Here is a 57,671-nt window from a genome sequence, read left to right on the forward strand (position 1 = left end):
TATGACCAGCTACCACAACAAAATAAGGTAGCTTAACTAGAGCAGAGTATCACTTATAAATAAGCTTTTAGTTGTTCAAACATGTGGGACCACCTCTTACAACAGGTTTTCATTTTAAAAATTTGGCTTTGTCCCTCGGTATTCTCAGTTTTACACTTTTAGTTGGTTGTGGAAATAAATCGCCACAAAACAATGAACCCAAAGCTGAAGCGTCACAAACAGCAGAACAACCACAAGAGGTCCGTTTTGCTTGGGGTGGTGGTCCCCGTGTCTGGGTCCTAGGTAAAGCCGACGGAGATTTTGAAAAAGCTTTAGGCACCAAAATTAAGTGGGTTGAATTTGCATCGGGAGCAGATGTGATTAATTACTTTGCTGCCAATGAAATTGATATCGCCCGTTTTGGTTCAAGTCCTGCTGTTGCAGGGATCACTCGCGGATTACCCATTGAAGTCATTGGCTTAGAGGGTCTAATTTCAAGTGCAGAGCGTTTGATTGTTCGACCTGAAATTAAAACTCTACAAGACTTAGTGGGTAAAAAAGTTGCTTTCCCTGCAAACTCAACTGCACAATATGCATTAGAACAAGCACTTACATTAAATAAAATTGATAAATCAAAAATCAAATTATTACCACTTAAACCTGCTGAAATTGTTTCTGCATGGACTCGTGGCGATATTGATGCTGCCTATGTTTGGGGCCCATTTACACAACAATTAGAAAAACAAGGTGGCAAAGAGATTTATCGTACAACGACACTAAATGAACAAGGCATTTTGGTTTATAACAACTTCGCTGTCCGCAAAGAGTTTGCAGAAAAACACCCCGATCTTGTGATTAAGTTTTTAAAAGCATACCAAGAACAAGTTGATGAATATAAAAAAGATCCGAAATTAGCTTCTGAAAAAATTTCTAAATACTTAAACCTTCCATACGAGCAAGTTGAAACTACATTGGCAGGTATTGATTACATTCCTTTGAAAGATCAAGCATCTGAAAAGTACCTAGGTACAACATCAAACGATGAAAACTCAGGCTTGGCAAAAGCAACTCAAGATATTGCTAAATTTTTAGTCGGTATCGGCGAGCTAAAACAGTCTGATGTTCCAAAAAGTTATGCGCCCAATATCGACAGTAAATACCTTATCGAAGCAACTAAATAAGGTTATAGAATGAGTCAGTTGAACCCGTTTAAAGCAAAAGTAATTAGTGCATTATCACTAATCACTTTTGTTGTTATTTGGCAGCTTGTGTGTACCTTTAAACTTGTGTCACCCATTTTATTGCCATCCCCCTTACAAATAGTAGATACAGTTTTAGATTTATTTCAAAACGGTTATCGAGATGCTCCATTTTATCAACACATTTTAGTGAGTACGGCACGTGCATTTTTTGCATTTTTCATTGCCATTATTATTGGTGTTCCTTTGGGGTTATTAATGGGCCGTAGTCCTGTACTCAATGCCATTTTAGATCCATTCGTACAATTTTTACGCCCTATTCCTAAAATTGCTTTAATCCCATTAGTTGTTGTGTGGTTGGGGATTGGTGAGGCATCAAAATTTTTCCTAATCTTTATTGCTACTTTACTTAGTGTAATTGTTGGCGCAACTGCAGCAAGCCAAAACGTTCCACATGGTTTAATTCAAGCTGCACAAACAATGGGACTAGGAAAAGCATCAATCTTATTTCGTGTCATTTTACCCTCTTCACTTCCTGAAATTTTCACCACGATTCGCTTATCGTTTGGTATTGGTTGGACCTCATTAATTGCGGCTGAGATGGTTGCTGCAACGTCAGGTTTAGGATGGATGATCATTAACGCGGGCTCATACTTACGTACTGATGTTGTGATTGTCGGTATTATTTTACTTGGAACAATTGGCTTTATTTTAGATTGGCTCATTGTAAAAGCACAGCAAAAATGGGCACCTTGGACAGGAAAAGTATAATGACTCAAACATTTATTCAGCTAAATAATCTTCAAAAAACATTCAAGCAAAACAAATCTGAAAATACGGTTCTAAAAGACATTAACTTAGAAATTTCTGAGGGTCAGTTCGTTTGTTTACTTGGTCCATCTGGCTGCGGTAAATCAACTATTTTGAACTTACTTGCAGGTTTTGAAAAACCTAGCTCGGGTAACATTTATGTAGATGGTCAACCTATTTCAGCACCAGGCATTGATCGAGCTGTTGTATTCCAACAAGCACAATTATTCCCTTGGCTTACAGTGAAAGAAAATATTTATTTTCCCCTTAAGCAATTAAAGGGAGAGCCTAAATACATTACCGAACAAACTGAATATTACTTAGAAAAAACAGGTTTAAAAAAATTTGAAAATCATCGCGTTTGGCAAATTTCAGGGGGGATGAAACAACGTGTTGCACTTGCCCGTGCTTGGGTCATGAAACCAAAAATTTTACTCATGGATGAACCCTTTGGTGCTTTGGATGCTCAAACACGTATTTTGATGCAGGAAACATTAACTAAGCTTTGGCAAGATAACAAAACGACCGTTTTATTTGTCACTCATGATATAGACGAATCTTTACTTTTAGCAGATCGCATTATCTTAATGGCAGGACATCCTGGGCGTATTGCAGAAGATATTCAAGTCAATTTACCCCATACACGTACGATTGAAAATATTGCTCCACAGCCAGAATTCATTGAAGCCAAAAAACATATTTTAGAAATTATGCGCAAAGAAGTTAACCGCATGATTGATTACATACACTAAATCTACAGGACACTTTTATGTTATTAAGTCATTTACCCCGCGTTAAACTTGTTCATGCACCTACTCCTCTTGAGTTTTTACCTAACTTAACCAAAGCATTAAACGGTCCTGAAATTTATATCAAACGCGATGATGCAACAGGTCTTGCTACTGGTGGAAATAAAACCCGTAAATTAGAATTTCTAATAGGCGATGCAATTGCAAAAGGCGCAACACATGTGATTACTCAAGGTGCAACTCAATCTAACCATGTTCGTCAAACCATTGCTGCAGCAAATAAATTCGGCTTAAAAGCATCTGTTTTACTTGAACAACGCGTCAGTGATGCTGCAGATGAATATTACAACAATGGGAACTTATTGCTGGACGAAATTTTAGGTGCCATATCAATTGAAGTTGTTCCTGGCGGTACAGACATGGCTGCTGCTTTAGAAGCAAAAGCAAAAGAATTAGAAGCACAAGGTGAACGCCCTTATATTATTCCAGGTGGAGGCTCAAACGCTATTGGTGCTTTAGGTTATGTATCTACTGCAATTGAATTAATTAACCAACTCAACCAGATCCAACTTGCCCCAACTCATCTTGTACATGCAACAGGGAGTACTGGAACTCAAGCAGGTCTTTTAGCGGGTATTGTTGCAACAAATTCTAACTTACCTGTGTTAGGTATCAGCGTTCGTGCTGAAAAATCTAAACAAGAAGAAAACGTCTATAAACTTACTCGCTCAACTTTAGAACATCTTGGTTTGAGTGCTGATCTTATCGCACGTGAAAAAGTTGTGGCAAATAGTGACTATGTTGGCGATGGTTACGGTATCCCAACAGACAGCATGGTTGAAGCTGTTGAACTCCTTGCCAGAACTGAAGGTATTTTGCTTGACCCAGTTTACTCAGGTAAAGGTTTTGCAGGTTTAGTAGGCCTAATTCGCCAAGGTTATTTCACTAAAAACGATAAAGTGATCTTTCTGCATACTGGTGGTGCTGTAGGCTTATTTGGGTACCGTAAAGCATTCTCTCACAAAGACGCATACCGCTTGTAAAATGATTGATTTTTCAGAATTTCCTACGCTCGGAATCCTAGGTGGCATGGGACCAGGTGCTGCAGTTGATTTTCAACAGCGCCTGCTCGATGCAAGCCCTGCAACTAAAGATCAGGAACATATTCCAACTATTGTTTGGAATCATGGTGGAATTCCTGACCGACAACTTGCACTTAAAAACTTAGGTGAAAGTCCTTTCAAAGCCATGTTACATGGTTTAAAAATTTTAGAACGTAGTGGTGTTGCTAAAGTGGCAATTCCATGTAACACCGCACATTTTTGGCATGCTGACTTACAACAACAGACCAATATTGAAATCTTAAATATGATTGAAATTACTGTACAACAGATTTTGGATCATTATAAATATGGTGATAAAGTTGGAATTTTAGCAACCAAAGGCGCCCTTTCTACCGAGTTATATCAACGTGAATTAAGTAAATATAACATCCCTTATGTAATGAATTCTGAAGAAGAAATTGAAAAAAAATTTATGCCTGCAGTTTATGCTGTAAAACGGAATGAATCAGAAAAAGCAGGTATCATTTTTCAAGAACTCAGTCAACGGCTTATAGATGTAGGTGCAGGTTCAATTATTTTAGCCTGTACAGAAATTCCCTTGGGCTTACACGCCATTCAATCTCCAATTTTAAATGTAAGCTTCGATACTACGCAACTTTTAGCAGATGCTTGTGTAAGGTGGTTTTACTAAAAATAAATCAGTCTTCATTTTCTATTTAAGAGAATACTTTGAATTATTTTCGGCTTTTTATTGCCTTATATTATATGGCATAAGCATGGATCAAGCAGTATATAAACCCATCTATAATCAATATAGATAAATACCTAGTGTTCGTAACATCAGTATGCATTGATAAAATTTAATTAACTATTCTTGATTCTAAAAGTTAAGCTTTGTCCCCAATGCCAAGACCCAAGCATTGTTGATATCATGTGTTGCACTAGGATGAACAATATATTGCAGGCTTGGACGTAACATCAGCCATTTTGTTGGATAATAACTATAATTTAATTCAATATTATATTCGGCATCAGCATTAAATTGTTTCTTATCATCTGCAAAACGATTATTGATATGAATACGATTAAGCGCAAAACCCAAATTATCCTCAGCTCGGCTGGTTATCACCCCATAATACTTTAGACCGATCTGTTGAGACTGATCCACCTTGTTGGTGGTACGGCTATGGAATGTAAAATTTGCAAAACTGTGTAAGCCCTGCTTTCCTACACCAACTGAAGTAAGTTGCTGGTCAAAATTAAACCAAGCGCCATAGGTATGATTTTGTTGCTGCCCCGTCCGTATATCCTTTTGATTTTTAGTTTCATCTGCAGTGTTATACATAGCCCCTACACGATAAGTTCCTGCTAATGCATTGATCAATGATTTCGGTCGCCAGATCATCTCTATGGGAATAGTGATACCATCAGCTTGATGGGTACTCAGATTCCAGCCATGCCGTTCTAAAGCATTTTGAGGGTTATATTCATAAACACCGATTTGTAAGGCGAGTTCTGGGTGAAATTGATATTTTAAACGAACACCCCATTGAGAAATTGGAGAGTTATACCAAATTCCGCTTTGCCATTTTCCCATTTGCGCAGCACAAAATGAATTATTTTGAAATTCACAAGACATCACATTGAAATCTGTACCCATTCCCAAACGCCCTAATTTAATACTGAGCCCCTGTTCTTTAAAGTTTTTCTCCAAAGAAAACTCGGTCAATCGACTTTTACTGTTGCCACGACCATAATTTGCTTGAACATTGGCAAGCTGTGGTGCGGATGGATCAGAAATATCTTCTGAAGATAAACTTTGTCCTTGTCTTGCTGTGATTGTTGCTCTTAATGTCATCCCTTCCCAATTTGCCAGCTTTTCTAAATCTAAAGTTGAACCAATTAAAAATTGACTGGCATATTTAGGATCACTCCCCGGATTGTAGCCACCATCAACTAAATAAGCGCTGTCTACAATCAAGTTTGCATCTAATTTAATGCCTTGCTTTAAAAGTTCAGTCCGCATCCCCTGCCAATCACCAAACAAATAAGGGCTATTTTTGTCTAAGCTGTATTGAGCAGCATGTAACTGTATACTGAGCAATGAAACAAGAGAAATTGTAAATTTAATCAAATTTGACATAGGTTTACCTTAATTTTGCAAAGTCCATAATTTAAATAAATGACAGATGCTGGTTTTGCTATTCGACAAAACATGGTTTAATTTTTGGATTTCTCAAAAATGTGAATGATGAATGCGAGTTAAATCAATCAAGGCTTGATTTAACTAAAAGACGATTGTTCCAATAAATATTTTAGGGAATTTTTAAGCACCTACGTGGTCACAATAATTATGACAAAACTCCATCAAGCATGATTACTCATTGACGTTTATTCATCATTGAGTCACTGGCTTGGTTGGACAAATCTTTGCTGGGCTGCGAGATAAGACAGATACAACACGGGTGCCACAAAGAAAGCGACACTCCAGAAATCTAGATACACATATAAAAAAGCACCTAAAAATGCGCCAATCACAAAACCCACCACAATGCTGAAACTGTGCTGTAATTTTTGCATATTGCTATGGTTCCGATCTCTTAAATAATTAGAAATATCTATACCTAACTGTGTTGTATTTCCCGTCATCATGGTGCTCGGACTAATATGTTTAATTAAGGTTTTACTTGAAGTGTTACGAATAGCTAAGGCGATCAGCCCTAAACCACCTGTAATTGCGACAGTGACACTATTGGCATCTTTAAACGGTTCAAAATATAAACCCGCAAGCATAAACCCAATTAAAAAAATTGCTTCCCCCAAAAATAAATAACTTAAGGTGGTATGTTTTTGTACACTACGATCAATCCAATATTTGGTGATGGCAACAGTCAGAATAAATAAGGGAATTGCCCCAAGCTTAATCCAAATCCCAGGCCCACCTTTGACCCAAGCAGCACCAGCTAAGACTAAGTTTCCTGTGACATGCGCAGTAAAAAAACCAAACAGTGCGATAAAGCCAATGGTATCAATTGCGCCACCCACAATTGTCAATAACAAAGGATCTCGACATGTTTTCCAAAACCCACTCGGCGGCGTCGTTTGTATATTTTCCATGTTCTACTCGTCATTCAATAATTAATTAGAATTAGGACCTGTCAAAACCTAAGCTTTTTTATAGTTATCCCGATTGATGTAAATCATCAGCAATAAAACTGGGGGAAGCAAAAATAACCACAGTAGTGCAAATTTATATACGATTGCGGCAACTGCGCATCCCAGTGCAAAACTCAACATGGTTGGAAAAATTGCAACAATACTCTGTCGAATTTGCAGTCTTTTTTCCTGAGAAGGTTTGGAAAAAAGCTCAGCAATATTTAACATCAATTGTGTTGTAGCACCCGTCATCACGGTTGTTGGTGATTCTTTCGTCCAATGGATACGGTGCATCGCGTTTTGAATCGCCATAGCCGCCACCAACAACATGCCTACAGTGAAACTCATGATGGTATCGTATTTCGGAAAAGGCAAATAAAAGTAGGAACATACGGCGACTATACTAAAAAGCAAAAACATCAGTTTTAGAAAAAACGCATATGAACTGTTTTGATGTCGGATAAACTTTTGATCCAACAATTTGACCGATAAAACTGTAATACAGAACATTGGTAGTGCTGCCAATTTAGCCCAAGCACCTGTTTGACTCTCGGAGACTAAAGCCGCGCCTAATGTTACAAAATTACCTGTCACGTGGGCAGAAAATAAGCCATGCAATGCGAGAAAGCTTGCAGTATCGACATAGCCTGCATTGAAGCTCAATAACTTACTTAGTCTGAATTGCATCATTTGCCCCTTTCTCCTGTTATTGCATCACCCTATCGTTAGGATAATAAGTTTTTAATCATTGGCATGAGTTGTTCGCCAATAACCATCCCCAATAAACCGCATAGGGCCACAAAAGGAGGGGCTGGAGATTTCACATTTAATAGGTAATACAACACGCCAACCAACAACCCAACGGCCAAAGAGATCAGATAGATTTTCATAAATTTCTCCCCCAATAAAATTCCACCTAGTTTCAGATGGAATTTTTTAGGTTGGTTTTAAAAAGCAAAACAAGAACAGCCTAATGCGCCCCAAAATGATTTTTTATCCTGATCATTGATAGGAACATCAAGCATCCATGCATGCGAATGTCCATGCATGCCACAGCTGCTAGAACATGCACACACTGCTGAATCTTTTTGTAAGGGTTGTAAGGAAGGCGCATTACGATTTTCAGAGTGGCGCCACTGCCCGCCAAATCGCTTGACTGGTGACCAATCAGGCGATGCGGGTGGAATCGGTGGATCTTGTTGCTTAAATTCGGCACCCGCATAGACCACTTTACCGTCCATCACCGTCATGACTGATTCAATAAATTGAATTTCATCGCCCTCAACAGTGAGATAGTCATCTGAGAGTACAACTAGGTCCGCATGTTCCCCTGCGACTAAAGCGCCTTTATGGTTTTGCTCGCCTGAAAACCAAGCAGATCCTTTGGTCCATAGTCTTAACGCTGTTTGACGATCAAGTAAGTCTTTCTCATCATATAAAGTAAAACCACCCACGGTTTTACCTGTGGTTAACCATGCCAAACAGACCCAAGGATTGTATGATGCAACACGCGTCGCATCTGTTCCAGCGCCCACTGGTACACCCAACTCAAGCATTTTTTTTACCGGAGGCGTGTCTTTGGCTGCATCGGCACCATAACGCTGAACAAAGATTTCGCCTTGATACGCCATACGGTGTTGAATGGCAATTCCTCCACCGAGGGCACCAATCCGTTCTATGTTTTTTTCTGAAACCGTCTCTGCATGGTCAATAATAAAACGGGTTTCAAATGGCTTTTTACCATTGACACGTTCAAAAACATTGAGCAATCGACTAATGCTTTCATCATAGGTGGCGTGAATTCGAAACGGCCATTTCTTCTCAGACAAATGTTCAACAATAGCTTCTAATTCAGTTTCCATTTTTTCTGGAAGATCTGGGCGAGGTTCATAAAAATCCTCAAAATCACCAGCTGACCAAGTCAGGTTTTCACCCGCACCATTCATCATCAATAATGCATCACCATCGCCAGGAAACGTCATTTCTGTCCATCGTTGATAATCTTCTAACTCTTCACCAGCTTTTTGTGCAAAGAGGTTATAAGCAATACGAACGGTCATTTGATCTTTTTCATGCAATTGATTGATCACTGCATAATCATCTGGATAGTTTTGCCCACCCCCTCCGGCATCTATCGCAGAAGTGACACCGAGCCGATTTAACTCACGCATAAAATGTCGGGTAGAATTCACTTGATCTTCGACGGGTAATTTGGGTGCCTTGCCCAGTGTTGAATACAAAATTGCAGCAGAAGGCGTTGCCAATAATAAACCTGTTGGCTCGCCTTTTTCGTTGCGTTCTATTCTGCCCCCGGGTGGATCAGGAGTATCTTTATTAAAACCTAAGACATCTAATGCTGCTCTGTTCAGCATTGCACTTGCATATAAATGCAGAATAAAAACTGGGGTATCAGGTGCAGCTTTATTGATTTCAGCTAAAGTTGGTAAACGCTTTTCTGCGAATTGGAATTCAGTCCACCCACCGACAACACGTACCCACTGTGGTGCTGGCGTATTTTCTGCCTGCTCTTTGAGTAAGCTTAAAGCATCTTTAACAGTCGGAAACCCTTCCCAACGCAACTCCATATTATAGTTAAGCCCGCCACGGATAATATGGAGATGGCTGTCATTTAAACCGGGAATAACGCGACGACCATTTAAATCAATCACTTTTGTCGAGTCGTTGGCCAACTTCATGATGCTATTTTCATCACCTGTGGCAAACACTTTTCCGTCAGCAATCGCAATTGCATCCACTTCAGGCTGTTTCGGGTCAAGCGTGGTAATTTTGCCGTTCTTAAGAATTAACTGTACATCTGTCATGATCATCTCCATGTAGATGAATATTTATATCCATAAGGTTTATTTTGCTGACACAGGTGCAATAACTTCATGTTGCGTTGTGGTTCTTTCTGGCGCTTTATGTACCATAGTATATGCATAATCTACGCCCATACCGTATGCACCCGAATGTTCACGCACAATGTCCATCACTGCATCATAAGTTTCACGATGTGCCCAATCACGTTGCCACTCAAGTAAAACTTGTTGCCAGGTTACAGGAACCACGCCTGCTTGAATCATCCGTTGCATCGCATAATCATGTGCTTCTTTTGAAGTTCCACCTGAAGCATCGGCAACCATATAAATTTCATAATCACCTTCCAGCATTGCACCAAAAGCGAATGTAATATTGCAAACTTCAGTCCATAAACCCGATACGATAATTTTTTTACGATGATTGGCTGCCAATGCATCACGAACCTTTTGGTCATCCCATGAGTTCATAGAGGTTCTTTCGAGTAAAGGGGCTTCAGGGAACACATTTAATAATTCTGGAAAAGTGTGCCCTGAAAAACTTTCTGTTTCTACTGTTGTAATGGTGGTTGGAATATTAAAAACCTGAGCGGCTTTAGCCAATCCCACCACATTATTTTTTAAAGTTTGACGATCAATTGACTGTACGCCAAAAGCCATTTGTGGTTGTTGATCAATAAAGATGATTTGACAGTTTTGAGGTGTAAGTTGTTCTAAAAATGCTTTATTCATTTTGATTCGCAACACATTTATAAAGGAATTTATATAAAAGCAAAAATACACGTAAACCACTAGACATTATTTTAAATACAAACTGTATCCTAAAAAGATACAATGATTGATCAGCATAGGATGATGCGTTACTTTAATCATTCAAGTGAAGAGTACTTTAAAATTAAATGGATAAATTAGACTGTATCAATACTTTTATTAGTGTCGTTGAATATGGAAATTTCAGCAGTGCATCACGTCACTTAAACATTACTAGAGATCAAGTTGCGAAAAGAATTTGCCATTTGGAAACTATTTTTAATACGGTCCTGTTCATCCGCAATACCCGCAAAATGGATTTAACTCATTCAGGTGAAAAATTTTATCAACACTCTAAAGTCATTATGAGTGAGTTTGAATGGGCAACCAGTGACTTTACCCACGACCAGAAATATCCCGAGGGTAAACTCAGAATCAATGCACCTCATTCATTTAGACATGCGCATCTTACCGAGATCATTTCTAAATTTATGACACAGTATCCCAACATCAAAATAGACTTGTTTCTTTCAGATAAGTTTTTAAATATCAGTGAAGATCAATATGATATTGTTCTCAGAATCAGTCAAGATATTGATCAGCGTAATGCCCACCTGTTTAGTACCTATCATCGACATTTTTATGCAACTACAGCTTATTTTGCAAAATTTGGCGTACCCAATACAATCGATGAGTTAAAACAGCACAGTCTATTGTTGTATTCACAAACCGATTCAAGTACTAAAATTGTGCTGAATAAGAATAAAAAAGAAGAAACTATTTACTGTACGCCGAAATTGACATGCAATAGTGGCGATTTCCTTTTAGATTTTTGTAAACAAGATCAAGGCATTATATTTTTACCCGATTTTTTAGCAAAAAAAGATCAAGATGCTGGAAAAATTGTTCGTTGTTTAGAAGACTATCATTCAAAGCAACTTTATTTTTATACAATTACGCCATCTCAACAAAAGATTCCAAAAAAAGTGAAGCTCTTTTTAGATCATCTCAAAAAACACTTATCTGATCGCTAAAATATAAAGCTTTGGACCAGACTTTTACCTAAGAACTAAGTATTCACGGCTCATGTTGTATCTTTATACAATACATAAAGCACTTCAATAAAGCGTTGTGTATGCAAATACTCAGCATCTAAGCTTGCAAACTTGACACAGATTTGAATTTTGTACTAAACACATTGTTCTGTAATCGGGTCTGCATATATTCAGCATAAACCGATAATTTTTCATAAATATGTTCAGAATAAAACATATCTTCGACTAGGTTTTGCGCTTGTACTAGATCATAAAGACCTGATAAATTTAAAATTTTAGCATTCATTTCTGAAAATTTACGACATAAAGCTACATTAAAATCATCTTTATATTTAAACAAAAGCTTCTGCATATTTAATTTATTATCATGATGATCTAATTGCAGATTTAGACCATCTTGCTCATTTTCGGGATTTACCAAGAAAATTCGAACCTTAAAAAAACATTCTATTTCAAACAAATAATCTGGATTGATCGGTTGATCTGTAATTAAAAAGATACGATAAACTTCTGCCTGAGTCAGTGCTTTGAACAACTGAAAATAAACAAATTCCTGTGCATCCCATGTTTGATCTTGTAGATCTAAAAAGAGATTTAAACTTTCTAGAACGACATCATCCTTGGTCAAGTTCATGGTTTTTTCAACCTGATAATAAGGTTTTAAAATATCTTGAACCTGTGCCGTAAAAAGTGTTGAGTAAAGCACTGTTTGATTTAAATTCGCCAAAATAAACGGTGAAAACAAATAAGCCAGACTTAAATCATTTGAAGCAATTGCAGATTGGATAATCGCTGTACTTTTCTTTTTTGAAAATTCACGTAAGACTTTGGCACGCAACAATGTTGCTTCTAAGTTTACAAATCTTTGATTGAGTTGTTCTATCACCTTTTCAGAGCAACCATGCTCAAATAAAACTTGTGTGAGCACATTCAACTGAGTCGTAACAAACATATCCCTGCCTCATTCTATACTGCATCGCGTGCGACTATTTTGAAAAGAAATCAAAAAGAAATATAGCCACAAAATTTTAGAAAAAATATATAACAGATAGAGCTGTACTGATTGCGTCTGTTATAGTTATTTTAAATACTCACTTGCATTGACCTATGTATAAATCTGAACAACTGGCCCATAGCCTAAAATTATTGATTGAAAATGGGACGTGGAAAGCACATGAAAAATTACCCTCACTACGCCAACAGGTTCAACAATCAGGGTTAAGTCTAATTACGGTGATGAATGCTTATCAAGAGCTCGAAGCGCAAGGCCTGATTTATTCAAAAGAAAAGTCAGGGTATTTTGTGGTAGAACAAAGTTCAGATCATCCCACCACATTACATGTGATTAATGAAACAGTTGAAATTAACTCAATTGTTTTCAAATATTTGAAATCTACACAGTCTGAACACATTATCCCTTTAGGTTCTGCCTTTCCCAATAGCCAGTTGCTCTACTCCGCTAAACTGATACAAACGCTTGGACAACTTGCTCGACAACGGCGTAGCTATGAACAAACTCCAAGTCTCCCGCCCGGAAATTATCAACTTAGAAAAATTATTGCACAGAAATATGCGATGCAAGGCATCCCCACTGATCCATCTGATATTGTGATTACCTCTGGAGGTTTGGATGCATTAAATCTTTCATTGCAAGCACTTACACAAGCTGGGGACTATATTTTATTACAACAGACGATTTTTTATGGTGCATGGCAAGCGGCTGAACGACTTGGATTAAAAGTAATTACTATTCCAGAGCACCCTGAACATGGCATTGATTTAGATGCATTCGAACACGCAATTTTAAAATATCCAATTAAAGTATGTTTGATGATGTTAAATGGTCAGAATCCAATTGGCTTTACTGTGAGTGATGAAATTAAATTAAAATTGGCTAAGTTACTCAACCAATATCAGATTTATTTGATTGAAGATGATGTCTATGAAGAACTTTACTATGATCAAAAAAAACCCCTCTCGATGAAGTACTTTGATCAACAAAATTGGGTGCTACATTGTTCTTCTTTTTCAAAAACATTAGGTGCAGGTTTTCGTATCGGTTGGGTCTATGCAGGGAAATTCTCTGAACATATTCAGCACACTCAACTTATGAGTACCCTTTCAGTCAACTCATTTATCCAAAATGCCTTGGTTGAATATCTCTCCCATCGTCATTATGAAAAACATTTAAAAACTTTACGTTCCACCTTACAACGCTATAAAAAACAATATTTTAATTATTTAAAAACCCATTTACCTGAGCAATGCCATGTCAATTATTATCCTTCCGGGTACTTTTTATGGATTGAATTGCCTGAACAGGTCGATAGTAATGACATCTATCAACACATGTTAGAACACGGTGTCAGTGTCGCACCGAGCAGCTTATTTAATATTAGCAATCAACAAAATCACTTTATTCGGATGAATTGTTCATTTGAAATGAATGAAAAGATTCAAAATGCATTAAATGAATTGATTCATATTATTGGTAAATTAGTCGCAACATAAGCTGAATTTTTATAACAGATTCATCATTGCTTACTTATCTGTTATAGTTTTTTTCTAATTTTTTGTATCTACAGTGTGAATTCGTTTCTATCCATAATGAATCTATATTAAGCAGAAAGAGATTTTGCGATGAATGATGACAAAAGCCCTAAAAAACCACAATATGCTGATAGCTCGATTTCAGACAAAGCCTTTAAACGCATGATTATCTGGTTTTTTATCTACTGTAGCCTGTTTTGTATTGGTGTTATTGTCACAATCGGTGCAGATCACGCTGCTTTAAACTAAATCTCAATTGATTTCAAAAGATACGATTGATAAAACACTCACTTAATCAAGTGAGTGTTTTTTCTGTATCTGTTGGCTTAAAAGTGTATAGGCATCTTTAAGATCTTCCCGTCCCATATCCTGTAACATGCGCTGATGCATATTTAAAATATTCACATCTCCACGCCTTGCAGGACCCGTCTGCATTGTTTCAGGATCATTTTGAGTGGCTTTTTTTGCTGTTTCCAAAATTAATGGATACAGTAAATTAAAATCGACCTGCTGTGCATCGACCACTTGTTTAGCCATGTCATAACAATAATTTGTAAAATTACAAGCAAATACCCCTGCCAGATGTAAGCTCAGCCGCTGCGCTGAATTATAGGGATAAACTTGATCGCTTAGACTATTTGCTAGCGTCATTACAGCAGACAAATCCTCTTGTAAAGCCGTTTCAATAAACAACGGGGTATTTTTCCAATCCACTTCACGTTCAAAACTAAAAGTCTGTAAGGGATAAAAAACCCCAGATTTTACATGGTGTTCAGTCAATATATTCAGATTGGTACTGCCTGAAGTATGGACAATCAAAACATCTGAAAGTTGTGAATGAATCATTTGGATGACTTGAGCAATGGCTTGGTCACTCACCGCAATAATCAATAAATCAATTTCAGGATCTATACCTTGCATAATATCAATAGCCTGAGCATTCACCAGCTGGGCTAAGCGTTGTGCTTTGTTTAAATCACGACTATAAATCTGAACAATATGATGTTGTTTTGACAATGCTTTTGCAAAATGTGTAGCAACACGACCTGAACCAACAATACTAATACGCATATCAACATCTAAAACTTTAAATATAGTTACAGCATGCCAATAAAAAAGGGATGAATCAATTCATCCCTCTCAGATCATTTTGATAACTACATCAATTTAATGCATTGTTTAAATAAATAATTCGCTCAGCGGTACGTTTATTAAAACACTTGGTATATTGCATCTCTTTGTTTTGCTGAGACATCGCATCATCCCAATATTGACGTTGTTGCTGATAGGTTTCAATTTCGCTATCTGGAATATCGCCAAAACTTTTCTGTGAAATGACTTTACAATCAACATCACGTTTTTCAAACCATTCTGCTTGATCTTGCTTAAACTGTTCTTTTTGTTCATCACTCAAACTATCCCAAGTCTGGTTTAAACGATCGACTTGTTTGAGTTTTTCTTCATCTAGCTCTTTTTTACGGATATCCATGGCTTTTTGTGCAAGCGCTGTTTGCTCTGCATTTTCAATTTGGTTGACCTGCTCGCGTTCACGCATATCTTTATTTTCTTTCATATAGGCTGCGTATTGCACTGCTTTTACCGTAACAAAAGTTACCCCTTGAATAACTGCATCCTGATTAAGCACATCAAGGGTTAAGCCATCTTTGTCTGTTTTCACAACATTATAATTAAACTTGCCTTTCAACTGATCATTGGCTAGTACCAATTTAGATTCACCAGCTTCGATATATTCACGTATGCTGCGATACCCATCACCTTCACATCCATCCTCACAATCTTGCCCAAATTCTGCATATGAATTTTCAGCACGCTGTTGTAAGCCTTTCGGGAATTGAACCACTAACTGACTTTCACATTCCAACTGATTGGTTTTAGAAGAGTCTTCAGTGATCGTACGAACATTCTTCACTTCAAACTTTAAACCATTGTTAATTTTCTGAAGTAGTGCTTGGTCAGCTTCATAACCAGAATTTTTAATATTGTCTGCGACTTCACGCAAATACTCATCTTTCAAATATTTTTGAATTTGATTGATATTATCTTGATTGGTACAACTCCACTCTGCAAGCTCAGCATTACCTTCATCTTTTTTCTTTTTGAAGTAATCACAGCCTGACAGAATCAGAGTACTCGAAATCGCAGCAATCATAAATAATGGGTTTAATGATTTATTCATTGTTTATCCGATCATATTTTTATGTGGATCATTTAACCAAATAATTTAAGAATTTTCGAGTAAAAAATAAAAAGCTTCTGGATATTCAGAAGCTTTTTATACAATTTATGCCTGTTTTAGCACTGAACATACCACTTTAAAAGATTATGGTGTCGTTGCACCAAGTACTTCAAACTCAATACGACGGTTTTTAAATTGCCCTTCTTTGGTTGAATTATCTGCAATTGGATTGTCTTGACCATGTCCTTCAGCAGTTAACTGTGAGGTATGTACGCCCTTTTCAACCAAATATGCCACAACCGATTTTGCACGTTTTTCAGATAATTTTTTGTTTGAATCCGCATTCCCAACATTATCGGTATAGCCTTTAACCACGAGTTTTGCATCTGGTAGTTGTTTTAACAAATTCGCTGCTTTATCCAAAATCGCTTTATTGGCTTCTGGAATACCAGAAGAACCTGTCGCAAAATTAATCACCTGTAAATTCAATGCAGCGGCAATATCATTTACATTGGCTTTATCTGCCTGAATGCTTGAAAGTGCTTGGTCTGCTTGTGAATTACTTGTATCTACATTTGCAGCACTGCTTGTTGCAGCTGCATTTGCATCGGCTGTTTGCTCTACAGAAATATGTAGATTAGGAGCAATAGCTTTTAACTCATCTGCCAATTTTTGTGCTTGCGCTAAATTTGGTGTTTGAATGGTAAGTTGATCACCGATCCAAGCCAGTGAAATATTTGGAATACCTTTAATTTTAGCCAACACCTGATCTACAGCATTTTGATCTGGCAAATCAGCGGCATAAGCACTGCTGGCTGTAACTTGACAATGATCGGTTTGACCAAACACTGAGGCAATACTGGTTTTTAAGCTGTCTAATAAAGATTGACTGCTCGATTGTGCCTGACAACTTGCTAATTTACCTTCTGCATCTGTAGAAATTTGCAGTTCAGCAGCTTGCAAATCAGCAACAGCTTGTGAAGCGCCACTGCTTACTGGATCTCCCCCAGCAGGCGGTTTGCTACTGCATTGTTTAAATAACAATGCAGCCAATCCTGCAATCACCAACAAAGCAATAATTGGCAATAACCAATTGGATTTTTTAGGTTCATCTTGGATCGAATTTGTTGTGATTGTAGACGTATCAAGGGGTACTGGTGTTGGAGATACACTTTGTATAGGTGTGGGTGCCACAGGCTCTACAGGGGGGATAACAGCCTCAGCCACGGGAGCAGCTTGAGTAGTGCCTGCGAAACCAAGACCACCTACACTTAAGCCTAATGTTGCAAATAATCCTGTTGCCCAAGCGGGCAAAGCATCCTGAATATTGTTCCATTGTGCTTTGATAAAATCAAAAATTTCATGTTTACTATCTGAGCCAGCTTGATCCGCAAGCAATGATAAAGTTGGAGCAATAGAATGGTTTAATGTGGTTTCAATGTCTTGAGTTGGTCCATTGCCCGCAACCAAGCCTAAAAAATGCGCGACCGTTTCTGGTTGATGACTGAAAATATCGCTTAAGCGAGGATTTAGATTTTGCTGCAGTGTGTCAATGAGTTCAGGTTTTGATTTTAAAACAGAGAGGAGAATGGGGTAAAAGGCACTTAAAGCACCGATTTTTTCGTCTTGAAACTGAAGATCACCCTGTAAAACTTTTGTGGTCACCCGTTCTTTTAAAAGCTCAATAATATTCATAATTTTGGACACTCCGATTTCATTGTTGTATTTGTCACTTTAATAATCATTTTATTGATCGTTTTTTATTCTAGTGATTAAATTCTAATAGTTATAATAGCTTTTTGTAGCGCAATGTGTTCAATATCTATTTGAAAAGCCAGCTTATGCTGGCTTTTTGTTTACTTTTTTAGGCTTATGTAAAATTTACATCTTAGCCAATAAAAGTATGGAGCACTTTACCAATCATTTTTTGATCGATTAATGGCGTATTTTTTCCATGAGATAAAATACTGTCATTGTTAACTACCCATTCCAAATCTGGATCAACCAAAGCCCAACCCGATTCTTTTACCCAACGATCCGTCATATTGGCCACTTTTGCAGGAGCGAGCGTGACTTTTTCAACCCATTCTAAAGGCTCAAACAAACCTTCACGGACCAATTGAACCCCAAAAGAGACATAAGTATCAAATGCGCTAATACCGGGTAAAGTCTCGGCAAAAGGCGCTAATTTCGCAGAACCACTCAAAGGTTCATGATGCGTACAAATCGCATCAATCACACCGTCTTTGACGCCTTGGCGCAGTAATTCTTTATCTTTTTCAGCACGTAATGGTGGGCGCACATGTGCCAAAGAGTTAAAACCATCAATTAAGTGTTCTGTTAAATGCAATTGATGCATTGCAACATCTGCTGTCACTGGCAAACCTTTGTTTTTTGCAATTTTAATCAACTCTACAGATGCACCACTTGAAAGCAAACCAAAGTGCGCTTTGACGCTTGTCGCTTCAATCATCAATAGGTATTTCGCAATAGCAACTGTTTCAGCCAGTGCTGGAATCATTGGTAATCCCTGACGTGAGGCAATAAACCCCTCATGTACACAACCATCTTTTGCGATCTGGTGCTCTTCTGGATAAAACACTACAGTCATGTCTAAACCAGCCGCATATTCCAAGGTACGCAGAACCACATCATCGTCTTTAAAAGTAGCATAGGCATTTGAAACAGCAGTACACCCCCCCTTTTTTAAACCTGCCATATTTGCGGGTTGTTTACCATTTAAACCTTGGGTTTGTGCACCAATCACTTGTAAATGAATACCACCATCTAACATGGCCTTTTCTACCAGTCCATGAATCAAAGCACCATTATCTTGCACGATCGGCTTTGAATCAGGTGGGGTAAATACATGCAAAATACCATTTTCACGTGCGGCTTTACCTTCTGACTTCAAGGTACCATGCTGTTGCTGACCTGGCTCGCGTAACCGTGCACACAAATCCACCATGGTGGGTATCAACCATTTGCCTTGTCCGTCAATTGTATCTACAACATTGGCAGATGATTCGACTATTTTTCCATGTTCAACATAAACCGTTTGTACAGTGTCAGTTTTTTTTATTGGGTCTAAGACACGTACATTTTCAATTTTTACACTACTCATGACTTTATCCTTCACCTTAAACCGCAATTGCTTCTAACAAACCTTTCTCTTGCAACTGACCTTGCATTGCCAAAGCCAAAACAGCCATTCGCACTGCAATACCATTGGTCACTTGATGCAAAATTACCGACTGTGCACCATCAGCAATACTAGAATCAATCTCTACACCGCGGTTCATCGGTCCCGGATGCATAACAATACAATCGGGTTTAGCCATGGCAAGACGATCTTTATTTAAACCATACATTTTGTAAAATTCAGCTTGTGACGACAAAGCTGGTGAATCAATACGTTCATTTTGAATACGTAAAGTAATGATCACATCACAGTCTTTAATGCCTTCATCCATTTTATTGAACAAGCGAACACCTTCACCATATTCGTCAAAACCACACGGAAGCAAAGTATTTGGTGCAATTACACGGATATCTTTGCAACCTAAAGTCTGCAAAGCTGCGATATCTGAACGTGCAACACGCGAATGCTTAATATCACCAATAATCGCCAGACTAATGTCTTCAAAATTCTTTTTCGTTTCACGGCGAATGGTTAACATATCTAACATTGCTTGAGTTGGATGAGCATGACGCCCATCTCCAGCATTGATGATTGCAACATGCGGACAAACTGTTTCAGCAATAAAATGCGCTGCGCCTGATGAAGAGTGGCGTACAACAAAAATATCTGCTGCCATCGCTTCGAGGTTCCATAGCGTATCGCGCAATGTTTCCCCTTTTGAAGTACTTGATCGTGCAATATCAATGTTCAATACATTTGCAGATAACCGTTTTGCAGCCGCTTCAAAAGTAGTTCGTGTACGTGTCGAATTTTCAAAGAATAAGTTCATCACTGTACGACCTTCTAAAAGTGGTGTCGTTATCAGTTGATTTTGATCATTTATAAAGGAATGGGCTGTATCTAGAATTTTGGTGAGGGTTGCTTTAGAAAGACCTTCGATGGTGAGGAAATGCTTTAAGTTTCCGTCATTATTGAGTTGAATCTGACTCGGTGTATGCAATGCCGCCAAGTGCATGAGAGATTCCTTAGAGGTTAAGTTAACGTATTATACAGATTTTCTTTTTCTTTGGCAGTTGAAGTTTTGGACAAATAGTCATAAAAGTCAGCGATCAAATTTTAAATTTGATCTGCTTTAAGTCTGCCAGTTTGAGCGTTAAGTTCATTAATTTTTCTCGAAGTTGCTGAATTATATTGATGTAATCAATATCTGATTGATCTTTTAAAAGCTTGATATAAGCATCTATTCTCAGCAAGGATTGATTACGCCATTTAAGTAATTCTGCTATTGGATGGTAAATTTGTGGATCAAAATCATGCAATTGATATTCCAATATTTTTATATTGCTTAATGTCACATCATATTCTTTTACACGTTTTAAGCACCTTAAGGTATCTTCTAAACGAAAGCGGATCTCGTGTTCACAAAGAAATTTTAAATGTGGCAAATCCTGTTGAGCAGCAAAATATTGTGCCAATGGCAGAGTAAAATCCTCATAAGGATACCAACGCCCATGCGCACAAGAGATCAATTCTTTATATTTTTTCTGTTCAATCCACAGGTTAAACACAGCAGCCTTTGCTTGATCATAGTGTCTTAATCGCAGTTCAGTTTGTTGTTCCGACTCATCAGCGGTACCCACGTAAATCATTTGGTTGTTTTTTAAATATTTGCTAATTTCTGCATTTAATTTCGTATAACTCAAGAGATTGTCTCACAGCTTATCCTCAGCTTAAAAAATACTATATATGAGTTTTAATTTTTAATCACACTGTATCAATCAAACTCTAACCCAATAGTTAGAGCTTAATGCCCGACTTATCTCAATGCACCAATATAGTGATGTGAAACTTGTGCTTGATAAATTTCTTCTTCTGTTGCACCAGAAACATATGCTTCCTCGCTTTGTTCAACTTGCGTTGTGGTTAGCGTATTCACAGAAGAAACTGGTTGTTCCTGTTCTAATAAATGCTGTAAGCGCAAGGCATGCCGATTTAATTCTGGATCTTGAGTCGCCAATGACATATCAATCACATACTGTGCATAGCTTTTATTATCCACTAAATACATTACATCAATAACGCGCCCTGTCACACGTCTTAATCGCGTTAAGATTAATGCCCCAATGGAAAATGCATCTGCATGTGCAATAAATCTGCTGTTGTTAAGATCTTGCATAGAAATCCCCGTATTTATTAATTCATTAAAAATTCAATTAAATTTCTGAGCCAATACGGTGGATAATTAAGCAAATTGTGTACCAAAATAACGCCATTAAATGAAATAATAATGCATACACATTATTCTCTATTAAAATCTTGCCTACTAAAAATCGCCCTACACATTGCGGAGCGTCAAATAGATCTATAAATTACTCCGTCATGAAATTTGCTCTCATCATCATAAATCAAGAACTACATGTGTGCTTTATTCATAGATGATTCATCTATATAAATTGCAATACTGCATGCAAATTTTTCTTGTTCTTAAATGATTTCAGTAACGCAAGAATTTTAAATCAAATTCTAATGATAAAAATAGCGCCAACACATTTCCAATGAAATTAAAATCAATAATAGCCCCATCACGATATTAAAAAAACGCGCCCGATTTCCTGTATTTAAAAAGCTTGCTAACTTTTCACCAGCAATCCCCCATAGCAATAAAGATAGATAACAGACGACAAAATAAATCACTACAAAAACCAATAAAACAGCATGAATATGCCCCGTTGAAAATAGCCCTGTACCCGCCACTGCGGCAATCCATGCTTTGGGATTTAGCCATTGCATTAACGCACCTTGTATAAAGGTCGGTATTTTTGCTTCATCTTGGGATTGACTAGAGATAAATGTCCCTTTTGCACGTAGAATATTCAGTCCAATCCACAACAATAAAACTGTACCTAAAATCGTGATCACATCAAGAAGTACAGGATAAACCACAATCATTTGATATAAACCAAAACAGACCGATGCCAATAACAAGGTAAAACCAATGGTCGCCCCTGAGATAAATGCAAAAGTTGCTTTTACACCATAATTCATACTGCTGGTTAAAATAGTTAAATTCACAGGTCCTGGTGAAATCGACATAGACAGCGAAAAAATAAACATTGAAACAATAAGACTAAGCATTTTTTAAATTCTTTATTCGATCTTATCTACATATTGATATTTGAATATATTTCAAGCAAAAAAACCAAATTTTTAACTGAATTTAGTACTTTTTATAAAATTTCGGACTTAAAAGACCATTCTATAAGTTTTCGTCATTAAAATACGCTAAAATACGCGATTGCTTTTTTAATGTCTTTGGAAATATTCATGAATTCGAAACCACGTCTTTCTACATATTGGGTTACCTGTGCAGATGGACTAGAAACCTTACTGCAAGAAGAAATTCAAGGTTTAGGGATTCAAGATATTGAAAAATTTCCTGGGCGTTTAATTTTTAAAGGCAAACTCGAAGATGCATACCGTGTTTGTATGTGGTCACGTTTGGCTTCTCGTGTACTGACACCGATTCATGTTCATGAGCTTGAGTTTACCCATGATGCACGTGACGTTGCAGAAGAACTTTATGAAGGTGCGATCAATTTTGATTGGTCACTTATTTTTGCACCACAAAGTACTTTCGCGATTCGTCTTCATGTAGAACGTGATATTAAAGTCAATACACAGTTTGCGACTTTACGTGTCAAAGATGGTGTGGTTGATTCCTTCATGGAAGCTGTAGGTAAACGTCCAAGTATCGACATTAAACAGCCTGAAATTACACTATATGTACTTGCTGGAAAAACTGAACACACCTATTGTTTAGATTTATCTGGGGATTCTTTACATAAGCGTGGCTATCGTCGTTTTATGACAGATGCCCCAATAAAAGAAAACCTAGCAGCTGCTATCTTACAAAAAGCACAGCTTAAACAACGTAATCCAGAAATTATTCTCGACCCAATGTGTGGTTCAGGAACCTTTATTATTGAATCATTGATGATCCTGACTGATCGTGCACCTGGTTTAGTACGCCGTTTTGGCTTTAATGGCTGGAATGGACATGACCATGAGTTATGGATGTCGATTAAAGCTGAAGCAGCTGAACGTCATAAAGTTGCCTTAGAACAACCTTTGCCTAAATTCTATGCCTATGACGCAGATTGGGAAGCAGTAAAAGCAACCAAACAAAATATTATTGCTGCTGGATTTGAGCAACAACTGGATCAAATTCAAATTGAAGAGCGAACTTTAGCCGATTGGCCTGATTTCCAAGCAGAAGGAAAAACTTCATTTATTGTCACCAACCCACCATATGGTGAGCGTTTAGGGGAAAAGGCTTCTAACCGAGCTTTGTATCTGGGCCTATCCGCGCTTCTACAAAAGAATTTCCCCAATCAGCATGCTGCGGTTATCGCAGCTGCTGTTGAACAAGCAGATGTATTGGCGTTTAACAATCCACAAATTTTACGTTTAATGAATGGTAAATTACCAATTTACATTCGTTTTGGTGATATTAAGCCTGCTGCAGTGGTTAAACCTTTCCTTGCAGATTGGCAACCTCAACAATTTGAAAAAATTGAAGGTGCAGAAGACTTTACCAATCGCTTGCAAAAAAATATGCAAGCTTTAAAGAAATGGGCTGTAAAAGAAAATATTTACTGTTTACGTCTCTATGATGCAGATTTACCAGACTTCAATGTCGCTGTAGATTTGTATGGTGATCGTTTACATGTTCAAGAATATGCACCACCAAAAACCATTGACCCAGAAAAAGCCAAAAAACGTTTTAACCTTGCTTTGGCTTCAATACGTGCTGTAACAGGTTTAGGTCGTGATGCGATCTTTATTAAAACCCGTGCCCGTCAAGAAGGTAAAACCCAGTATGCAAAACAAAGTACAGCATCTAAACGTTTTATTGTTCAAGAAGGTAAAGCCAAGATTTTAATCAATTTGACTGATTATTTGGATACTGGATTGTTCCTAGATCACCGTCAAATGCGTCTGCGCATTGCAGCTGAAGCTAAAGGAAAACATTTCCTTAACCTATATAGTTATACCTCTACAGCAAGCCTACACGCTGCTTTAGGCGGTGCTGCAAGTACCACAAGTGTTGACTTATCCAATACTTATTTAAACTGGTCTAAAGAAAACTTTGTCTTGAATGGCTTAACGGTTGATCATCCTGATGAACAGCATCAATTTTTCTCAAGCGATTGTTTTGAATGGTTAAAAGAAGGTCATGAACAATATGACATGATTTTTATTGATCCACCAACCTTCTCAAACTCAAAGAAATTCTACGGTACTTTTGACGTGCAACGTGACCATATTTCTTTACTTAAACGTGCAATGAACCGTCTAACTACAGAGGGAACTTTGTATTTCTCAAATAACTACCGTGGTTTTGAGATGGATGAAGAAATCGATGCAATGTTCGATGTACAGGAGATCACCAATGAAACGATTGGCTTAGATTTCAAACGTAATCAAAAAATTCATAGAGCCTGGAAAATTAAACACTTCCCTGTTTAATTATGTTAGACCTCGGACTTATTTATAAGTCACGGGGTCAATTTCATGTCCTATATAAAGTGTAACGCGATCTTGGGTTGTAATTCGGACATCATGGCGTTGATATGGATTATAACCAACTTCGCTTATTCTATATTTTTCAAGTGGTTTTAAATATTTATCCCCAGGTTGATTTGGATCTGGGTCTTTTTTCTGCCACTCGAAATCAGTTAAAACTGTAGAATAAATTTCATCTTTTTTAGCATCATCTGACCTTTCCTGAGCAACTTGTTTATGCAAATTATTTTGCTCTTCTACAGGTTGTTGTGCATTTTCCTTTACAGCTTTAATAATAATAGGTGACAGTTTAACCACACCTACAGATTGCTCTGCAAGATCTTGATCATCTAATTTATCTGCCAATACCTCTACCGAACTGAATGCCATCAAGAGAAAACCGAATATTTTTAAATAATCAGATTTATCCTTATCTTTGATCCTCATGATCAACGTTTCCTTTCTTATTATTCCTCACTGAAAAAACTATCAATTTTTGACCGTTTTTTCAATAAATTCATGAAAAACCCGATAATAGGTAAAACCTAAATCAATACATATAAATATTTGATGATTAAAATAATATGATGAAAAGACTAGGCTATGCCGATTAGTGGTTTAGGATGGTTTATAAATCTATGCATTCCTATAGCTCTGGATGCTTGATTGGGGGATTAAACAGGCTTTAAACCTTTGCATCAATTCTACGATGTGTAGTGTTTTCCCTATTATGCGGAAAGTCTTAATGTGGCATTCTACTGCTCAATCAACCTCATCTCCCCTTCACAAGTGTTATCCATTAAGATTACTTACCTTTTGATCCAATGCTTACACTTATGTAGAACGCTAAAAAGTCCTAAAGCTTGCAATACCATACCTTATATTCAAAGTTTAAATACCTTTGCGTAGGCTATGTCTCACTTTTCGTAAGGGTTGCCAAACCTTACACTGTAAACAAAGCAGTGCTTTGTTTTTGCTCATGGACGGGGGTACGTCCTATACCCCCGCCCAACTGTGACATCCATGTCGCCCCATGATTAAAACAACCATCTATGATTCAAAAGTACAAAAAACGAATTGTTAACCAATAGTTTCTAAAAGTTCATTTAGAAACATAAGCTTCATTTATGATCAATGACTTGATGGAAACCACTTGTATGAGTAATTAGCTGGTTTGACTATATAACACGTAAAAATATAAATACTTCTCTACTAAAAAAGCCAACTACCTTGCGGTAGTTGGCTTTGGTTATACAGCTAGATAAATTAACTTAGTTTTAATTTACCAAAATTAAGTTGACCATGTTCAGCACTGATTAAAATGGTATCACCTGCTGTAAATTGACCAGCAAGAATTTGCTGAGCCAATGGATTTTCAACCTGTTGTTGAATCGCACGTTTAAGTGGACGTGCACCATATACAGGATCAAAACCAGCATCAATCAGAATATCAAAGGCCTGATCATCGACTTTCAACCCAATATCTCGTTCAGATAAACGTGAACGTAAGCGATTCAATTGAATATCTGCTATGCCACGAATTTGTGATTTTTTCAACGAGTGGAATACCACCAACTCATCGATACGGTTAATAAACTCAGGACGGAAATGTTGTGATACGGCATTCATCACCGTTATACGAACATCCTCATCACTAGCACCTTCACCGAGCTCACGTACATCACTTGAACCTAAATTCGATGTCATCACAATCACGGTGTTTTTAAAATCAATCAGACGGCCTTGTGAATCAGTTAATCGTCCATCATCCAACACTTGTAATAAAATGTTGAATACATCTGGATGGGCTTTTTCAACTTCATCAAATAACACCACACTATATGGTTTACGGCGTACTGCTTCAGTTAAAACACCACCTTCTTCGTAACCAACATAACCCGGAGGTGCACCCACCAATCGACTAACCGAATGCTTTTCCATAAACTCTGACATATCGATACGAATAATTGCATCATCACTGTCAAATAAGAAATTACCTAAAGCCTTGGTTAACTCAGTTTTACCCACCCCTGTTGGTCCAAGGAATAAGAACGAACCACTTGGGCGATTTGGATCAGATAAGCCCGCACGTGAACGACGAACTGCATTTGAGACAGCAACCACAGCTTCATCCTGTCCCACCACACGGTTGTGTAAAAAATCTTCCATATGGAGTAATTTTTCACGCTCGCCTTGTAGCATTTTTGATACAGGAATACCAGTTGCAGCACTGACTACTTCTGCAATTTCATTTTCAGTCACTTTGGTACGAATCAGTTTCGGTTCTTCATTGACTTCCGCTACCTCTTCCTCACTCAAGCGTTTTTGCAATTCTGGAATCACCCCATATTGCAAACGACTTGCTTCAGCCAAATCACCCTCACGTTGCGCTTTTTCAAATGCAGTACGGGCTTTATCAAGTTCGATTTGCGCCTGATTTGTACCATCCACTAAACGCTTTTCAGCAATCCAAATTTCTTCCAAATCACTATATTCTTTTTCGACATCTGCAATTTGTTTTTCCAAATGCTCAACTTCAGCTTTGCTGACTGAATCTGCATCTTTTTTTACCGCCTCCAATTGCATTTTTAACTGGATTAAACGGCGGTCTAAACGGTCAAGTGGCTCAGGTTTAGAGTCAATCTCCATTTTAATACGTGATGCTGCTTCATCAATCAAATCAATCGCCTTATCTGGCAATTGGCGATCTGTAATATAGCGATGTGACATTTTCGCCGCTGCAATAATTGCAGAGTCGAGAATTTGCACACCATGATGTGTTGCATATTTGTCTTTGAGACCACGCAAAATTGCAATGGTATCTTCAACACTTGGCTCATCTACCAAAACTTTTTGGAAACGGCGTTCCAAAGCTGCATCTTTTTCAATGAATTGACGATACTCATCCAGTGTCGTTGCACCCACACAACGTAATTCACCACGTGCCAATGCAGGTTTTAACATATTACCTGCATCCATCGCACCATCACCCTTACCTGCACCAACAAGCGTATGTAGCTCATCAATAAAGAGAATGATTTCACCATCAAACTTCGCTAGATCCTTGAGTACTGCTTTTAAACGTTCTTCAAACTCACCACGGTATTTTGCACCAGCCAGCAATGAGCCTAAGTCTAGCGATAAAACACGCTTACCTTTTAAGCCTTCAGGCACTTCACCATTGATAATACGTTGTGCCAGACCTTCAACAATCGCCGTTTTACCTACACCAGGTTCACCAATCAATACAGGATTATTTTTAGTACGACGCGACAACACTTGAATAGTCCGACGAATTTCTTCATCACGGCCAATCACAGGATCGAGTTTACCTTCCGCAGCACGTGCTGTTAAATCTATGGTATATTTATTAAGTGAATCTCGTTGATCTTCATGGTTATTTGCCATAACTTGTTCGCCACCTCGAATATTTTCAATTGCTTTGCGTAGTTTGTCAGTCGTGACACCTACGCTTGTTAACAATGTTTTGGTAGCACCTGTTTCAGCAAGTGCCAAGATTACCCAATCAGTAGATAAAAATTCATCTCCTGCTTTTTGAGCAAAGCTATCTGCCAAATTAAGCGCACGTACAGCTTCTGGATTTAAATTAATATCTCCAGTTGGTGTTCCAATTTTGGGCGCATCTGTTAAGGCTTTTTGCAGTTTTGTTTTTAACTCAGGTAGATTGGCGCCTGACTGTTGCAAAAGACTAAGATTAGATGGTTCTTCCAATAAAGCGGAAAGAATATGAATACCCTCAATTGCGGTATTATCATTACCCATTGCCTGAGATTGTGCATCAGATAAGGCTTGCTGCAGGCGGTTCGTAAATTTTTCAAATCGCATTCTTGTTATTCCTCACAACAAATTTTGTACTTGAATAATAAATGGGAACGTTTTTTTCGATTTCAATAGCAATAATGAATTAATTTATATATTTTTCAAAAACTTACCAAAATACTTAGAATGGATTTCAGTATTAATATCTGTGCTGAAACGTTATTTTTCAAGTAAGCTTATGGAAAAATATAGAGAATTAGTTTTTTAAACGTTTGTATTTTCAACGATATGCTTTAGAGTAAGGAGTATTGAGAGATTTTAGTATAATAACAATGTTGACTTTCGGTAAATCATTATCTGTATTAATTGCAGTATCTGCACTGTATGCCTGTGGCTACAAATCGCCAAATAGTGAAGAATTTCCCCACAAACATATCCAGCAATTAACACCGAATATATCAGGCATAGAATTCACATGGTTTAAAACGTCTGATGACATGAATAGAAAAGCCCTCAATGAAAATTTTATTGTTTACAATTGCCCTGAAAGTCATATAAAACAAAATCCTGTAAAGAATTTTAAAATATGTACTTATGATCTAAATCATGATCAACAGATTCAGCCTCATTTCATTGCTGCACAAACAAATCAATTGATCGATCAAATTGTCGCCTTAAATCACAATCACTTTCTCATCACTATAAAAACCTTTCAATCTGGTGTGAATAATCCAATGCAAGCTTATTTATTCAATGCACAGACACAAAATTTAACGGCCATGACTTCGTTTTCCTATGCTGCATTTTCTCAGACAATTTTAGAGCAAATGGTGCAAGAGAAAACATATCAAAAGAAAGTCTTAGAATATGACACAACAGTTTATTTTGATCCTCAATATATTTCGGCCAAAGCAGCCGCAGAAGCTCAAAAAGAACATAAACAACAGCAGCAATCTGTAATCAAAAATTTCAAAGATATTTTTAGAGACAAGCCTGAACAACCAAAACGTGATTTTTCACCAGATGATTATCCTGCTCAACCTGCCGAACCTTTTAATTTAAAACTCATTCAACAATTAAGGCTCTATCTACAACAGCACCAAGCAGAATGTTATTTAATTCTTGAACACGAAACACGGCTCTTAAAAACACCTCAAAGTTATCTCTATAGTCGCGATTTTTCCAAATTTCTGCCACAGTTGAAAGATGAGATAAGACTGCCTGAATGCAAAAAGCCAGTAGAGTTACCCACTGTAAATGCCAAATATCTAAAATATCAAAGTATTGATGATGTTCAAGGTTCAGGAAATCATTATATATTCTGGTTTACACCTATTGGCTATGACGTATTTGAAATCAAACAACATGGGCAAAATAAACAATTTAAGCTGCCCATTGACACTGCTTGGATATATCAAATTAGAAATAAACTGATCATCTCGGTTGATCAAACTTACTACATCATTCCACTTTCTTAATGAAGCATTTTAACCTCATAAAATTTTAAGCTACACAACCTATTAAGCTTTCAATGCACTTACACTTCTGACTTGGTTGCAGAACTTTGAGAAACTGCGCTATTCGCTGCGACATTTTGGGTAATCCATACATTTCCACCGATTACAGCACCCTGACCAATGGTAATACGCCCAAGAATAGTTGCACCTGCATAGATCACCACATTGTCTTCTACGATTGGGTGACGTGCATATTCTTTCTGTAAACGCCCAGAATCATCGATTTCAAAACGTTTAGCGCCAAGCGTTACGGCTTGGTAAATTCGCACATTTTTACCAATAATACAGGTTTCACCAATCACCACACCTGTACCATGATCAATAAAGAAACCTTGATCGACTTGTGCGCCTGGATGTATATCAATGCCAGTTTTTGAATGTGCAATCTCAGCAATTAAACGTGCCAACAGTGACAAGTCTTTTTTATAAAACTCATGTGCAATTCGGTGGTAAATAATTGCCAAAATACCCGGATAACACAATAAAACTTCATCGACACTTCGTGCAGCTGGATCACCATCATAGGCTGCAATCACATCTGTATCTAAAATTCGGCGTAGATCTGGTAATTTTTGTGCAAATTCACTGACGATACTTTGTGCCAATACCTCAATTACGTCGGCATTTTCGTTGTGCTTTTTATATTTATAATCATAAGTTAGATTAAGTTTGACTTGCTCCAATAATGAGTGCAAAGTTTTCTCAAGTGCATGTGCAATATAAAAATTTTCACTTTGTTGGCGTAGATCAGGTGGCCCTAGTCGCATAGGGAACAAGATACCACACAGATCATTCATGATTTTCTTAATTTCATCTTTTGAAGGTAATTCCCTACCGCCAAAGTCTTTTAAGCTTTTACGTTGAGTACGCCATTCATTACGAGCTTGTTGTAGCTCATCCACAATATTGGGGATATTCCATTGGGTCATATATTTACCTACTGAAATGACTTTTCACAATCCATGCGCTTAACATGAAATTTTATTATTCACTTTGAATATGTAAATACTATTTTATTAGCAATCTTGTAGATAAACATTCTTCGTATAAAGATATCTTTAAAAATCATTTAAATCTTATTTCAAAATAAGAATAAGCAATTCAATTTTTATTAATTTATTGAATATATAAAATCATTATAGTTGTTATCAATACATCTGATACATCAAGACTTAGATGTAATTCTAAGTTTGAAGAAAGGCAAATGAAATGACGAGTTTAAATCAACAACACTTTACCGAATTAACAACGGCTCAAATTGAAAATATCTTTGAACAAGCAAAACAACGTGTTGAAGATCATTATTTAGAATTTACGGGAACAATTTTACCTCATGAAGCATGGGCATTGTTTAAAGCGGGTCATGTGGTGATTGTCGACGTACGCACCAACGAAGAACGTAAATTTGTCGGCTATGTAGAAGATACTATTCATATTCCTTGGGCGACAGGAACTGCGCTGAACCGCAATCCACGCTTTGCCAAAGAACTTGAAACTAAAATTGGAAAAGACAAGATCATTCTACTGCTTTGTCGTAGTGGCAAACGTTCCGCAGCTGCTGCAAATGTGGCTTTTAATGCGGGTTTTGAAAATATTTACAATATCGAACAAGGCTTTGAAGGTGACCTTGACGAAAATGATCATCGTGGTTCTTTCAATGGATGGCGTTTCCACAACTTACCTTGGCGTCAGGAATAAGGCTCTTGCTTTATTCCTCTTATGAATTTTTATAAGCAGTTGATAATGATTAAAAACGCTCTTAATTAGAATCAAATTAATGCAATAAATACCGGTCACAATTAAACACCAATAGCAAAATTCTTACTTTATTGGAGATGATAAAAACAGCATTTTTAAATCAGATGAGTAATCAATAAATTAATTTCCAATACCACCAAGGATTAAAACATGGCTAAGAACCAAGAAGTCACACGCCAAGCGCTAAATGATCAAGCAGCCCGTCAACTTGCCAATGCGACAAAAACAGTACCGCAACTCTCCACCATTACGCCACGTTGGCTAACACATTTATTGCAATGGACCCCTGTTGAAGCAGGTATCTATCGGGTCAATAAAGTCAGCAATACCGATGATATTCAGGTGGCTTGTACACAACGTGATGAAGCAACACTTCCACAAACTTTTGTCGACTATGAAGTTAATCCACGTGAATACTTTTTAAATGGTGTTTCCACAGTTCTGGATATTCATACTCGTGTTTCTGACTTATATAGTAGTCCTCACGATCAAATCAAAGAACAGTTACGCTTAACCATCGAAACCATTAAAGAACGTCAAGAAAGTGAATTAATCAATAATCCTGAATACGGCTTATTGGCAAGTGTTGCAGATGAGCAACGTATTTCCACTTTGACAGGTGCACCCACACCAGATGATTTTGATGATTTACTACGTAAAGTTTGGAAAGAGCCAGGCTTCTTCTTAGCACATCCCGATGCGATTGCAGCTTTTGGACGTGAATGTACCCGTCGTGGTGTTCCACCACCAACCGTAAGCCTATTTGGTTCACAGTTCATCACTTGGCGTGGTATTCCACTGATTCCTTCAAATAAAATTCCAGTTGAAGATGGCAAAACCAAAATCATCTTGTTACGCGTTGGTGAAAAGCGTCAAGGCGTTGTTGGCTTATTCCAACCAGGTCTTGCTGGTGAACAGGCACCTGGCCTATCTGTACGCTTTATGGGCATCAATCGTAATGCAATCGCCTCTTACTTAATCTCCTTATATTGTTCTCTTGCTGTGTTGACAGATGACGCACTCGCTGTGCTCGAAGATGTGGAGGTAGACAAGTACCATGACTATCCAACAACTTACAAGTAATCAATCTACTCCAGATATTTCTTCTGATCATATTGCTGATGCACCCATCAGTGAATCTGTCATTGCACAATTGGCTGCTGAATTTTTTTCAGCTTTACCCAAGCAAAACCCACAAGGTTTTAACTTTGATATACCCGATCAACGATCTCAAGGTATTAGTCACCAACCACAGCCTAAAGACCCAATTACTGCTTTGTCTGGGCGTATACCTGCCATTGTGCAACAGGCAAATTTAAACCCGGATTCTACACATCACTATGTAGAACCGACCGCCGACCATCCTGAGCGTAGAATTCTATCTTCTTCGCCCATTGTTGGTGGTGCAAATACTCCTGATCCATTTGCTGTCGGACAAAAGCTAGATTTGTCATTGAATCCTACACCAATCACACAACAGACAGCACCATCAAACCTAACAACGACTGCGCCACATCAAGCTCAATCGAGTTATTACTTTTTGGATCTGCCTCATCCTGAAGTTGCCAGTGCCCAAACAGTCAATACAAATGTGGCTCAAACTGATGTGCTTAAAAATCCATATGCGTTTGATCATTATCATGTGACAGATGACCAGCAATTAAAAAGTGTATTACAAGATCGTAATGACAAACCTGCAACAGCAGCGTCTGGTTATTATTTTCTTCAATCACCTACCATTGAAGCTGTTCGTCCGCATTCAGATGTGCAGATACCAGCGAATGCTCAGAACTATCAACCCATTGATATTTTGCAAATCCGTCGGGATTTTCCCATCCTACAAGAAAGTGTAAATGGTAAGCAATTGGTTTGGTTGGATAATGCAGCCACCACCCATAAACCTCAGGCGGTCATCGATCGAATTTCATATTTCTATCAACATGAAAACTCGAATATTCACCGCGCAGCACATGAACTTGCAGCACGTGCCAGTGATGCTTATGAGCATGCCCGGGATGTTGTGGCTCGCTTTATTGGGGCCGCTTCAGCAAAAAATATCGTCTTTGTTCGAGGTACAACAGAAGGTATCAACTTAATCGCAAAATCGTGGGGTAAGCAGAATATTCAAGCGGGAGACGAAATTATTGTGTCCCATCTTGAGCATCATGCCAATATTGTGCCTTGGTACCAACTCAGTAAAGAAACTGGTGCAAAACTCCGTGTAATTCCTGTAGATGATACTGGTCAGATTCAGATTGAGGAATTTGTAAAATTGCTCAATCCTAGAACCAAACTGGTTTCGATTACACAGGTTTCTAATGCCTTGGGTACTGTAACGCCTACTCAAGAAATTATTGCATTGGCGCATGCAGCAGGTGTTCGAGTTTTGATTGATGGTGCTCAGTCTGTTTCGCATATGCCCACCAATGTTACTGCCTTAGATGCCGATTTCTTTGTGTTTTCTGGGCATAAAGTTTTTGGCCCAACGGGTATTGGCGCTGTTTATGCCAAGTCTGAATTACTTGATAGCATGCCTGTATGGGAAGGCGGCGGAAATATGATTCAGGATGTGACGTTTGAGAATGTGGTCTATCAACCTGCACCAAATAAATTTGAAGCAGGTACGGGGAATATTGCAGATGCTGTTGGCTTAGGTGCTGCTTTAGAATACGTAGAAAGTATTGGAATCCATAACATTGCACGTTATGAACATGACTTGCTTGAATATGGTCAACATGCACTACAAAGCGTTTCTGGACTACGCCTGATTGGTACTGCATTAAATAAAGCCAGTGTGATGTCTTTTACACTGGCAGGCTATGAAACGGAAGAGGTCGGGAAAGTACTCAATCAATATGGTATCGCCGTGCGTACTGGGCATCATTGTGCCCAACCGATCTTACGCCGTTTCGGTGTTGAACGTACTGTACGCCCTTCTCTTGCGTTTTATAATACCACTGAGGAAATTGATTTATTGGTTTCAGTATTGCATCAACTCCGCCGTGCTAAACCTTATAAATCCTAATTTTAAACTTTAGCTTTTAAAGCTTAGTTTTTAAGTTTTAGTTTTCAAAGACTTTATTGATCGATCATAATCACATGCTTAATTAATTAGGCATGTGATTTTTCGAGGTGACGATTGTATGATCTATTTTTGAATGGGGATGCGTAATTCATCCAATTAGTGAAAATATCCCCTCAATTCGATAAAACGATACACTACAACAAAAAAATTAAGCCGCTATTTAGTTTAAATCAGGTTGATTTACCATTATTTTTATCAACCTATTTTTGCAACATTTTTAAGACTATATTACTCATAACTTTAAAAGTAAATATATCGGCTGTACCTGTTAGTAAGGACAGTAATTTTTAACGGACGTATCATTCCCAAATTTTTTACTAATATGCTGAGCCCATATAGCGCGCTTTTTATCCAGCCATTGCAATGTTTCAACATCTACTAAAGAAGGCTTGGGTGCAAAGGATTTATAATCATTGATGAATTTTCCCATCCAACAATAGCCAAAGAAGTTTTCAGACATCATCTTGTCTTCGAGATTGTAAATAGGGAATAGCTCTTTCTCATAACTTTTTAAAAAATAAAGCTTGGCTAATGATGATTTATAAATTGCGTCAGCCATCGCATTTTTCTTAGTCGTGTCAGCTAATCTATAAATAGGTGTATCAATATTGATAAATACATCACTTGTTTCTACGTATTTTTGAATGTCTTTTTTTGTTATTTCATTAGCAGAACATCCTATCGATACCAGTGGTATTAATATTAGAGTTAAAAATTTAAATTTCATAATTACCCACTTCCTTTATTGTCAAACTGCTTCAAGTCTACAACAGAACCTTCCCCCTTATACGTTCCATCTCCTGTTAACTGTTTTAACATTCCCGAATGATAATCTTCATTAAATATATTTTTAAATGTGGATCTGTTTACATATAGAGGACAATGATTATTTTCAGCCAATTGCCGAAGATGTACTATGGTTTCTGGAACAGTAATATTTTTTGCAATTCCTATTACTGCCAATACATCAAAAAAACTAAATCCTGTTTTAAGTCTGATTGAAAAGGTTTGTTTTTGAAATTGAGCAACTAATTTACTGGCTTCATGCATTGAGTGTTTCCGTACATACTGTTGAAACTTTACATACATCATAGTGTTGAAGGAAAGCTTATTAATCATTCCATCACCAAATTTGTTTATGTCATATTCCATACCAAAACGTAAAGCCAGTAGAAACTCTACTTTATTTGTGCGTTCCAGCCTTTGCCAATGATCTTCGTCAAAGAAAAAATTGTAAGGCGCAGCAATGTAGTAATTACCAACTTTAAACGCTGGATTACACGTTACAGAGGGATAGTTACAAACTTCAACATCCCTAGGAAACATACCCTTATCAGTTACAATAACGTCAGCCATAATTTTTTACCCTAAGTCATCATCTAGTGGAGGCATTGGTTTAGAAAGGTCATAAATTATTAGCTCTACCTGTTCCTCTTGATCACCTGAATCAATATGAACTGTATTTCCATCTTCATCAGTTTTCCCCTCAATAACTTCACCGTTTGCACGTTTCAATTGGTATGGAAAATCAACTAACGGTTTCTGAGTAGCTTTATCTAACAATTGGTGTTGCAAACCAAAATTTGTTGAGATTACTTTATCTATAAAGCTATTTTGTAAAGGCTCTTTTGAGCTTGAAGAACTTCTATAATTCTCACCTTGGCTTGTTCCAACAACATGATCTTGTTTAGGTAAAATTTTAGCTCCACAAGTCAATAAGTCATCAACATAAGCAACAGCTTTGCCATCCATAATAATATGATCATGGCTTTTAACAATTTCAGACCAACATTTGCACTTAGGGCAAAAGTGACCATCTCCAGCACGTAGAAATAGATTTCCCATTTGAGATGTTCGTTGTTGTGTTGCTTGAATGATGCCTCCATGATTTGTCATAGAGTTATGAATTGCAAAACCTTTAGTCATGATTAAAACCATCTTGGCACAAAAAGCCTTCAGGGGCCTTATCACCGATAAAGATATTTATAGCTACAGAGTTATTAGGGCTATCGACAATCTCATCACCATTCTCTAAGTGGCTTCCTACCAATGCAGCGGACTGACCATTTATAAGACAACCCTTGCCAGCACCTGAAATGATTTTAGAAATTGTCCCATCTGCGTAAATAGCATCGTCACCAACTAAAGCAATAGGCAATCCACCTATTCGGCTTTGCAATGCAGTCGCTTTAACTAACCCACCATTTTTGGTTTTAGCCCCATTTACCGCAAGGTAATAGATCTTTTTGGGTCTGTGTCGAAAATAAAGCTGCTCTGCTTTTATTGTTTGCTTTATGTCTTCTTGAGACATCTGCTTTAACTGCTCAATTGGTAATTCATGTAAAAATTTAGGTTTCGTCATACTGAGGCCAATTATTGTTATTGAATGAAGAACATAGCAATTGAAACATAAAACCAACTATTAAGACAAATTTAATAGAATTATTAAATAATTTTAATAATTTAAATTGATCAATATCTTTACACTATTCATATTTCAATCAACTCGCTTATCAAGCCTATTGACCAATGTTCTCAATTAGATCTCTTGAATCTTTCTTAACAAATCAGATATTCAAATAATTGGGTAATATTCATTGCCCTACAGTATTTTGAATAGTCATCAAGAACACTCTACTTACAATTTAACAATCACATGCTTGAGCATCTGAATAAAAAAGCGAGATACTACAAAAAATTAAACCTTGTATGTTATTTATGCCTTCAATCAAAAAACTTTTCCTACTATCTAGCTTAATTATAGCAACACAAGCTTTTGCCTTACCTCAAGACTCACGTCGTGCAGGTGGCATAGCGGTTATTCCTGTTGCTAAAACCGTGTTAAATGTCACTTATCAAGACAAACCTGTCTTGATCGTGGATGGTGAAAATGCAGTAAACCATATTGTTTTTGGTATTCCGCTTTCAGCGCCACTGGGTACACTGCAATTACAAAGCTCTAAAGGCCCAATTAATATTGAAGTGAAGCCATTTAAATACGCTGAGCAGCGCCTCAATGTAAAAAATCAGGACTACGTCAATCCGAATCAAGAACAACTTGATCGTTATAGCCAAGAAGCGAAAGAACAAAACAGTGTTTATAGCTCTTTTAGCCCTGCACAATGGAAAGACTTTCCAACATTTATCCGTCCTACAGCAGGAAAATTTAGTAATTCATTTGGTCGTAAACGCTTTTTTAATGGTGAAGAACGTGCTCCACATTCTGGTTTAGATATCCCTGCCCCCATCGGACAAAAAGTGGTTGCGCCTGCCGCAGGAACAGTGGTTGCCACAGGCAATTATTTCTTTAATGGAAATACCGTTATGATTGATCACGGACAAGGTCTGATCAGCATGTTTTGCCACCTCAGTAAAATCAATGTAGAAAAAGGGCAAATCTTGAAACAAGGTGAATTATTGGGATTGGTGGGTAAAACAGGACGAGTAACAGGTCCACATCTACACTGGGGAATGAGCTTAAATAATGCCCGAGTTGATCCACAATTATTTTTATCACTTTAATTTTGCAAGCAAAATGCAAAGAAAACTTTGAACATTTGTTTCAAAAATGGTCCTTTTAAAGAAATACACATTTTGTAATAATTTATTTTTTAAAAAATTGTTAGCATGAGTCATGAATTTAAAAAGTTAGAGCACATAAAAAAAAGCCAATCTAAGGATTGGCTTTTTAGAATAATAATTTAATTATTCAGCTAAAATTATTTCAAAATCATGGGTGATTTCAACACCACCATCGGATAGCATTTTACTTGCTGAGCAATACTTTTCGGCTGATAATTCAACAGCTTTCGCTACTTGCTTCTCTTTTACATCATGCCCTGTTACCACAAAATGTAAATGTATCTTCGTAAATACAGCTGGAATCGTGTCTGCTCGATCCGCTTTGAGCTGACAAACAACATTTGTTACATTTTGCCTAGATTTCTTTAAAATGGTCACAATATCGAATGAAGCACACCCACCAAATCCCATTAATATGAGTTCCATAGGACGTGGGCCACGGTTTTCACCACCATATTCAGCAGAACCATCCATCACAATTTGATGACCACTTTCTGATTTTGCTTCGAAAGCAACATTCTCTAACCAATGAACGCTAGTTTGCATTGCAACTACCTAAAAAAAGCTATAAATTTACGGGGTACCTGTACACTAGCATAAAATGAGTTGATAAGGAATTTCATCTCTACTGCTTCTACGTGACGAGTTCAATTTAGATCAACAGATCTAGTTATTATCCAATTCGGAATTTTTAAGCATGTCTTCTAATTTTGCACAACTTAGTACAGATGCTTTGTCTCCTGGTCAACTACCTGAGTCAGTCAAAGCTTTGCTCAAAAGAGCCCACATCAATCGTTTTCCAAAACGCTCAACGATTATTGATGCAGGTTCAGAGTCAAAATCACTGTATTTAATTTTAAAAGGTTCAGTTTCAATTATTTTACGTGAAGATGATGAACGTGAAATTGTTGTTGCATATTTGAACCCTGGGGACTTTTTTGGGGAAATGGGATTATTTGAGCAGAATCCACAACGTACTGCGGAAGTAAGAACCCGTGACGTATGTGAAATTGCTGAAATTTCATATGACAATTTCCACGAAATTAGTAAACAATATCCTGACTTAAGTTATGCCGTATTTGCACAACTTGTTCGTCGTTTAAAAAATACAACACGCAAAGTAACTGACCTTGCATTTATTGATGTATCTGGTCGTATTGCACGTTGTTTAATTGATCTTTCAGCACAGCCTGAAGCGATGATCTTGCCAAACGGCCGCCAAATCCGCATTACTCGCCAAGAAATTGGTCGTATTGTGGGCTGTTCCCGTGAAATGGTTGGTCGTGTTCTAAAAACACTTGAAGAACAAGGCATGATCGAAACCGACGGTAAAGCCATCCTTATATTTGATGTATCTTTAGAAGAATCTAATTTTTCTGAAGACGAACTAAGCACAGATGATGAATAAAACTTGAGAACAAATTTGAGAATTTATTTCCTTAAAGAATTATGTTGAATGGGGTAAATATCAAATATTGTCAAAAAGTTGAAATATAGTTTAAAAGCAAACTCCCGAGTTTGCTTTTTTCATGTTGCTAGAACTACACAGTGAATGACTGTGAGCTGGTCTCATGACCATGCTATAAAACTAGACCAAGCTAAAATGAGCATTTTATAAAAGAATCAGATAACTTTATCTTATTTTGATAATTAGAAACATTTTTTCACTTAGTTATCAAATTTAAATTACGCTATTATTCTCACAAGATACTGAATATTAGTTTTGAAGGACATAAAATGAAGTCAAATCGTTTAGGGCATTCTGATCTTGTGGTCCCTGAAATTTGTTTAGGTACCATGACCTTTGGTGAACAAAATAATCAGAATGAAGCATTTGAACAACTTGCTTATGCAATCGATCAAAATATCCATTTCTGGGATACTGCTGAAATGTATCCGGTACCCCCTAAACCAGAGACACAGGGATCGACTGAAAGCATCATAGGGAATTGGATTGCTCAAAACGGTCAGCGTGACAAACTTATCATTGCCACAAAAATTGCAGGCCCCCAACAAGGTGGCAGTCAAATTCGTGATGGGCATACCAAGTTTATAGAAGCAGAGATCAGTAGTGCTATTGATAGCTCGCTCAAGCGCTTACAAACAGACTATATAGATCTTTATCAACTGCACTGGCCACAACGCCCTGTTAACTTCTTTGGCACGCTGGGTTACAGCAATCAGCTTGCGGCACGTACACAAGACATCACCCCGCTTGCTGAAACCTTAGAAGCACTCTCGAAAGAAGTTAAAAAAGGGCGTATTCGTCATATTGGCTTATCCAATGAGACACCTTGGGGTACCTTAAAGTTTTTACATTTAGCTGAACAATTGGGCTTAGAAAAAATTGTGAGTGTACAAAACCCTTATAGTTTGCTCAATCGTACTTATGAAATTGGGATGTCTGAGATCGCACAACACGAGGGCGTTGGCTTACTCGCTTACTCACCCTTAGCCTTTGGTTACTTAACTGGCAAGTATCGCCACGGCGCACGCCCTGAAAAAGGACGTATTACACTATTTTCTCGCTTTAGCCGCTATAGCAATCCACAGAGCGATTGGGCGACAGAACAATATGCACAGCTTGCAGAAAAACATGGTTTAAGCCTTACCCAATTGGCTTTAGCATTTATTAAACAACAATTTTTTGTGAGTAGTACCATTATTGGTGCGACTACGCTCGAGCAACTAAAAGAGAATATTCAGGCCTTTGATACCCAATTGTCTGAAGAAATCTTATTGGAAATAGATGCGATTCATCAGCAGCAGCCAAACCCTGCACCTTAAGCACAATTTTTGAAACGCTCATTGTTCTACGTTGTTTTCAATAAAAAAGGATGCATAAGCATCCTTTTTTATTCGATAGGTTTTATCAAAAAACTTATCTTCCGCCTCGCGCAGTATAAACTGCCATTGCAGCAGGTAAATTCTTTTTCATTGCATTGATACGATTAACATCAGATGGATGTGTTGACAGTAATGCAGAACCTTTTCCTCCACCCTGTTTCGCCATTTTTTCCCACAAGCTAATTGCTGCTTGAGGATTATAGCCAGCTTTTGCCATCATCATTAAGCCGCCCTCATCTGCACGGCTCTCTAAACTACGTGAGTATGGTAAACCCACTCCAACTTGGCTTCCCAAATCGAGAGCAGCATTACCTAATTCACCAATTTGGCTACCTGCATACGATTTACCAATTCCTACTGCAAGATTGGTCAACGCTTGCGCACCTAATTTTTGTTTAGAATGTTCTTCTAAAGCATGGGTCATTTCATGTCCCATTACTGCAGCAACTTCAGCTTCAGATAGATTGAGTCGATTTACAATCCCTGTGTAAAAAACTACTTTACCACCGGGTGCGACATAAGCATTGATTTCGTCTGACTTAAGAACAGCCAACTGCCAATCAAATCTTTGACCCGTTTGGTTCATTTGATCTGCAAAAGGTTTTAATCGGATAAATGCTGCGTTCACTTTTTTATAAGTTGCAGAAGTTGTATCTAGAGTCTTATTCAAACGTGCTTCTTGCACCGTTTTATTAAAGCCTTGTGTTGCGTTTAAATTAAGCGTTGCAGAATCAGCACCTGCCATATCCGCAATAGTTGAGCACCCTGAAATTGAAATGGCAGTCGCCGCACAAAGACTAAGCATTAATTTATTGTTCATTATAATCAACTCCATGGAGAACAATGAAAAGCACTGTGGATTATATGCAAATGTTACATAAGGTTAAATCAATAAGATCCATTAATTCATATTAATTATGTAAGTGAAATTTTACAAAAATTGAATCGCCAACCAATAGATGAGACAAATCACATTAAGCATCAAATATATGTTTTTCAATGGAATAATTTTTTTCTCTAACAATTGGTCGTTTCTTTTGATAAATAAAAATGCATTTTGGATCAAAATAACAGGAACCAGCACACATGCAACCATTACACTCAGACCTAACAATGCATTATTGATAATATTCAGATCAGTGGTTTGAGCCTGAATAATCAGCATTGCAATCGTTGGAGCACCGCCCATTGCGAAAATCAGAGAGTAAAATATTGTGCTCGATATATTCTTTTGCATCCTACAAACTCAATGTGTATATAAAAGGACATTTTAACAAGCTAAGCTTGAAAACCTAGCCTGATTGATATCGACTTTAGTCTTTTTTAGCTTTAAATAAAAAGCCCGATTTACATCGGGCTGAACACTCTGCGATCAAATTACTTTTTAACAACAGATTGATAAATTTGCTTTGCTTCAACCATGTTTTTGTTTAAATCTGATATACGGTCGTTATTTGATGGATGTGTTGAAGTGAACTTCTGTACACCATTATTACTGCCGCCATCAATCTTGTTCATTTTTTGCCAAACACTGATTGCCGCTTCAGGATTATAGCCAGCTTTCGCCATAAGCATTAATCCACCACGGTCAGCAGATGATTCTAAACTACGTGAATATGGCAGACCTACACCATATTTACTCCCGATGTCTAAAGCTTGAGTGCCGACTGAACCCAATTTATCGCCTGCATAGGTTTTGCCCATTTTCACAGCAAAGTCAGTAATTGCCGTTGCACCAGCACCACGTTTAGAATGCTCCTCTAAGGCATGGGTCATTTCATGTCCCATAATGGCAGCAATTTCAGCATCAGTCAGTTTCAATTGATTGACAATACCTGTAAAGAATACAACCTTACCGCCAGGCATTACAAATGCATTGAGTTCATTTGATTTAAGTACACTCAATTGCCAGTCAAATTTTTGACCAGTTTGATTTGCTTGATCAGCAAAAGGTTTCATCTTTAAGAAAACAGCATTGACTCGTTTATATGTTGCAGATGTTGTATCAAGTGCTTTTTGTGCCCTTGCATCATCTACAAGAAGTTTATAATCTGCTGCTGCATTGAGGTTTAGCGTCGCAGAATCATTACCCGTTAATTCAGCAACAGTTGTACAACCTGTTAAGCCTATAGCCAACCCTAATCCAAGTAATAGTTTCTTGTTAATCATTATTTTCACCAAATTTCATAGATCTTATTGCAAGCTTCAAAACGAAGCTCAGCTCTTAGCGGCTGAATTATGTTGTATTTTACAAAAAAAATCAAAATATAATCACACTTTATTTAAAACACCTAAAAATAACAACAATAAAAAAAGCTCCCGTAGGAGCTTTTTAAAGATTGAATCAATTAAGCATCAAATGGATGACGCATCACAATTGTTTCATCACGATCTGGACCCGTTGAAATGATGTCGATAGGACATTCAATCAACTGTTCAATACGTTTTACATAATTAATTGCGTTTTGTGGCAATTGATCCAATGATTTGGCACCAAACGTAGACTCAGACCAACCTGGCATAGTTTCATAAATTGGTTTTAATGTTTCAAATGCAAGCGCATCTGTAGAACCCACACAACCTGAATCTGCAGCTTCATAACCGATACAGATTTTCACTTCTTCCAAACCATCTAAAACATCAAGTTTAGTTAAGCAAATACCTGATAATGAGTTTACATCTACAGAACGACGTAAGATTTCAGCATCAAACCAACCACAACGACGCTGACGACCAGTCGACGCACCGAATTCTGAACCCACAGTACCCAAATGTTTACCAACTGCATCACCAACATCATTGGCAGCATCATAAACAAGCTCAGTTGGGAATGGACCTGCACCTACACGAGTTGTATAGGCTTTGGTAATTCCCAAAACATAGTCAAGATGCAATGGACCAAGACCTGAACCTGAACTTACACCACCAGCGGTAGTATTCGATGAAGTTACATATGGGTATGTACCATGATCGACATCAAGAAGTGAGCCTTGCGCACCTTCAAACATGATGTTTGCACCATCTTTACGATAGTCATGCAATGTTGTAATCACATCTAAAACTAATGGCTTAACCACTTCGCGCCATTGATCACAAAGTGCCAATACATCTTCAACTTTAACTGCTTCAACACCGAAGAATTGAGTCAATTGGAAGTTATGATATTCAAGAAGCTCTTCAAGCTGTGCTTTAAGATGTTCGCCACCACGAACTAAATCCGCAACACGGATCGCACGACGGGCTACTTTATCTTCATAAGCAGGACCAATACCACGACCCGTTGTACCGATTTTGGCATTACCACGTTTCTTCTCACGCGCTTGATCAAGTGCAATATGGTGAGGAAGAATCAACGGACAGTTTGGAGAAATACGCAGACGTTCACGAACGGGTACGCCTTCTTTCTCAAGAATATCCATCTCTTTGATCAATGCTTCAGGTGAAAGTACAACACCATTGCCAATTAAGCAAAGTACGTTTTCACGTAAAATACCTGATGGAATGAGGTGAAGAACTGTTTTCTTACCACCAACGACGAGCGTATGCCCTGCGTTATGTCCGCCTTGATAACGTACTACCGCAGCTGCTTGATCTGTGAGCAGGTCAACGATTTTACCTTTACCTTCGTCGCCCCATTGGGTACCGAGTACCACAACACTTTTGCCCATAATAGCCTCATTACATCATGCTGTTAAAATAGAAAACCAAATCGAATGACATGAACATTCAATCTGATACTTAAATTGTTTCGATTTTCCACTCACCGGCAACATTCACCATCTGGTGGGTTGCATTTGGAACTGAGTTTAAATCGTCATTACCCAATAACTGAATTACACTTAAACCTTGTTGACGTGCTACGGCAATCGCATCCAGCAAAGTGGATTCGGTACCTTTCGGTGCAACTACTTTTTCAATCTGTTGACGTTGACCCGCACTTAAGGAATACAAGTCACAAGAAAAGCCTGTTGCAGGACGCGCACGTCCAAAGTGTTCACCAATACCATCATAACGACCACCTTGTGCCAACGGTGCAGCACGGTTTGGTGCATACACGGCATACATTAACCCAGTGTGGTAATGGTACGAACGAAGCTCTACAACATCGATACCAATATTGAGTTTTGGCCAACGTGCTTGAATTTCTGTATATGTTGTTTTAAGTACCTCAAAAGCATTTTTAAATGCTTCATCAGCAAAAATCTCTGCGCTAATATTCGCTTGCAATGCATCCAGATCACTTGCATAACGACCTAAAGCATAAAAATCAGAACCAAATTCTAAATCTTGAGTGAATTCAGCAAGTTCTGGTAGTGCTTTGCGCTGATACAAATCAGATAAATGGCTTTCTGTTGATTTGTTTAAACCCACATGTTTTACCAGACTTCTAAACAGTCCTACATGCCCTAAATCAAGATGGATACCATCAGCTAAACCCGCGGTATTAAGCAGATTGAGCATCACATCGATCATTTCAACGTCTGCGTCAATACTGTCTGAACCAAATAACTCTGCACCTAACTGAAGTGGTGCACGCGTGGTATTAAAACCTTGTGGTTTAGTATGAAGTACAGTTCCTGCATAGCAGTAACGCGCCACACCTTGTACTTGATGTACATGGGCATCAATACGAGCCACTTGTGGTGTCATATCGGCACGCACACCAAGTAAACGACCTGAAAGTTGGTCGATGACTTTAAAAGTGGCTAAGTCTAAATCTTGATTCGATTCGGAGAGAGAAGAAAGAGATTCGATGTATTCGATGAATGGCGTATACACCAGCTGATAACCTCGTGATGCGAGGAAATCTAAAGCTTCACGGCGCAATTTTTCAATTACTTGCGCTTGCTCTGGTAATACATCAGCTACACCATCAGGTAATAACCATGTCTCTGAAATGGGCATGTTGTAAACCTAAATCCTGTCAGCGCGGAAGTAATCCGCATAAAAAAATCGGGAACACACCCGATTTCTCTTATTTTAGCACGATCATCTGCGCCATGCATTAATAAAATAACTTTTGATGCCTAGATAATTTGACCACTTATGCATAATTTAGGCAAAAAACTATCTATTACACATTACCCCACTTCAATTCTTTGTATTTATTTAACTTTTCACACAAGTGTTGATTGCTATTTGCGTTGTTGAAAATATAATTTATTCGTTTAGAAAAACAGCATCTATTTAAAGCAACTGAAATACTAAAAACTGGGGAAGTATGGAACTACATAGCAACTTATATTACACGCATCCAAATACGGAAATCATGCAAAAGCTAGGCCGTTTATTTCAAGAGCATCGCGGTGAACAAGACAAATTTATTGCTGTTGCAGTTGAGCTCAATTCACAATTGGGGCAAGAACTTGCAGAAGATCTTTTAAATACAGTTGACAATATTGAGTTTGATTTGGGTCCTGAATCATTACACACTATTGCAGGCTATTCAGTTGCCCATTTTGTGCATGGTTCTTCGGGTGATGAGTTTATCGAAGCAATCCTACTTTTCTTAAAAGCATTACTCCCTGAAATTCACACTCTGGCTTGGGGTTGTGGGGATGATGACCCGTGGGAATTCTGGTTTAAATTTGAAGGCGATGAGTTGATTCGTGAAGATGATGAACCTTTCAATGATCCTGAACAAGATGACGAAATAAAATCTTCCATTTATACATGGTGGCATACAGGTTTACCTGAAAAAATCAAAGAAGGTTTCTTAAACCAAGAATAAATTTTTATTCAGATTTAAAGGGAAGTACAAAATCGAATCGCTGTACTTCCCTGTTATTTTGACTCTTTCAGCTATTTTAAATAGTCCTCGATACTGACTACTTGTGAAAACATTTGAAAGGCTGACAAACAGGCTGTTTGTACATCTTCTGCTTCAACTGTTCTGCCTGAATAGCTCAATTGACGCGTCGCTGTAGCGTCTGCAATGATCGTCGGTTGATAAGCAAATTCTGCCGCTGCACGTGACGTCGCATCAACACACATATGCGTCATCATGCCACTAATCACCAATTTATCAACATTCAGTCGCTCTAATTCTGCTTTTAAAGTGGTTTGAAAAAAGCTATTGGGATAATGTTTTTCAATCACAATTGAATCGATCTTAACACGTAAACCCGAATGTAGTGCTACACCCTGCGTTCCTGCTTCAAAAAATGTAGCATTGGGTTGATTGGCAATATGCTGAATATAAATAATCGGCTGCTCACGCTTTATAAATAGATCTTCCAATCGATTGATATGTTTTAAAGCCTGTTCCGCACAGAACAACTCCATCTTCCCTTGAGGAAAATAATCGTTTTGTACATCTATCACTAATAATGCTGTTTGACTCATGGTGTTTCCCTAACCCTTGTGTTGATGTTTTTATAAGATTAATCAAAACAACTGGCGATTTGCAGTCACTCATGAAAGAATAATCGATTAGAAACTTTCAAACTGAAAATTTGTTCAATTCACTATGTTGCCAAATGACCCAATTGACCTCAAAATTTTAAAAATACTAAAAACTGATTCTCGGTTAAGCAATAAAGAGATCGGAAAATTAGTACACCGTACAGGCCAAGCTGTAGGAAGTCGCATTGCGCGAATGCAAGATGAAGGCACAATTCAGAAATATACGATTACGCTACAGAACCAATCAACACAATTTATACGTGTGATGATGCAGACTAATGAATTTGAACAGTTTGAAGCATTTATCGCTCAATTTGAGTCAATTGAAAGTTGCTATAAAGTCTGTGGTTCCGCTTGCTATATGCTGGTTGCGCATTTTGATAGTCATGCAATCAATCTATTTATCGAGCAACTCTCTGAATGGGGACAATATTCAGTAGATAGTGTCGTAAGAGCAATTGAAACTCAGCCTTAATTTTATATCCAAATCCATATCATGTAAGAATAACAAATGAAATCTTCAGAAAAAACATTACGCGAACATAGTAAATTTCTAAGTTTAGTACTTCGACATCAACCAGAAACCATTGCAATCCAACTCGATTCTGAAGGCTGGACGGATGTACACATCCTTTTACAGCAAATGATCAAACACAGAAGACCACTTAAACTCGTAGAGTTGATTGAGGTCGTTGAAAGCAGTGATAAAAAACGCTTCCAACTTTCACCTGATCAAAACAAAATCCGCGCAGTACAAGGTCACTCTAGTGCTCAGGTTCAACGTGAGTATGTTGCTATTACGCCACCCGATACACTTTTTCATGGAACAGCAACTCGCTTTGTCGACAGTATTTTAGAAAAAGGCTTAATTTCAGGTGAACGTCATCACGTACATTTATCTGCTGATTTAGTCACAGCCCAGAAAGTGGGACAACGACATGGCAAAGTCATCATTTTCATCCTAGACACCAAACAGATGCATCAAGATGGTTTCCAATTTTATTGTGCTGAAAATGGGGTTTGGTTGACTGAACAAGTGCCGATAAAATATTTAAAGTTATTCGAAAGCGAATCAAAAAAACTAATCCAGCGGTAAGGCTGTGGTCTGTTTAATCTTCTGTAAAGGGATTTCAGTTTTGACATTCTGGATCCCTGGAATTTTATTTAAATGATTAATTTGAAATTTACGATATGCCTCTAAATCAGAAACCACAATACGTAAGAAAAAATCACAATCTCCTGCCATAAGTTGACATTCAACAATTTCAGAAATATTCATAATGCTTTCGATAAATCGATTGACCGCTTGTTCATCCTGACTCTTTAACCAAATTCGTGCAAAGACTGTCAAACTAAGATCTACTTTGTGTGGATTGACCAATGCAACATATTGGTCAATGATCCCCTCATCCTCCAGTTGCTTTACTCGTCTTAAACAAGGTGAAGCGGATAAACCGATCTGTTCTGCCAATTCATTATTTTGTAGTTTTCCATTACGTTGTAATGCACACAGAATACGCCGATCTATCTGATCCAATTTCATAAAATTATTTCTAGTAGATAAAACCAAAAAATAACATATTCCAGCAATAATATTGCAAAAATTATTTTACAGGCAGCAATTTTAGCGAAATATAGCGAATCAATTGGCATAAAATAAAAATCATCTTGTTTTACCGACCATTGAGCGACTCATGTTAAGTTTTAAGAACGCTACGACTGAACTGACCTATTCAATTGAATTTAGAGAGTTTGTACGTGGGCTTAAAACCTCTATTCCAATGCTACTGGGTATTATCCCTTTTGCACTGGTTTTAGGAACGCAAGCAGCGCAAAAAGGATTTTCTGCCTTAGAAGTTCCATTGTTAACAGGACTCAATTTTGCTGGTGGTTCTGAGTTCGCCATTATTGAAGTCTGGACGCAGCCACCTCAATTGTTGTTTTTAATTCTGATCACTTTTCTGGTCAACAGCCGCCATATTTTAATGGGTGCAAGTTTAGCACCCTATATTCGACATTTGCCCAATCGTAAAGCCCTTCCATTATTATTTTTTATGTGTGATGAGAGTTGGGCCCTTAGCATTACGGATTCACACAAACAAAACCCTCGCAATCCCTATGCAGGATTTAGTGTGTTTTTTTATATCGGCCTTTGTTTTGCGTTATATGTTATGTGGGTGGTTTTTACCACTATGGGAGTCGGCATTGGTTCTTTCCTTGGTGATGTCACAAAGTTTGGTTTTGACATGGCATTCCCCGCAGTTTTTCTGGTGCTTTTACGCGGAATGTGGAAAGGCTTTAAACCCGCACTGCCTTGGTTGATTAGTCTGATTGCCGCTGCACTGGCCTATTATTATCTACCCAAAGGCTGGTATGTATTGATTGGTTCTATTTCAGGAATTATCGCTGCTTTTTTACTGATTGGAGATGAAGAATGATTCATATGACGACATTCATCGCCATTGTTTGTGTGGGATTAACAACCTACTTAACTCGAATTTTAGGCTATTTACTGTTAAAGAATAGACATCTCAGCAAAAGAACCACGCGAATTTTACAGGTGATCCCCGGCTGTGTTTTGATATCAGTGATTGCACCCTACTTTGTTACAGATCAACCAGCCAACTTGATTGCAATTATCATCACACTATTCGCAGCTTGTTATTTTTCATTATTACCCACTGTACTGATCAGTATCATTGCAACAGGGATTTTGAGATACTTTATGCTTTAAACGTTCTCAATAGCCTGTCACTCCTGACTTGATGCAATTCAAAACCTCAATTAAGGTTTTGAATTTTGCTGTAATATTTTAATTAATTCAGCATTTTGAAACTCAACTTGAGTCAAACGTGTTGAGGTATTGTCTAAAACTTCCTGCTGTACATGCATTTTTTTAGCCAAATCTTGCATAATTTGTAAGGTTTGTTTGAGATGTTGCTCTTGTGCATGGATCTGTTGCTCATGATTCTGCACATGCTTAAGCCATTCAAGGTTTTCTTTCTTTAACTTTCCCATTTGCCAAATCACAAACATCATGGCCAGATAAAGAATCACAATAACCAAATATATGAAAAACATCATTCCCCCCCAACAAAACATGTCAATCTTCGTCTTGATTAAACTCAAGTCATTAAAGTTATTTTTAAGTGATAAATATTAGATTAATAAAATGATTCACACAAATCTAACAAGCGATTTGCATAGCCCCATTCGTTATCATACCAAGCAAACACTTTCGCCTGTTGACCCACGACCATAGTTTGAGTCAGATCAACAATCAGTGAATAAGGTGAATGATTAAAGTCACTTGAAACCAATTGCTCATCTGTAACAGACATAATCTCAGCATAATCATATTTTGCTGCTTGAATTAAGGTTTGGTTAATTAAATGAGCTGTTACAGGCGCTTTAGCAATAAATGTTAAATCAATGGCGGCAACATTAATTGTTGGTACACGGATTGAAAAACCATCAATACGGTTTTCCATTTTGGGCATGACTTGTTTTAATGCACCCAAAGCAGAAGATGTAGTTGGAATAATATTTTGTCCTGAGGCACGTGCGCGGCGTAAATCTCGATGTGCATGATCCAGTACAGATTGATCTGCTGTGACCGCATGAATTTCAGTCATTAATGCGCTGTCAATTCCAAATGCATCATCAATAATTTTGACCAAAGGGACTAAAGCTTGTGTGGTACATGACACACCCGAAATAATTTGATCACTAGCTTTAACATCATGATGATTTACCCCATAAACAATGGCAGCATCAACAGTATCAAAAGGTGCAGCACCGATAATGACGCGTTTTGCACCAGCTGTTATATGTTGTGTTGCAGCGGCTCTTGAACGAAACAGCCCTGTACATTCTAAAACAACATCAATGTTAAGCGCTTCCCAAGGCAATAATTCAGGATTGGCTTGTCTTAAAATTTGAACTTTCTGTTTAATTTGCCGTGCGTCAATCAACATATAAAGCTGTCCATTTTCTTGAACGATATTCACCGCACCGTCAAAGCGACCATGTGTAGTATCATATTTAAATAAATGAACCAGCGTTTCAACATCTGCAATATCGTTAATGGCAACAATTTCAAAATGGAAGTTTTTCGGATTTTCAAACCAAGCGCGTAATACATTCCGTCCAATTCGCCCGAATCCGTTTATTGCCACACGTTGCATCAGTTGTCCTTTTACAGCCAAATTACCATAATCAGTTATATGGTATAAGATTTATGATCACTACTGTTAATATATAGCTGACTTTAGCAAGAAAAAATTCGAAAACAATAGAATTTAAAACATCATTGGATAAAAAAATGTATTCATCTTTGCTCACAATGACATTTATGCGGCGCCTATTTTATTTTTGCTGTATTGCGATATGTATTTTTATATTTCTTCCTTTCAGTTATGCCCAACAGAAGAATATTCAAAATAATTATTCACGATGCAGCGAAACACAGACTCTGCAATTGATTGATAAACTTAAATTGATTTCCCCTGAACAGAGAGATACACGCTATCCAACATTTGAGCGCTGTATAAAGCTGGATCAAAATCGGCAATTGATCGCAATTAGTCAACCACTTCATATGCCGTCTGGGTATGCAGATTACGACTTAAATCTTTATTTGATTGACAACGCATCTGAAAAAATTCTAAATCACTATCATTATCCCATGAAGATTTCTTCAGATAACCATCAGTTTGAAAATTTAAAATTTGATATCAATCCTTACTCTAAAACTCCCCATACTCATGTTATTGGATTGGCCTTAACCTATGGGCATTTAGGTAGAATTGACTATACAATAAGTGAAATAAAGTTATTCAAAATCAGCAATCAACAAATGCAATTGGTTTTAGATAAATTTATGACGAATTACTCAGCTGGCGAAAGACCGTCTCTATGTGAAAATAATGCACAAACTGAGACTCAAATTTTACTTCACCCCTTAAAACAGAACAGTCATGGTTTAGCAGATATTCAATTAACGGAAAAAACAGAGCGTATAACACTTAACGAAAAAAACTGTAGTACCCAGCGTATTGTCAAAAAGCAACGCCATATCATGAAATTTGATGGGAAAAAATATCATTTTGAACATCTTAATTTTTTAGACTTTGGAATTTAATTGTATTTTGAACTTTTTAGAGATGAGCGCATGAAAACATTACAAATTGTATTGAACGCTGCACTGCTTTTGATTACTGGAAATAGTTTTGCAGCACCTTATCAAGCTTGTTCAGAACAATTACAAGATTCTTTAATTCAAAAATTTAAACTAACCAACCCAAGTTTTGCAAAGACTGAAGCTAAAACATATAAAAGCTGTATCAATTTGGACAGTACACAAAGAATTCAATTGGTTGCCATTAGCCAACCGATTAATTATAAATCTTATGATGATATGGAGCATGATCTAAATTTATATTTAATTGACTCTTCTCATCATAAAATTCTGCAAAAGTATAAAGCCCCAGAAACTTTTTATTCAGATGCAGATCATTATGATGGAGCAAAACTCCACAACACAAGATTTTCAACCTTGCCGAATACAGATGTGATCGGCTTAGAGACCTCATCCTCACATGAAGGTGGTTTTACCTATAGCCATAATAATCTTGCTTTATTTAAAGTTAATCCTCGCCAACCAATTAAACAAGTTTTTGCGGGTATTGGAACAAATGATAGTGGCTATGAAAGAATTGGAAATTGTATAGGAAATAATACCAGTTCAGATGTAAGACGTATTTTAGTGCTTTCCAACAAAACCACACATGGTTTACAAGATATTGTATTAAAAGAAATCAAAGACCAAACGAAAACCAACTATCAGACATGCAAATCTGTAAAAAAACAATATAAACAACAACAGACCATTAAATTTAATGGTCAAGAATATAAATTACAGCATAATGATCTACTGGGAATTGACCCTTTTTAAGCAAGCTTAAATACGATAATGGTAAAGTGGCTAAGTTTTAAATTTATACAACCAAAATTTACTCCAGACGAAAGTTGAAAATGTATAGAAATACCAATAATTCACCTTAAAATCATTGGTGGACACTACATTTTCCGTTATACTTTGGCGTTTTTAAAAATAAGCCCGTGTGGTGACTGAGCGCAAAAATCAGACTCAGCAACGCACTTTTAGCCAATACGAAAATTAAGGAGTGACTTGGTTGTGAGTACTCGTTTTATGACAACTGCTGAAATACGTGAAGCATTTTTGCGCTACTTTGAATCGCAAGGACATACACGTGTCGCGTCAAGTTCACTTGTACCTGCCAATGACCCTACTCTGCTTTTTACCAACGCAGGGATGAACCAGTTTAAGGACTGTTTCCTTGGATTAGAAAAACGTGACTATGTTCGCGCAACGACGTCGCAAAAATGTGTCCGTGCAGGCGGTAAGCACAACGACTTAGATAATGTCGGTTATACAGCACGTCACCATACATTCTTTGAAATGTTAGGTAACTTCTCTTTTGGTGATTACTTTAAGCGTGACGCGATTCGTTTCGCTTGGGATTTCCTTACGGGTGAAGAATGGTTGGCACTACCTAAAGATAAATTATATGCCACTGTTTATCATACAGATGATGAAGCTTTTGACATTTGGAACAAGGAAATTGGCTTAGCTGCAGATCGTATTATCCGTATTGGTGACAATAAAGGCGAAAAATACGCTTCTGATAACTTTTGGGCAATGGGTGATACTGGTCCGTGTGGTCCTTGTTCTGAAATTTTCTTTGACCATGGCGATCATATTTGGGGTGGCTTACCGGGTACACCTGAGGAAGATGGTGACCGTTTCATTGAAATCTGGAACAACGTTTTCATGCAGTTTAACCGTACTGCTGATGGCGTACTGCATAATCTTCCTGCACCATCTGTAGATACAGGCATGGGCTTGGAACGTATTTCTGCTGTTTTACAGCATGTCAATTCAAACTATGAAATTGACCTGTTCCAATATTTATTAAAATCTGCTGCTGAAATTATTGGTGTTGATACATCTGAAGCGGTTGCAACTGCACAAGCAAACAATAAACCAATTGAATACCCTGCTTCACTTAAAGTAGTTGCAGACCATGCCCGTTCATGTTGCTTCCTGATCGCAGATGGCGTTAATCCTTCAAATGAAGGTCGTGGTTATGTATTGCGTCGTATTATCCGTCGTGCAGTACGTCACGGTAATAAAATGGGCGCAACGGGTACATTCTTCTACAAAATGTTACAACCATTAATCGATGCCATGGGCACTGCTTATCCTGAGCTTGAACAACGTCGTAATGTGATTGAAGCTGCTTTGGTTCGTGAAGAGGAATTATTTGCGAAAACGCTTGAACAAGGATTAAAACTGCTTGAAGGTGAATTAGCCAATCTTAAGGGTAAAACCATTCCAGGCGAAACAGTCTTTAAACTTTACGACACTTATGGCTTCCCTGCTGATTTAACTGCAGATATCGCACGTGAACGCGAACTGGAAATTGACGAAGCGGGTTTTGAAGTTGAAATGGCAGCACAACGCCAACGTGCACGTGATGCAGGCAAGTTTGCTGTTGACTATAATAGTATTGTGAAAGTAGATAGCGATACTCAATTTGATGGCTATGAAGCAACTCAAGGTCAAGGTCAAATTATTGCGATCTACAAAGATGGCGTACAAGTTGATGAAATTGCTGAAGGCGACGAAGCACTGATCGTATTGAACCAAACACCATTCTATGCAGAAAGCGGTGGTCAAATTGGTGATACAGGTGTGTTCAAAAACGATACGGGTATTTTTGAAGTTCAAGATACTAAAAAATCTGGCGGCGCGTTTGTCCACCAAGGCATCGTGACAATGGGAAGCTTAAAAGCGACTCAAAATGTTGAAGCAATTGTAAAAGCCGATCTTCGTGAAGCTACTGCACGCAACCACTCTGCAACTCACCTTTTACATGCCGCTTTACGTCAAGTATTGGGCGAGCACGTACAACAAAAAGGTTCGTTGGTCGCTTCTGACATTTTACGTTTTGATTTTGCCAATGACAAACCTGTGACATTTGAACAAATTCAACAGGTTGAACGTATTGTAAACCGTGAAGTGATTGCAAACACCGCCGTTTCTACTGAACTTTTAAACATCGATGCCGCTAAAGAAAAAGGCGCAATGATGTTGTTCGGTGAAAAATATGGTGATGAAGTTCGTGTACTTTCTATGGGCTCAATCAAAGATGAGAAAAATTTCTCTATCGAACTTTGTGGTGGTATCCATGTTAAACGCACTGGCGATATTGGTCTGTTTAAAATCACCTCTGAAAGTGGTGTTGCAGCAGGTGTTCGTCGTATTGAAGCTGTCACAGGTACCAAAGCGCTTGAAATTGTTCAAAAATTTGATGCAGACATTTTGCATATCAATGACTTATTAAAAGCACAGAAAGATCAAACAGTTGAAAAAGTTCAATCAACTCTAGAAACAGCACATCAATTGCAAAAACATATCGAGCAATTGAATCAAAAATTGGCGAACTTCCAAGCCTCTGATTTAATCAATCAAGTGACAGAGATTTCAGGTCGCCAAACACTTATTGCCACAGTTCAGGGACAAGATGCGAAGTCTGTTCGCCATCTTCATGACAGTGTCAAATCAAAATTAGATAATGCAGTGATTGTGCTTGCAGCTGTAGAGGGTGAAAAAGTTAGCCTTATCGCTTCTGTAGCTAAAGATTTTACTGCAAATCTAAAAGCGGGTGACATCATCAAACACTTAGCTACTGAGTTGGGTGGTAAAGGTGGTGGTAAACCTGACTTAGCACAAGGTGGCGCGCCACTAAACGAGAAGTTTGAACAAGTAATGGCAGATTTAACTGCTTGGCTTGCTCAAAAATAATACTTCACCTTTTGTGTAACTGACCCTAATGCCGATTAGGGTCATGGCTTATATGGAACAACTATGGCATTAATCGTTCAAAAATATGGCGGTACTTCTATGGGTACTCCCGAGCGCATTTTAAATGTTGCTCGTCGTGTAAAGCGTTGGCATGACCACGGCCACAAGGTCGTAGTGGTTGTATCCGCAATGAGTGGTGAAACAAACCGCTTATTGGCTTTAGCGAAAGCCATTACCGAAACCCCTGATCCTCGTGAACTAGACCAAATGGTTTCTACGGGTGAACAGGTAACGATTTCAATGTTAGCAATGGCGCTCAATTCAATTGGTGTTGAAGCTAAGTCACTCACAGGTCGCCAAGTTGGTATCAAAACTGACAGCGCGTTTACCAAAGCCCGTATCGAATCTATTGATACAGATGTGATGACAAATCATTTGGATGCAGGTCGTGTCATTGTTGTTGCAGGCTTCCAAGGTTTCGACATTGATGGTAATACAACAACTTTAGGCCGTGGCGGTTCTGATACTTCTGGTGTTGCACTTGCTGCGGCATTAAAAGCAGATGAATGTCAGATTTACACAGATGTGGATGGGGTTTATACCACTGATCCTCGTGTTGCACCTAAAGCGAAAAAAGTTGATCGTATTTCATTTGAAGAAATGCTTGAAATGGCATCTCTCGGTTCTAAAGTATTGCAGATTCGTTCTGTTGAATTTGCAGGAAAATACCAAGTGCCTTTACGCGTATTATCAAGTTTTGATAATGACAATG

Annotated in this window: 57 protein-coding genes (1 of these 57 running past the window's edge); 25 read left to right on the forward strand and 32 right to left on the reverse strand. The window is 37.8% G+C overall.

Annotated features, from left to right (window positions below; genetic code table 11):
* Window positions 1-83: 83 nt before the first annotated feature.
* Genes ACG916_RS05365 through cuyB form a run of 5 tightly spaced genes read left to right on the forward strand, consistent with a single transcriptional unit; the run spans window position 84 to window position 4,492 of the window.
* Window positions 84-1,160, forward strand: coding sequence for a taurine ABC transporter substrate-binding protein (locus ACG916_RS05365; protein WP_419330204.1), 1,077 nt, complete (start codon window positions 84-86; stop codon window positions 1,158-1,160).
* Window positions 1,161-1,169: 9 nt separating this feature from the next.
* Complete coding sequence (locus ACG916_RS05370) at window positions 1,170-1,949, forward strand: ABC transporter permease (protein ID WP_419327400.1); 780 nt, start codon at window positions 1,170-1,172, stop codon at window positions 1,947-1,949.
* A complete protein-coding gene (locus ACG916_RS05375; RefSeq protein WP_336953085.1) occupies window positions 1,949-2,740 on the forward strand; it encodes an ABC transporter ATP-binding protein in 792 nt (263 codons plus the stop codon). The genes ACG916_RS05370 and ACG916_RS05375 overlap by 1 nt, the downstream gene beginning before the upstream one ends.
* A gap of 17 nt (window positions 2,741-2,757) precedes the next feature.
* On the forward strand, window positions 2,758-3,780 hold the full coding sequence (cuyA, locus tag ACG916_RS05380) for a D-cysteate sulfo-lyase (protein ID WP_056510583.1): 1,023 nt from the start codon (window positions 2,758-2,760) through the stop codon (window positions 3,778-3,780).
* A 1-nt stretch (window position 3,781) separates the two neighbouring features.
* Complete coding sequence (cuyB, locus tag ACG916_RS05385; RefSeq protein WP_004721068.1) at window positions 3,782-4,492, forward strand: cysteate racemase; 711 nt, start codon at window positions 3,782-3,784, stop codon at window positions 4,490-4,492.
* A 189-nt stretch (window positions 4,493-4,681) separates the two neighbouring features.
* Here the strand turns inward: cuyB and ACG916_RS05390 are convergent, their stop codons facing one another.
* The 6 genes from ACG916_RS05390 to ACG916_RS05415 form a co-directional block, all read right to left on the reverse strand.
* Entirely contained in the window at window positions 4,682-5,944 is a 1,263-nt protein-coding gene (locus tag ACG916_RS05390; RefSeq protein ID WP_335954521.1) for a carbohydrate porin, read from the reverse strand.
* Window positions 5,945-6,207: 263 nt separating this feature from the next.
* Window positions 6,208-6,918: a YoaK family protein gene (locus ACG916_RS05395; protein WP_333665027.1), complete on the reverse strand. Its 711-nt coding sequence runs from the start codon at window positions 6,916-6,918 to the stop codon at window positions 6,208-6,210.
* A 48-nt stretch (window positions 6,919-6,966) separates the two neighbouring features.
* Complete coding sequence (locus tag ACG916_RS05400) at window positions 6,967-7,647, reverse strand: YoaK family protein (RefSeq protein ID WP_004721072.1); 681 nt, start codon at window positions 7,645-7,647, stop codon at window positions 6,967-6,969.
* Between the two features lie 35 nt (window positions 7,648-7,682).
* Window positions 7,683-7,847: a DUF1427 family protein gene (locus ACG916_RS05405; protein WP_004721074.1), complete on the reverse strand. Its 165-nt coding sequence runs from the start codon at window positions 7,845-7,847 to the stop codon at window positions 7,683-7,685.
* A gap of 57 nt (window positions 7,848-7,904) precedes the next feature.
* Window positions 7,905-9,779: an amidohydrolase gene (locus ACG916_RS05410; protein WP_419327399.1), complete on the reverse strand. Its 1,875-nt coding sequence runs from the start codon at window positions 9,777-9,779 to the stop codon at window positions 7,905-7,907.
* A 39-nt stretch (window positions 9,780-9,818) separates the two neighbouring features.
* A complete protein-coding gene (locus ACG916_RS05415) occupies window positions 9,819-10,505 on the reverse strand; it encodes a hydrolase (protein WP_004821006.1) in 687 nt (228 codons plus the stop codon).
* Window positions 10,506-10,672: 167 nt separating this feature from the next.
* Between ACG916_RS05415 and ACG916_RS05420 the strand changes: the two genes are divergently transcribed.
* The gene (locus tag ACG916_RS05420; RefSeq protein WP_419327398.1) at window positions 10,673-11,557 is read left to right on the forward strand and encodes a LysR family transcriptional regulator; all 885 of its coding nucleotides are present in this window, start codon (window positions 10,673-10,675) and stop codon (window positions 11,555-11,557) included.
* Window positions 11,558-11,675: 118 nt separating this feature from the next.
* On the opposite strand, the gene ACG916_RS05425 is transcribed toward ACG916_RS05420, so the two are convergent.
* Window positions 11,676-12,530: a hypothetical protein gene (locus ACG916_RS05425; protein WP_419327397.1), complete on the reverse strand. Its 855-nt coding sequence runs from the start codon at window positions 12,528-12,530 to the stop codon at window positions 11,676-11,678.
* 155 nt (window positions 12,531-12,685) lie between these two features.
* Here ACG916_RS05425 and ACG916_RS05430 point away from each other — a divergent pair, with 155 nt between their 5' ends.
* Both ACG916_RS05430 and ACG916_RS05435 read left to right on the forward strand, forming a co-directional pair.
* Window positions 12,686-14,089 carry an aminotransferase-like domain-containing protein gene (locus tag ACG916_RS05430; protein ID WP_336953095.1) on the forward strand — a complete coding sequence of 468 codons (1,404 nt, stop codon included), beginning with the start codon at window positions 12,686-12,688 and terminating at the stop codon, window positions 14,087-14,089.
* A 129-nt stretch (window positions 14,090-14,218) separates the two neighbouring features.
* Window positions 14,219-14,377, forward strand: coding sequence for a hypothetical protein (locus ACG916_RS05435; protein ID WP_004721086.1), 159 nt, complete (start codon window positions 14,219-14,221; stop codon window positions 14,375-14,377).
* Window positions 14,378-14,419: 42 nt separating this feature from the next.
* Here the strand turns inward: ACG916_RS05435 and ACG916_RS05440 are convergent, their stop codons facing one another.
* The 8 genes from ACG916_RS05440 to ACG916_RS05475 form a co-directional block, all read right to left on the reverse strand.
* Entirely contained in the window at window positions 14,420-15,199 is a 780-nt protein-coding gene (locus ACG916_RS05440; RefSeq protein ID WP_419327396.1) for a Rossmann-like and DUF2520 domain-containing protein, read from the reverse strand.
* A 91-nt stretch (window positions 15,200-15,290) separates the two neighbouring features.
* Window positions 15,291-16,325 (reverse strand): DUF1311 domain-containing protein, encoded by a 1,035-nt coding sequence (locus tag ACG916_RS05445; RefSeq protein WP_419327395.1) that lies wholly within the window; start codon window positions 16,323-16,325, stop codon window positions 15,291-15,293.
* Window positions 16,326-16,469: 144 nt separating this feature from the next.
* Entirely contained in the window at window positions 16,470-18,020 is a 1,551-nt protein-coding gene (locus ACG916_RS05450) for an OmpA family protein (RefSeq protein ID WP_419327394.1), read from the reverse strand.
* A 193-nt stretch (window positions 18,021-18,213) separates the two neighbouring features.
* Complete coding sequence (locus tag ACG916_RS05455) at window positions 18,214-19,449, reverse strand: dihydroorotase (RefSeq protein ID WP_336953099.1); 1,236 nt, start codon at window positions 19,447-19,449, stop codon at window positions 18,214-18,216.
* 16 nt (window positions 19,450-19,465) lie between these two features.
* A complete protein-coding gene (locus ACG916_RS05460; protein WP_004721095.1) occupies window positions 19,466-20,482 on the reverse strand; it encodes an aspartate carbamoyltransferase catalytic subunit in 1,017 nt (338 codons plus the stop codon).
* Window positions 20,483-20,576: 94 nt separating this feature from the next.
* Window positions 20,577-21,170, reverse strand: a complete 594-nt coding sequence (locus ACG916_RS05465) for a hypothetical protein (RefSeq protein ID WP_419327393.1) — start codon at window positions 21,168-21,170, stop codon at window positions 20,577-20,579.
* Window positions 21,171-21,283: 113 nt separating this feature from the next.
* Window positions 21,284-21,643, reverse strand: a complete 360-nt coding sequence (locus ACG916_RS05470) for a hypothetical protein (protein ID WP_419327392.1) — start codon at window positions 21,641-21,643, stop codon at window positions 21,284-21,286.
* A gap of 347 nt (window positions 21,644-21,990) precedes the next feature.
* Entirely contained in the window at window positions 21,991-22,602 is a 612-nt protein-coding gene (locus tag ACG916_RS05475) for a LysE family translocator (RefSeq protein WP_419327391.1), read from the reverse strand.
* A 189-nt stretch (window positions 22,603-22,791) separates the two neighbouring features.
* Between ACG916_RS05475 and rlmKL the strand changes: the two genes are divergently transcribed.
* Entirely contained in the window at window positions 22,792-24,996 is a 2,205-nt protein-coding gene (rlmKL, locus tag ACG916_RS05480; protein WP_336953105.1) for a bifunctional 23S rRNA (guanine(2069)-N(7))-methyltransferase RlmK/23S rRNA (guanine(2445)-N(2))-methyltransferase RlmL, read from the forward strand.
* Between the two features lie 18 nt (window positions 24,997-25,014).
* On the opposite strand, the gene ACG916_RS05485 is transcribed toward rlmKL, so the two are convergent.
* Window positions 25,015-25,479 (reverse strand): hypothetical protein, encoded by a 465-nt coding sequence (locus ACG916_RS05485; RefSeq protein WP_336953107.1) that lies wholly within the window; start codon window positions 25,477-25,479, stop codon window positions 25,015-25,017.
* A gap of 819 nt (window positions 25,480-26,298) precedes the next feature.
* Entirely contained in the window at window positions 26,299-28,878 is a 2,580-nt protein-coding gene (gene clpB / locus ACG916_RS05490; protein WP_336953109.1) for an ATP-dependent chaperone ClpB, read from the reverse strand.
* A 266-nt stretch (window positions 28,879-29,144) separates the two neighbouring features.
* On the opposite strand from clpB, the gene ACG916_RS05495 reads away from it, so the two are divergent.
* Window positions 29,145-30,290: a hypothetical protein gene (locus ACG916_RS05495; protein WP_419327390.1), complete on the forward strand. Its 1,146-nt coding sequence runs from the start codon at window positions 29,145-29,147 to the stop codon at window positions 30,288-30,290.
* Window positions 30,291-30,349: 59 nt separating this feature from the next.
* Here ACG916_RS05495 and epsC read toward each other — a convergent pair whose 3' ends face one another.
* On the reverse strand, window positions 30,350-31,258 hold the full coding sequence (gene epsC, locus ACG916_RS05500; protein WP_419327389.1) for a serine O-acetyltransferase EpsC: 909 nt from the start codon (window positions 31,256-31,258) through the stop codon (window positions 30,350-30,352).
* A 280-nt stretch (window positions 31,259-31,538) separates the two neighbouring features.
* On the opposite strand from epsC, the gene ACG916_RS05505 reads away from it, so the two are divergent.
* From ACG916_RS05505 to ACG916_RS05515, 3 genes are all read left to right on the forward strand, one after another.
* Window positions 31,539-32,027 carry a rhodanese-like domain-containing protein gene (locus ACG916_RS05505; RefSeq protein ID WP_004721117.1) on the forward strand — a complete coding sequence of 163 codons (489 nt, stop codon included), beginning with the start codon at window positions 31,539-31,541 and terminating at the stop codon, window positions 32,025-32,027.
* Window positions 32,028-32,237: 210 nt separating this feature from the next.
* Window positions 32,238-33,170 (forward strand): family 2A encapsulin nanocompartment shell protein, encoded by a 933-nt coding sequence (locus tag ACG916_RS05510; protein WP_004721119.1) that lies wholly within the window; start codon window positions 32,238-32,240, stop codon window positions 33,168-33,170.
* A complete protein-coding gene (locus tag ACG916_RS05515; RefSeq protein ID WP_419327388.1) occupies window positions 33,145-35,112 on the forward strand; it encodes a family 2A encapsulin nanocompartment cargo protein cysteine desulfurase in 1,968 nt (655 codons plus the stop codon). The genes ACG916_RS05510 and ACG916_RS05515 overlap by 26 nt, the downstream gene beginning before the upstream one ends.
* A gap of 328 nt (window positions 35,113-35,440) precedes the next feature.
* Here ACG916_RS05515 and ACG916_RS05520 read toward each other — a convergent pair whose 3' ends face one another.
* Genes ACG916_RS05520 through ACG916_RS05535 form a run of 4 tightly spaced genes read right to left on the reverse strand, consistent with a single transcriptional unit; the run spans window position 35,441 to window position 37,534 of the window.
* Window positions 35,441-35,899, reverse strand: coding sequence for a hypothetical protein (locus ACG916_RS05520; protein ID WP_333667274.1), 459 nt, complete (start codon window positions 35,897-35,899; stop codon window positions 35,441-35,443).
* Window positions 35,900-35,901: 2 nt separating this feature from the next.
* Entirely contained in the window at window positions 35,902-36,528 is a 627-nt protein-coding gene (locus tag ACG916_RS05525; RefSeq protein WP_335954936.1) for a hypothetical protein, read from the reverse strand.
* A gap of 6 nt (window positions 36,529-36,534) precedes the next feature.
* Window positions 36,535-37,098 (reverse strand): PAAR domain-containing protein, encoded by a 564-nt coding sequence (locus ACG916_RS05530; RefSeq protein WP_335954937.1) that lies wholly within the window; start codon window positions 37,096-37,098, stop codon window positions 36,535-36,537.
* Window positions 37,091-37,534 (reverse strand): PAAR domain-containing protein, encoded by a 444-nt coding sequence (locus ACG916_RS05535; RefSeq protein ID WP_336953118.1) that lies wholly within the window; start codon window positions 37,532-37,534, stop codon window positions 37,091-37,093. The genes ACG916_RS05530 and ACG916_RS05535 overlap by 8 nt, the downstream gene beginning before the upstream one ends.
* A gap of 356 nt (window positions 37,535-37,890) precedes the next feature.
* Between ACG916_RS05535 and ACG916_RS05540 the strand changes: the two genes are divergently transcribed.
* Window positions 37,891-38,694, forward strand: a complete 804-nt coding sequence (locus ACG916_RS05540) for a peptidoglycan DD-metalloendopeptidase family protein (RefSeq protein ID WP_419327387.1) — start codon at window positions 37,891-37,893, stop codon at window positions 38,692-38,694.
* A gap of 183 nt (window positions 38,695-38,877) precedes the next feature.
* Here ACG916_RS05540 and ACG916_RS05545 read toward each other — a convergent pair whose 3' ends face one another.
* Window positions 38,878-39,300, reverse strand: a complete 423-nt coding sequence (locus ACG916_RS05545) for an OsmC family protein (RefSeq protein WP_419327386.1) — start codon at window positions 39,298-39,300, stop codon at window positions 38,878-38,880.
* Window positions 39,301-39,451: 151 nt separating this feature from the next.
* Between ACG916_RS05545 and crp the strand changes: the two genes are divergently transcribed.
* Both crp and ACG916_RS05555 read left to right on the forward strand, forming a co-directional pair.
* Window positions 39,452-40,162 carry a cAMP-activated global transcriptional regulator CRP gene (crp, locus tag ACG916_RS05550; protein WP_004721139.1) on the forward strand — a complete coding sequence of 237 codons (711 nt, stop codon included), beginning with the start codon at window positions 39,452-39,454 and terminating at the stop codon, window positions 40,160-40,162.
* Window positions 40,163-40,491: 329 nt separating this feature from the next.
* On the forward strand, window positions 40,492-41,541 hold the full coding sequence (locus ACG916_RS05555; protein ID WP_336953122.1) for an NADP(H)-dependent aldo-keto reductase: 1,050 nt from the start codon (window positions 40,492-40,494) through the stop codon (window positions 41,539-41,541).
* Between the two features lie 94 nt (window positions 41,542-41,635).
* Here ACG916_RS05555 and ACG916_RS05560 read toward each other — a convergent pair whose 3' ends face one another.
* The 5 genes from ACG916_RS05560 to ACG916_RS05580 all read right to left on the reverse strand — a co-directional run bounded on the left by ACG916_RS05560 (window position 41,636) and on the right by ACG916_RS05580 (window position 46,506).
* A complete protein-coding gene (locus tag ACG916_RS05560) occupies window positions 41,636-42,421 on the reverse strand; it encodes a M48 family metallopeptidase (RefSeq protein ID WP_336953123.1) in 786 nt (261 codons plus the stop codon).
* Window positions 42,422-42,532: 111 nt separating this feature from the next.
* Entirely contained in the window at window positions 42,533-42,838 is a 306-nt protein-coding gene (locus ACG916_RS05565) for a hypothetical protein (RefSeq protein ID WP_419327385.1), read from the reverse strand.
* 140 nt (window positions 42,839-42,978) lie between these two features.
* On the reverse strand, window positions 42,979-43,770 hold the full coding sequence (locus tag ACG916_RS05570) for a M48 family metallopeptidase (protein ID WP_336953126.1): 792 nt from the start codon (window positions 43,768-43,770) through the stop codon (window positions 42,979-42,981).
* Between the two features lie 179 nt (window positions 43,771-43,949).
* Window positions 43,950-45,269, reverse strand: a complete 1,320-nt coding sequence (locus ACG916_RS05575; protein ID WP_004721148.1) for an adenylosuccinate synthase — start codon at window positions 45,267-45,269, stop codon at window positions 43,950-43,952.
* Window positions 45,270-45,339: 70 nt separating this feature from the next.
* Window positions 45,340-46,506, reverse strand: a complete 1,167-nt coding sequence (locus ACG916_RS05580) for an ATP phosphoribosyltransferase regulatory subunit (RefSeq protein ID WP_004820956.1) — start codon at window positions 46,504-46,506, stop codon at window positions 45,340-45,342.
* A gap of 316 nt (window positions 46,507-46,822) precedes the next feature.
* Here ACG916_RS05580 and ACG916_RS05585 point away from each other — a divergent pair, with 316 nt between their 5' ends.
* The gene (locus tag ACG916_RS05585; RefSeq protein WP_336953129.1) at window positions 46,823-47,332 is read left to right on the forward strand and encodes a hypothetical protein; all 510 of its coding nucleotides are present in this window, start codon (window positions 46,823-46,825) and stop codon (window positions 47,330-47,332) included.
* A 71-nt stretch (window positions 47,333-47,403) separates the two neighbouring features.
* Here the strand turns inward: ACG916_RS05585 and ACG916_RS05590 are convergent, their stop codons facing one another.
* Window positions 47,404-47,946: a cysteine hydrolase family protein gene (locus ACG916_RS05590; RefSeq protein ID WP_336953131.1), complete on the reverse strand. Its 543-nt coding sequence runs from the start codon at window positions 47,944-47,946 to the stop codon at window positions 47,404-47,406.
* Window positions 47,947-48,070: 124 nt separating this feature from the next.
* Between ACG916_RS05590 and ACG916_RS05595 the strand changes: the two genes are divergently transcribed.
* Window positions 48,071-48,481 (forward strand): Lrp/AsnC family transcriptional regulator, encoded by a 411-nt coding sequence (locus ACG916_RS05595; protein ID WP_234623015.1) that lies wholly within the window; start codon window positions 48,071-48,073, stop codon window positions 48,479-48,481.
* A 36-nt stretch (window positions 48,482-48,517) separates the two neighbouring features.
* Window positions 48,518-49,102 (forward strand): RNA 2'-phosphotransferase, encoded by a 585-nt coding sequence (locus ACG916_RS05600; protein ID WP_105712858.1) that lies wholly within the window; start codon window positions 48,518-48,520, stop codon window positions 49,100-49,102.
* Here ACG916_RS05600 and ACG916_RS05605 read toward each other — a convergent pair.
* Complete coding sequence (locus ACG916_RS05605) at window positions 49,088-49,543, reverse strand: Lrp/AsnC family transcriptional regulator (RefSeq protein ID WP_034614550.1); 456 nt, start codon at window positions 49,541-49,543, stop codon at window positions 49,088-49,090. The genes ACG916_RS05600 and ACG916_RS05605 overlap by 15 nt on opposite strands.
* Before the next feature lie 157 nt (window positions 49,544-49,700).
* Between ACG916_RS05605 and ACG916_RS05610 the strand changes: the two genes are divergently transcribed.
* Both ACG916_RS05610 and ACG916_RS05615 read left to right on the forward strand, forming a co-directional pair.
* Window positions 49,701-50,444, forward strand: a complete 744-nt coding sequence (locus ACG916_RS05610) for an AzlC family ABC transporter permease (RefSeq protein WP_004721160.1) — start codon at window positions 49,701-49,703, stop codon at window positions 50,442-50,444.
* Entirely contained in the window at window positions 50,441-50,740 is a 300-nt protein-coding gene (locus ACG916_RS05615; protein WP_262085811.1) for a branched-chain amino acid transport AzlD family protein, read from the forward strand. The genes ACG916_RS05610 and ACG916_RS05615 overlap by 4 nt, the downstream gene beginning before the upstream one ends.
* Before the next feature lie 50 nt (window positions 50,741-50,790).
* Here ACG916_RS05615 and ACG916_RS05620 read toward each other — a convergent pair whose 3' ends face one another.
* Both ACG916_RS05620 and ACG916_RS05625 read right to left on the reverse strand, forming a co-directional pair.
* Window positions 50,791-51,087, reverse strand: a complete 297-nt coding sequence (locus tag ACG916_RS05620; RefSeq protein ID WP_004721164.1) for a hypothetical protein — start codon at window positions 51,085-51,087, stop codon at window positions 50,791-50,793.
* 83 nt (window positions 51,088-51,170) lie between these two features.
* Window positions 51,171-52,193, reverse strand: a complete 1,023-nt coding sequence (locus ACG916_RS05625; protein ID WP_333666862.1) for a type I glyceraldehyde-3-phosphate dehydrogenase — start codon at window positions 52,191-52,193, stop codon at window positions 51,171-51,173.
* A 167-nt stretch (window positions 52,194-52,360) separates the two neighbouring features.
* Here ACG916_RS05625 and ACG916_RS21765 point away from each other — a divergent pair, with 167 nt between their 5' ends.
* The 4 genes from ACG916_RS21765 to ACG916_RS05645 form a co-directional block, all read left to right on the forward strand.
* A complete protein-coding gene (locus tag ACG916_RS21765; RefSeq protein WP_512700246.1) occupies window positions 52,361-53,149 on the forward strand; it encodes a PA3715 family protein in 789 nt (262 codons plus the stop codon).
* A 30-nt stretch (window positions 53,150-53,179) separates the two neighbouring features.
* The gene (locus ACG916_RS05635) at window positions 53,180-53,962 is read left to right on the forward strand and encodes a PA3715 family protein (protein ID WP_419327383.1); all 783 of its coding nucleotides are present in this window, start codon (window positions 53,180-53,182) and stop codon (window positions 53,960-53,962) included.
* A gap of 243 nt (window positions 53,963-54,205) precedes the next feature.
* Window positions 54,206-56,899 (forward strand): alanine--tRNA ligase, encoded by a 2,694-nt coding sequence (gene alaS / locus ACG916_RS05640; protein ID WP_419327382.1) that lies wholly within the window; start codon window positions 54,206-54,208, stop codon window positions 56,897-56,899.
* A 63-nt stretch (window positions 56,900-56,962) separates the two neighbouring features.
* On the forward strand, window positions 56,963-57,671 hold the 5' portion of the coding sequence (locus ACG916_RS05645; protein WP_336953142.1) for an aspartate kinase. 572 nt of this gene lie beyond the right edge of the window; only the first 709 of its 1,281 coding nucleotides appear in the window; its start codon is at window positions 56,963-56,965; its stop codon lies off the right edge, out of view.

Origin of the sequence: Acinetobacter legionensis (genome assembly GCF_048552295.1) — a bacterium.
Classification (GTDB): domain Bacteria; phylum Pseudomonadota; class Gammaproteobacteria; order Pseudomonadales; family Moraxellaceae; genus Acinetobacter.

Bases quoted from the DNA above. Each gene is read 5' to 3' on its own strand.
- ACG916_RS05370 (WP_419327400.1), top strand. From the start codon at position 1,170: ATGAGTCAGTTGAACCCGTTTAAAGCAAAAGTAATTAGTGCATTATCA.
- ACG916_RS05375 (WP_336953085.1), top strand. From the start codon at position 1,949: ATGACTCAAACATTTATTCAGCTAAATAATCTTCAAAAAACATTCAAG.
- cuyA (WP_056510583.1), top strand. From the start codon at position 2,758: ATGTTATTAAGTCATTTACCCCGCGTTAAACTTGTTCATGCACCTACT.
- cuyB (WP_004721068.1), top strand. From the start codon at position 3,782: ATGATTGATTTTTCAGAATTTCCTACGCTCGGAATCCTAGGTGGCATG.
- ACG916_RS05390 (WP_335954521.1), bottom strand. From the start codon at position 5,944: ATGTCAAATTTGATTAAATTTACAATTTCTCTTGTTTCATTGCTCAGT.
- ACG916_RS05395 (WP_333665027.1), bottom strand. From the start codon at position 6,918: ATGGAAAATATACAAACGACGCCGCCGAGTGGGTTTTGGAAAACATGT.
- ACG916_RS05400 (WP_004721072.1), bottom strand. From the start codon at position 7,647: ATGATGCAATTCAGACTAAGTAAGTTATTGAGCTTCAATGCAGGCTAT.
- ACG916_RS05405 (WP_004721074.1), bottom strand. From the start codon at position 7,847: ATGAAAATCTATCTGATCTCTTTGGCCGTTGGGTTGTTGGTTGGCGTG.
- ACG916_RS05410 (WP_419327399.1), bottom strand. From the start codon at position 9,779: ATGACAGATGTACAGTTAATTCTTAAGAACGGCAAAATTACCACGCTT.
- ACG916_RS05415 (WP_004821006.1), bottom strand. From the start codon at position 10,505: ATGAATAAAGCATTTTTAGAACAACTTACACCTCAAAACTGTCAAATC.
- ACG916_RS05420 (WP_419327398.1), top strand. From the start codon at position 10,673: ATGGATAAATTAGACTGTATCAATACTTTTATTAGTGTCGTTGAATAT.
- ACG916_RS05425 (WP_419327397.1), bottom strand. From the start codon at position 12,530: ATGTTTGTTACGACTCAGTTGAATGTGCTCACACAAGTTTTATTTGAG.
- ACG916_RS05430 (WP_336953095.1), top strand. From the start codon at position 12,686: ATGTATAAATCTGAACAACTGGCCCATAGCCTAAAATTATTGATTGAA.
- ACG916_RS05435 (WP_004721086.1), top strand. From the start codon at position 14,219: ATGAATGATGACAAAAGCCCTAAAAAACCACAATATGCTGATAGCTCG.
- ACG916_RS05440 (WP_419327396.1), bottom strand. From the start codon at position 15,199: ATGCGTATTAGTATTGTTGGTTCAGGTCGTGTTGCTACACATTTTGCA.
- ACG916_RS05445 (WP_419327395.1), bottom strand. From the start codon at position 16,325: ATGAATAAATCATTAAACCCATTATTTATGATTGCTGCGATTTCGAGT.
- ACG916_RS05450 (WP_419327394.1), bottom strand. From the start codon at position 18,020: ATGAATATTATTGAGCTTTTAAAAGAACGGGTGACCACAAAAGTTTTA.
- ACG916_RS05455 (WP_336953099.1), bottom strand. From the start codon at position 19,449: ATGAGTAGTGTAAAAATTGAAAATGTACGTGTCTTAGACCCAATAAAA.
- ACG916_RS05460 (WP_004721095.1), bottom strand. From the start codon at position 20,482: ATGCACTTGGCGGCATTGCATACACCGAGTCAGATTCAACTCAATAAT.
- ACG916_RS05470 (WP_419327392.1), bottom strand. From the start codon at position 21,643: ATGCAAGATCTTAACAACAGCAGATTTATTGCACATGCAGATGCATTT.
- ACG916_RS05475 (WP_419327391.1), bottom strand. From the start codon at position 22,602: ATGCTTAGTCTTATTGTTTCAATGTTTATTTTTTCGCTGTCTATGTCG.
- rlmKL (WP_336953105.1), top strand. From the start codon at position 22,792: ATGAATTCGAAACCACGTCTTTCTACATATTGGGTTACCTGTGCAGAT.
- ACG916_RS05485 (WP_336953107.1), bottom strand. From the start codon at position 25,479: ATGAGGATCAAAGATAAGGATAAATCTGATTATTTAAAAATATTCGGT.
- clpB (WP_336953109.1), bottom strand. From the start codon at position 28,878: ATGCGATTTGAAAAATTTACGAACCGCCTGCAGCAAGCCTTATCTGAT.
- ACG916_RS05495 (WP_419327390.1), top strand. From the start codon at position 29,145: ATGTTGACTTTCGGTAAATCATTATCTGTATTAATTGCAGTATCTGCA.
- epsC (WP_419327389.1), bottom strand. From the start codon at position 31,258: ATGACCCAATGGAATATCCCCAATATTGTGGATGAGCTACAACAAGCT.
- ACG916_RS05505 (WP_004721117.1), top strand. From the start codon at position 31,539: ATGACGAGTTTAAATCAACAACACTTTACCGAATTAACAACGGCTCAA.
- ACG916_RS05510 (WP_004721119.1), top strand. From the start codon at position 32,238: ATGGCTAAGAACCAAGAAGTCACACGCCAAGCGCTAAATGATCAAGCA.
- ACG916_RS05515 (WP_419327388.1), top strand. From the start codon at position 33,145: ATGACTATCCAACAACTTACAAGTAATCAATCTACTCCAGATATTTCT.
- ACG916_RS05520 (WP_333667274.1), bottom strand. From the start codon at position 35,899: ATGAAATTTAAATTTTTAACTCTAATATTAATACCACTGGTATCGATA.
- ACG916_RS05525 (WP_335954936.1), bottom strand. From the start codon at position 36,528: ATGGCTGACGTTATTGTAACTGATAAGGGTATGTTTCCTAGGGATGTT.
- ACG916_RS05530 (WP_335954937.1), bottom strand. From the start codon at position 37,098: ATGACTAAAGGTTTTGCAATTCATAACTCTATGACAAATCATGGAGGC.
- ACG916_RS05535 (WP_336953118.1), bottom strand. From the start codon at position 37,534: ATGACGAAACCTAAATTTTTACATGAATTACCAATTGAGCAGTTAAAG.
- ACG916_RS05540 (WP_419327387.1), top strand. From the start codon at position 37,891: ATGCCTTCAATCAAAAAACTTTTCCTACTATCTAGCTTAATTATAGCA.
- ACG916_RS05545 (WP_419327386.1), bottom strand. From the start codon at position 39,300: ATGCAAACTAGCGTTCATTGGTTAGAGAATGTTGCTTTCGAAGCAAAA.
- crp (WP_004721139.1), top strand. From the start codon at position 39,452: ATGTCTTCTAATTTTGCACAACTTAGTACAGATGCTTTGTCTCCTGGT.
- ACG916_RS05555 (WP_336953122.1), top strand. From the start codon at position 40,492: ATGAAGTCAAATCGTTTAGGGCATTCTGATCTTGTGGTCCCTGAAATT.
- ACG916_RS05560 (WP_336953123.1), bottom strand. From the start codon at position 42,421: ATGAACAATAAATTAATGCTTAGTCTTTGTGCGGCGACTGCCATTTCA.
- ACG916_RS05565 (WP_419327385.1), bottom strand. From the start codon at position 42,838: ATGCAAAAGAATATATCGAGCACAATATTTTACTCTCTGATTTTCGCA.
- ACG916_RS05570 (WP_336953126.1), bottom strand. From the start codon at position 43,770: ATGATTAACAAGAAACTATTACTTGGATTAGGGTTGGCTATAGGCTTA.
- ACG916_RS05575 (WP_004721148.1), bottom strand. From the start codon at position 45,269: ATGGGCAAAAGTGTTGTGGTACTCGGTACCCAATGGGGCGACGAAGGT.
- ACG916_RS05580 (WP_004820956.1), bottom strand. From the start codon at position 46,506: ATGCCCATTTCAGAGACATGGTTATTACCTGATGGTGTAGCTGATGTA.
- ACG916_RS05585 (WP_336953129.1), top strand. From the start codon at position 46,823: ATGGAACTACATAGCAACTTATATTACACGCATCCAAATACGGAAATC.
- ACG916_RS05590 (WP_336953131.1), bottom strand. From the start codon at position 47,946: ATGAGTCAAACAGCATTATTAGTGATAGATGTACAAAACGATTATTTT.
- ACG916_RS05595 (WP_234623015.1), top strand. From the start codon at position 48,071: ATGTTGCCAAATGACCCAATTGACCTCAAAATTTTAAAAATACTAAAA.
- ACG916_RS05600 (WP_105712858.1), top strand. From the start codon at position 48,518: ATGAAATCTTCAGAAAAAACATTACGCGAACATAGTAAATTTCTAAGT.
- ACG916_RS05610 (WP_004721160.1), top strand. From the start codon at position 49,701: ATGTTAAGTTTTAAGAACGCTACGACTGAACTGACCTATTCAATTGAA.
- ACG916_RS05615 (WP_262085811.1), top strand. From the start codon at position 50,441: ATGATTCATATGACGACATTCATCGCCATTGTTTGTGTGGGATTAACA.
- ACG916_RS05620 (WP_004721164.1), bottom strand. From the start codon at position 51,087: ATGTTTTTCATATATTTGGTTATTGTGATTCTTTATCTGGCCATGATG.
- ACG916_RS05625 (WP_333666862.1), bottom strand. From the start codon at position 52,193: ATGCAACGTGTGGCAATAAACGGATTCGGGCGAATTGGACGGAATGTA.
- ACG916_RS21765 (WP_512700246.1), top strand. From the start codon at position 52,361: ATGCGGCGCCTATTTTATTTTTGCTGTATTGCGATATGTATTTTTATA.
- ACG916_RS05635 (WP_419327383.1), top strand. From the start codon at position 53,180: ATGAAAACATTACAAATTGTATTGAACGCTGCACTGCTTTTGATTACT.